This window comes from Dyadobacter sp. 3J3 (assembly GCF_009801115.1).
Lineage (GTDB): Bacteria > Bacteroidota > Bacteroidia > Cytophagales > Spirosomataceae > Dyadobacter.
Map to the genome: position 1 here is coordinate 1 of NZ_VTOL01000019.1, position 57,671 is coordinate 57,671.

The following is a 57,671-nucleotide window of genomic DNA, read 5'->3' on the forward strand; positions in this document are numbered from 1 at the left end:
TGGCAACTTTATAACCAACCTGATATCAGGGTTGATTGCTTATTGTTTCTTTCCCAAAAAGCCTGCCATCAAATTTGAAACAAGTAATACAAATCAAATTACTCTATTTTAAAATCGAACTCAGGTTTATAAAATTATGCTATTTGTCTTAAAACTGAACGATGTTTTCAACTTACTTTACTTGAAAATTCACCAAAGTGCCAAAGGATTCCTGACGGATCATGCAAAAAACATTCTCTTCCCCAACCTTCAACCCGTATTGGAGTTAATTTTACTCCCTCGTATTTGCTGCTTAGGTCCATGGCTGATAAGTCTTCGTAATAACGCGCAACATTGTCGACTTCCATGAAGATCATCGTATTATCGATCCAGTCCTTTACATAGGCGCGCTGAAGATAAAATGCTAATTGCTCCATTTTAAATACGGAAAGATCTGGCGCTAGAACGCTTTCCTTAAACCCCAAATCACTATAAAAACGCCTTGAAATTTCAAAATCTTTGGCTCCGATGAAAGGCCGTATTGATATGGCACGATGTTCCATAAGTCTTTGTCGTTTTATTGTGATAAAGAAACAAAGGTAGAAATCCGGGCTCTTTTAATTGCTTGATTGCAATCAGTTATTTATTTTTTTCTCGTTTAATTTCTATTTGATGTCGGATCCATCCGCAGCCCGGTGTCATATATTCATTTAATAAGCAAGGTGAACTCAGATTTGCGGTGCGCTGTGATACCGTTTAATCACTTTAATTGTTTTACCTAATTAATTATATTTTAAGTGCTTATCTTTCAGCGAATTAAATATATTATCGTTCGCAGCGGATAAAAACCTACACACTATTATTTTTTTACAAAAGCGTTTTATTTTAGCTTTTCTTTCAAAGTACACACACGCATCTTCATTTATTGTTTCTATTATTTGATCTGAATTTAGTCAAAAGGTTCTAAAGAACGGATTCAACGTGGCTTCCTTTTTTTGACCAGACAAGCTTGTGCAGTTATTAACTGCGTATATTATTATACGTTGTTGTTTTGCGCTGTCTGAAATTTTTTTCTGGTAAAATTCGGGCAGATATTTTAACAATTTAATCTAAACCAAAATACTGACGATTCATTCCCTCTTCTTTTTTGAAAGCCATCCACAATCAGCTCTTAAATTATGGAACGTGACTCCGGACAATTTTCATTATCTAGTTTCTTTTCATTTGACCGGAAACAGGCTATTGTTTTAAGTACAATACTGTTTATTCTTGTTGCCGGCGCGTTATACTCTTTTGTTTACATTCCCTCTAATCGAAGGAATGTTGACGCGCTGCGTTCGCGCGCTTTGCAGAATATCGATAAGAATATTCACAACAAAATCGATAATTCGGTGGTGTTGATGAATGTGATACTGGATGTAAAGAATAATTCATACCCGGACAGATATTCCTTCCAGGATAAAGATCGATTGCAAACGTATGTAAAATCAATTCCCAGAAAAGATTTTAAACTGGATTCTATAAGTAAAACCCCACTTATAGACCCAAATACACAGGATAGTTTACGTCAGGTAAAATTTACTGGAAACAACGTGCAAATTATTTTGCAAAAGCACCTTATCAGTTTGAAAATGGATTATTCCTTTCATCAATTTATAAAACCGCTTCTTCCTGACGAAATATTTGATCAGTATTTATTATTAGACACCCGTGGCGAAATTATTTACCAAACATTTCCAAGTGGTGTTATTGAGGTTATCAGTGATTCGCTTCTGACAAAACGTACACCGTTTTTACAAAAAAGTGTACGGGATATTAGGCTCAGTGGTACTGATTATAAAATGTTTCTGCAACAGGTACGGTTAGACTATAATTCTTCGGTGACTATTGCAGGTCTTTTAGAAAAAAACAAGTACCAGCATTTAAATACAAGTCTGCCGGAAACACTCGTCCTGTTTATATTTTTTATCGTGATAACCACCATCCTGTCGCTTCCCTGGATAAAACTTTACCACATGGGAAATAAGGACCGCCTGACAGTTTTTGACGGACTTTTTGCTTTTGTAACATCTATGCTGCTGATGGCATTTCTGGTCTTTGGGTTTGTCAACTACAATGGATCCATGCGGCCTGGCGATAATCCATCCACCATTAGTAAAAAGAATCTGGGAGATGGTTTGAAGGCCGCCTTTGAGTTGGAAATTCGATCGGCTTATAAAGCTTTAATCCAGGTAGACCTCGCACGGAAAAATTTTAAAGTTGAAAGGAATATTTCCAATGTTTCGTCATCAATGGCCTATCAATGGGAGAAAAATGTCGAAGTAAAGCAAATCGACAAGGCTTTTTGTAAAGAGATACAAGGGAGCCTGGCCGGTATAAATGTAAGTGAAATATTCTGGCTCGATAAAGACGGGGGAGAAGTACAAAATTTCAATTCAACTGAAAGTGCTCCGGCGGCGAGTTATGCCAACAGAAATTATTTTAAACAGCTTAAATCGAATAAACCATTTTATCTTGATTCAAAAAAAAGTCAAAAGATTGGTATTGAGCAGGTTATTTCCTGGACTACCGGGAGTTTTATAACCGTTGTATCAATTCCATTACCGGAAAGAGATCACAGCAGCGCCAGCTACGCTGCTATTGCTTTTAATCCGAAAAGTATGAACAAACCTCTGCTTCCGGCTGGGTTTACTTATGCAATAGTTGATGATGCGGGAAGTGTGTTATACCACTCCGATCCATCAAAGAATCTGAATGAAAACCTGTTAGATGAATTTTCAGAATCGGATAAACTAAGTAATGCGTTTTTAGATAATGAAGAAACATCATTTCGGACAAAGTATGGTGGGCATGAATTTGACGTGTATTTAAGTCAATTTACAAATCTGCCATATCATATGGTTATATTCGAAGACAAAGCTTTTAGCTCGATTCGGGACATCAAGATTTTTATTTTTACGTTTTCATTGCTTCTTCTTTTCTTTACATTTCTGGCGGTTCAGTTTCTGATTGTATATCTGTTTTTCCAGAGACCTTCGTTTTTTAAAAAACACTATTTTGATATTTCGTGGTTAGGTCCGGACCGTAATCTTAAATACCAATACCTACAGGTGATCGGGTTTAATTTATTCATTATTATCATTTTATTTTTCGTCTCGTTCATTACAACCTTCTTACAGTTTCTTTTCTTTCTGCTCGTTTCTTCCACAGCGGTAACCATCTTTTTAAACAAACAATATAAAAAGCGTTACTTCGATATTGACGAAGAGAAATTTATCCAAAAAGAAAAATCGGTCAAGGCGCTATGGATTGTTGTCGTTCTTGTTAATCTGGCAGCTTTTTTTGCAATTAATTTCTGGTATTTTATTGGTTATGAGGTTTTTATTCTAATTGTTGCTATCGAATATACGCGTTATTTTGGCGACGATGAAAACGTGGAGATATTGGATTGGGTTGCTTTGAAACTCTCAGTCAGCAACAGTTTTGCACTGATGGTTTTTACCAGGCTAATTATCATCAGCGCAGTTCCGGTTGTTTTTCTTTTTACCTCAGCGTATAATTATGAATCAAGACTTATAAGTATTGATCGTCATAATCAGTTCATTAAAGACCAGTTGGATTTAAGCAACGGAAAGAAAACCCCAGTGGAAAATGTAAATATGTTTTATGACGGGATCTGGGTAAGGCATCAAGCGAAGATTGATTTTGAAAGTGTTAAATATGACGATTTTACAAAGTGGATATTTCAGCACCTGACATACTATAATGCCTCTGATCCAGCCAAATCTTATCACAAATATCAAAAAGGAGCCATACATCTTTTTGGCAATGGTATTACTTTGACCAATTACAGCAAACCTGAAGGAGGCAAAATTAAACTGGCCACTGCGGATATTAATTACAAATTTCCCATACGATACGATCGTTCCGAAGCCTGGCGGGGCTTCAGTTACTGGTTGTTGGCACTGGGGGCGCTTTCATTATTTTTCTTCCTCTTGCACAGGATCATCAGAAAATTGTTTGCCCTCAATCTTCCATCACAAACTGGCTGGGATAAGATCGACAACCAATTACTTTTTAATAATAATATGAATTTCAGGCTCTTCATCATTGGTTTGCCTGGTTCGTCAATTCTTGATACGGTTAAGAAAAATATCCGGAAAGGGCTTTTGCTCGGTGTAAACGGGGAAGCACTATTTTTTGACCGGAAGGATCCCTGGCTTAACAATACTTACATTGTTGATATGTTGTTGATTCCTGATAAAGAAGGAGAGACTGACGATCCCGCTTGGAAAGCTGTTACCGACAGAGCATTGAAAGGCAAATACGCGATGGTTATTATTGACCATTTTGAATATGATTTAAACAACTATAATACCAACAGAATCAAATTAAATTTCCTTGAAGGCCTCAGACAAAGAAAGGATTGTAAAATTATCATTGTCTCGACCGTTCATCCGGTCAACTTTCTGGATTCATTAAATCAGGACGAAAGCAGAAAACCTTTGGGGGAACGCCAGCCAGAGCATGATTTAAACAGATGGCATGTGCTGCTTTGTCATTTTAGAATTATGATAAAAAAAATCGTAGCATTCGAGTACCCATTGGATCAGGAAAGCGGATGGGAGAAGAGTTTGAAAATTGAGACCAATTATGGTAAATTTTTCCATGAAATGCGTCTGCCCGTAACAAATACGCTAAGCGAATTATCTGAAAAAGAACTGCATGGGCTCAAAGGTGATCCCCTGGCTTTTAAACTCGAAATTACGGGCCATTATTATTATATGGGCCTTTGGCAGTCGCTTACCAAGGAAGAGAAATTTTTGCTTTATGACCTGGCGGAGGATGGTCTGGTCAATCCTTATGATGATTATAATCTTTCACTGCTGATCAGCAAAGGTTTGATCATTCAGGCAGATAGCGGTCTGCGTCTTTTCAATAAAGGTTTTAGAAATTTTATACTGACATCCATTGGTGCTACCGAGGCAATGAAAATCCGTAATCAGATCAGAGACAACGGTACCTGGAATAGCTTGCGTATTCCGCTGATACTATTGATCGTTGCGGTATTTGCATTTCTTTTTGCCTCGCAGCAAGAGGCTTATGAGACGGTTCTTAAGTATCTTTCTGTACTTACGATCTCTGTTCCCGCAGCTTTGAAGTTCTTTTCTATGTTTGAGAAAACACCGAAAAATAATTAGGAAAATCTGGTGAATACCGCTTAATAATAAGTCGAAATTCTTTTAGTTTTTCATTTTAAATTATAAAAAATTATTGTCAAATTTATATAGATAAATCGTTTATCTGACTGTATATCAGGATTGCAGGTTCACAATTTTCTTTTGACAGTGTTATTTATCCAAAAAAAGGGAAGAGCTTTTACATGATGGACTGAGTCCACAAATACATGTTTTTTATTTGTTCAAAAAATAAGTTTCGTATAGCATATAGCGGCTCTTTTCGTAGGGGCTTGAATAATAAAATCCGGTTAAAACAATATTGTTTAAAGTTAAACCCTTAGAAAATCTGGTTATGTTTGGTTCTGAAACTCTGGAAGTGGCCATTGGGATAATATTTGTCTTTTTGATGGTTAGTATTATTTGCTCCGCAATCCGGGAAGGTATTGAATCCTGGCTCAAATCACGTGCGGCGAGTCATAGTTATCAGCAGGAGCTAAATTCACTGGCCTTGCCAATTGGCTGGGACAGGGCCGACTTTGGTTTCCCGTTTACTATAAGAAAAGGATTTGTAAAAGAGGATAACAAATGGGTACCTGTTCATGTGAAGAGGGGATTATGTGTTTTCGCCGGTTTTAGGCGGATGATGAAAGTGCGGTTGATAGCTGTGGAATATACGGCCATGATGATAGCGGGACAGAATTATTAACAGCGGATGAAGAGTTACCACAATCAAAAGGAGGGATAGCGTAAGATGAGTCATCGGAAAAGGCCCGGAGTTTTGTGCAGGACATAAAGAATATGCTTTGCCAAGAGGCCGTAAAACGGATCCCAGTTTGGATATGGTCACTTTCAGATCAAAGGTAGCCGAAATTTTAAGCGGGATTGCGCCAGCTGTTATTTTGATTCCTTCAAAATCGGATGACGGCAGAATGACGCTTCGAAGGGGAGGGCAAGGTATGCCAAGGGAATTAATCATGGAACTTCAAAAAAATCCGGGAATTCCTGCTGATGGTGATTTTGGTCCGAAAACAGAAGCGGCCGTTCGCGCTTTTCAACGGGAAAATGGTATGGTGCCTGATGGGATTGCAGGTCCTAAAACCTGGTTGGCTTTGAAAGTACCTGTCTGAGTTGGTTTTTTTGAGGGTTGTTTATTTTACAGAAATAGTGAAGTATTTCTGCCGGGTTCCTTGTGCGTATATACATTACAGTTTGTGATTGGCAGACATGATCATGAATTACAATTATAAGCTATCGGATATCGGTATACGGCTTCCAGATTCAGGCAATTTGGACATTTACAGAGGATTTGCGACCAAGGGTCGATAGCAAAAGTTCTCTTACAATTCATTTCGTAATAAGATTTATTATTTCCAACCATTTGTATGGCAAAGATCAAAATTGAAAAAGAGCAGCGGTTTTATCCGATCGTTTATGTCAGAGGTTTCACCCCAACTTCTGGTTCCAGAGAAGATGCTTTTTACGATGCCTATTACGGATACAGCGAAACGTCTGTCGAAAAAAGGAACGCGGCTCCTCCAAATTTTGCAGAACCTATTATTTTTGAAGGACAGCTCATCAGGCTACTTAAAGAATATGGCTATGTGGATGCGGCCAATGGCGGCCTTGCTCTGGCACTGGCCAATAGTTTTGGAAAAAAACAAAACCCTGCCCGAAGTTTATGGATCAGCCGGTTTTACGACCGGGACGTAATTCAGGATAAGGTGCGGCCCATTGAGGAACATGCAGAAGATTTGCGAAGCCTGATCTGTGAAAAAATCCCCAAAGAACTCATGGATGCCGGGGTTGATCTTGGTAAAAATAATGGAGATTATAAAGTGATCATCATCGCCCATTCCATGGGCGGCCTGGTGAGCAGATGTTTAATACAAAACCTGCTTCCGTCCCAGGGCATTGATCCGCAGCAATGGATTCACAGACTGATAACCATTGGTACGCCCCATGGCGGCATAGAGCTTGGCGCTGTGCCCGATTTTCTTGAAGATCTTTTGGCAGGGCAGGCCAATTTACTAAATGGCGCAATATTTAAAGAGACCCGAATGCGACAGTATCTGAAACTGAATGCCGTAAACGGCGGACCCGAACCAGACCTGCAAAGTTTGAACAATACGCTCCCGGAGGGTAAATGTCTTTGTATTATAGGCAGCGATTACAATAGTTACGGCGCGGTAAGGAAAGCAACGGGCAATCACAGCGATGGATTGGTGAAGCAGGACCGGGCTTATATAAAAGGTGCCTATTGGGCCAATGTACACCGTGCGCATTCCGGACGAAAGGGTATTGTGAACAGTTTTGAAACCTATGAAAACCTAAAACGTTTTCTCTTTGGCAATACAAAAGTCAGGATGTGGCTTGAAGATCTTGACCTCAAAATTAAAGCACCCAACGAGGGCGTTACTGAATTTTTCGATATCGAATTTTCATTATCGATCCGCGGAACCGGAATTTATTTACACCAGCGTAAGCAAAATCCCTGTGAAAATGCGTTCAGAAAGACAAGAGATGAATTTCCAGTGAACCAACTGCACCTTCACACCGGCTTTCTGGATACTACTCTGAAGCCCGAGGGTGATCCGTTTTCACAATTTCTACTTGCTTTCAAGATTTCACAGCATCAGGTAAAAAAGGGGTTTTTGTTTGAAACTCAGTTTCCGGAAAGAACCATTTACAGTGAAAGTATGGACATCCGGGTCAACCTGGCCAATATTGCTGTTGCTGGCAAATCCATGGTCGATTTCAGAGACAATTGATATGAATGACACACAAAACTGGATCCCCGCCGATTTGATTGACGGTGTATTCCGTTTTCCATTTCGCCAGGCAGAAACCATATCCGGTTCGTTGTGCATTCAGGCAACAGAATGGAATGAAGACGGTGCCGTTTTATTCGGCGAGGATGTATCAATGCGCTAAATCCCATCCGGATTATTGAATCGATGTGAGAAAACTGATTGATGGAGCAAAAAAATATTCTCCTCCTTTTAACGTAACAAATCCGTTAAAAGATTTTGCTCCTTCAATTGTTTTTTTGTCATTGTAAGTTCTGGCATATTTCTGCTGCTGGTCAGCAAATTCCCCTTGCCCTATGATGGGATCTTTTCCATGCTCATCTGCGTTTGCAAAAACTTCCTGCTGATGCTGAAATTGTTGGAAAATACTGGATTGAAAACTCATAAATAATAATCCGACTTTTTCTTCCGATGGTTTTCCGTAACTAATTCCCCTTCTGGCCATCATGTGTCGTTTTTCTTCTTCGCTTTGGGCTGCTGTTGATGAGGTCCTTGGATTTGTTTTTCTGATGTGTGCGTGAAAAGGACATTTTGCTCCATCGGCATCGCTGTCATAATTGAAATCATTTATTTTTCCGGCCAACGTGTTGTTAACAGCCTGGGTTCCGATCTTTTTGTTGCTGCTGCTGATCGTAACGGGCACCCCGTTTTTGAATCTGCCAACGATCATTGCTCCGGTCAGATCGAATTGGTCATTGCCGGGATCGTTAAAGAGTTCTCCGGCCAGGTCCACAACGGCGTTTCTGAAACCGTTTACATCCTGTTCGAGTTTTCGAAATACAAAATAGCTCCCGTATGCGTGTATACTTTTACCCCTGCTGTCCTTGATCAGCACAAGGTCCAGCGGCATCAACGGATTCCAGTGAACGGTTTGAACGCCATTATCTTTCAACTCCGATAATTCTTCATTGAAAAATTTTGGTTGGCTCACCCCGTCCACATAGCCAAAATGTTCAATGTGATCGTTGTTGGCGTTTGTGATAGCGTCGCCTTTTTCGGTTGTTAAAATGGTTGCCAGATTGTTGGCTTTCAGTCTGTCGGTTATTTTTGATGTTTCTGCGTCGAGCGCTTCTCTGGTTTTGCCTCCCCAGCCAATCAGGATCATCCCATGGATTTCCTTTTGATAACCGGCCTCCCAGTTTTCGACCGGAACGTCAAACATTTGAAAGCTGGAATCATTGGCCTTTTTCATTCCGGAGTTGAAGTCAGCTTCAAGATCTGTGGTATCCTGATGCAGGTAAGCATAACCTTTTGAGCTCAGCATAAGGCTGATAAACAGTGTCTGAAGTGCTTCAAGTCTGGGTTCTCTGTTTTCTTGTCGGGCCAGTTTTTTTTCCGTTGTTATTTTATCGCTGTCCTGTTTTTGTTTTAAAGCAGAGGTGAGCCGGGTCAAAGCAAACTCTTTTATGAATTTTTTTGCATCTTCGGTTTTGCCGGCATTGAATTGAAAAAAGATATGCGAAGTATGATCCCGGCCATGAGATTTTACAATATTACCCTGTATTTCGGGGGCGATTTTGCTAAAATCGGCGCCATTATAACTGATTCCTTTCCGGCTTAAATCTATCGGTTGCAATTCCAGCGGGTTGCCTGCAAGAGCAAAAGGTTTTGCATCCAATATAGCCTGTCCTCTGGGGTATACACCTCCGGAGCTGATTATTTTTTTATTCTCAAAAACATAAACGGGAATACCTTTGTGAAGGAATCGTACCGCCAGCGGATCTACGGTTATTATCCTGCCCAGATAGCTTTTTCCATTTGCAAAAGTCACCGATGTAAATGAATTTAACGTGGGAGGATTTGTGCTTTCTGTATATAATTCATGGGAAGTAAGCGGGGTGCCAACTGGAAAAGCACCGGTCGTTTTCAGTACAGTCCAGGTTTGCTGAGAAAAGGTATACAGACTTTCAGAGTGCACAAACCTGCAATCAAACCGATCCTGAAATACGTTTAAAATTTCGGCTACATATACCGTTACATCTCCTTTGAAGGTGCAGATTAAAAAGTCATGTTTTTTCATAATGTATTGTTTGTCAAATTGTTGTTTTATTAAATGACCGGAAGGCTTATTCAAGAGATTTCCTTACGAATAGGTTTCTCCTGGTATAGGATTGGGCAGCAGAGGCAATTTTTTGTATACAACCCCCAGCAGCAAAAAGCTGTCGACCGGCTTAACCGATGTAAGCGCAACTGCTCCAATGTTGATATTTGCAGTAAGTTGAACATTGGTTTCAAAGATCGAAAAACCGTCTTTTTTGGCTGTGATATGATAACTGCCAAACTTTATATTATCACTTGAAAAAGAGCCGCTGGCATCACTGATATAATTTCTCGGAACTGGAGAGTCTGCACCCAGAATATTTATTTCGGCCCCTGAAATACCGGCATTATGCTCATCCACAACATGGCCTGAGATTGCAGCGGTGTTCTGCGGTATAGCTCGTTCTCTTTCCCAATGATCGCCGACCCAAACAAAACCTGCCCTGTCAGCGACCTGCACTTTTGTGAATTTTTTTCCAAAAGGTGTTTTGAAAGCTGTTACTGCCGGCTGTATGTTGCCACGTAATTTGATATCCTGCGCAAACAAGGAAAAGTTTTTTCCCTGTACCGTTTGTACCTTTTGAATAAAACTCATACCCACATTTTTTGTCCGGTGGTCATGGACGACAGCGCTCTCCGCAGCGGATTTTCCTACGACAGACAGTTGCTGTCTGGTATAATTCTGTACCTGAAGCTGATTGGAATCCGATTGAGCAGTGGCAGAAGTTTTTAGCATAAATGGTCCGGCAAATACAGGCAAACCCGATTCCAAATGTGTCTTTACCATTTTGTTTTTTTCAGAATCCGGTGATAATACGGGATTTACATTTTTGACAAGTATAAATTCAACCGGGTATGCGGGCAGTATTCCTTCAAAATTGTCTTTCTCCGCAGAGGAGATCAACACATCGGGATAGTTCCAGTACCGGCTTAACAAAAGGCTTTCTTTGTACCAGGCGCGCGAGAGGATCACACGGCAAATCTCAAACTTTATGCTATCAACTTCCAGTACGTCGTTTCCGAATACGGATTCAATATCAATGTTTCCTGCGTTTTGTTTTAGCGCTGCCGTCAGGTTATTTATTTCATTTTTATCCAGATTTACTTGTGTCCATTCAAACCCTCCGATTTGATACAGGTTATTCGGAATGCAGCCCATTGGATATATATCGGCGCCCGATGCGATATTTTCTGATCGTAAAGTGCTCAGTGCTATTTTAGCCTCCTGCCACTGACTGCAAAATTCATTGCGTTCGGTATTGTCCCTGGGCTCATCAAATGTTTCAATGGCTGCTTCTATTGCATTTTTTTGACCTAAAACTTTCCATTCAAATTCTTTACTCTTTAATTCATTTTCATAGTCAGCGAAGGTACTGTTCCATAAAACAGCTTCGGGTGATGACTCGCCGGGTTGTGTAGTTTTATGCAGCTGTATTTTGTCAATAATTTCTTTGTATTGCTTTTGGTAACTTTTGTAAGTTTGAAACGCCGCTGTTGGTAAATTATCCTCTCCATAAAGTACTTTCCTGGCAACGGCCTGCTGATCAAGTTCGATCTGGTTAAATTCCCTGCTTGCTATTAATCGCGCACCATTCAGGATCTGAATGTACTTATCGTAAAGAAAATCAGCCGAGTCAATCTCCCAGATGCCTTCCTTTTTTATAATTGAATTTGCCTTTTGCGAAAATTCAAGTGCCTCGTTATAATATTTTGCGGGGTCTTTTGCATAGATCTCGCTGTTCAGGAACAGGAAATCATCGTTGGTGAACGGCGTGGCCAGTGGAGCAAAGGCTACTTGCTTTTCATCATTTGCCCCAACCATCTTTTTTATATACTGGAACATTGCAGGAATTAAGCTCATAACTTTAAAAGGCTTTAATTCAGAATTATTTATATTTTATTAAATGATAATTAATTGCCGGAGCCAATTATCTGATCCGGCAATTAATTTTTTATACCCAATTGGTAATCGTTGGATTAGGATCCGGGCATACCGGCAGCAAATGGCAGTTAAAACCAATGCATTGCAGTCCGTCTACGCTTATTCCCTGGCTGTCGCTGTGGAATTCCCTCCTGGCTTCCGAGGTGGTTTTTTTTGCGCTGCCGCCCAGGAAAAATGGCCCAAAACTCAGCGCTCCGCCACCATTGGCAGTTGTCTGGAGACTTTCGCCAACCGAGACTGAATTGGCAAACTTTAACTTCAATCCTCTAATGAATATCATCGAGGTAGCAAAAGCCGGCAGCATGGAGTCAGCACGTGGCGGTCTTTTTCCGTCACTTAAAATATCTCCTTTTGATTCAGGATTGTTGGGGTCAAAACGCCAGGTTTTACTGGTCAGGAAATTGCTTTTCAGCCAGTTCGAACGCTGTATCTGAACCTGTGCAATCTCGAATGACAGCTCAAAATTACTGACATCAGCCTGCGTTTTCAAGGTTTCTTTACTGCCTCCGCCGGAGCCGCCAATCGTAAACAACCCAAGGCTGAATCCGCCTCCTGCCTTACCGCCGGTTGAAGTTTTGTTTGAATAATAACTGAAATCATTGTTGGTGAAGGTAAAGCGTGTCTAGCCTTTTGACTTGATAAAACCGGCAGGCGCAAGGCTGGTATAATAGAAATCGCCGCCACCGACAATACCGGTAAGTCTGGCTTTGGCCAGCGCATCTTTGTAAATGGCTTTGATAATGGTCAGGTCCCTTGAGCTCATCTGATCGATCCGGGCTGCAATGCCTTCAAACTCGTTTTTGTATCCGTTGTTAATCCAGTCGCTCATCGCAAAATTTACCCGGCTGCGATAGATGCTGGCGTTTATTGCAAAATCGTGAACATCCCTTGGCGTGGAGGCAGTAAGTGCATTTATTCTTGAATTATTATAGACCAGTGATGCTTCTTCCCAGGCGGCCCGCTTTTCAGCATATAATTTTACCAGCGGACTTTCTTCCATCACTTTGATTTTTTCACCCGTTATCAGGTCTTCTTTTTCCCTTTCTACCTGAAGCAGCTGACGATATTTCTCAATTTTGGCCTTGTCATCCGCAGAAAGCTCCGTATTGGCAACCTGGCTAAACCGCAGTACAAAATCATAAACGTCCGAAAGTGTGCCTTCGTCATTTTTGATATTCATGCGTGCCAGGGCATCATTCATGCCCGAAGCATCCGGGATGAAATCTACAAACCTTGCAAAGGATTCTGCCTGCATATACATTTGTGATGTGTTTTGAGCAAGCAGTTCAGCGCGTTCCACATCGGTCAGTTCCCGCTTTGTTTCAACACCTGCTGCATCTTTTGTGGTCAAAGATTCAGGCTTGATTACGCCTGTGAGGCCTTGCTGTAAAAAGTCAAATTCATTTTCATCAAAGGGAATTCCCGGCGAGCACCAGGTGAAAAAATTGTCCTCTGATTTAGGAACAGTGACACCGTCACCATTGGCAATAACGTCGTAAAGCTTGGCCAATACTGAGTTCATCAGATTTTCTGGCATTGGGTTTTCTGGCATAATAAAGGTGTTTTTGTTTGTTAAATTGTATTTCGGTACATAGGATATTATTTTTTTGGCAACAAAAAGCCAGTCTCTGATCTTACAGATCAAAAAATACAATGGACAGTAATAGGAAATGGATTGCCTTGTTTTGGCTAATGCCGTTTTACAACTTTGGTCTTAACGGATTGAAAGGATGAGTAAGCAGATACAAAAGTGATCTTTAAAAAACATTGATAATGGGTGTAAACCCACGCCGTGGATTAGTCGTCCGGAAAATGCCTAACGAGGAGAAACGTTGATTTTAACGGGGGGAGGAGAATTTGAGCTTCGTCTGTCCAAAGCTATTGATTTGTTTGGTCTGGTGTAAATAATTCAGCTTTAAGTTATTAAGTGGTAAAGTGCCCGCGTTTCTTGATTATTCGTCAGATCATGGTTGTATTGAAAAATGGCTAACCGGAATATCCTTATGTGGGGCATACTTGCGCCTGGCTGACCAGTTTCCGGATAACCGCGTCCGACTGCCTTAAAAACAGGCAGGATAGCACAGGCTGGTTCTATGCCTGAAATTGATTTATTTCCGGAAATTTTTACGATCTTAAAGCAATCATTTCTAAACCTACGCCGCCCAGTGAAAAAACTACTTGCCCTGCTTTTCTGTTTATTATACCTTGAAAACCAACCTGTTTTGGCGCAGCATTTACCCCCGATATTTGGCACAAACGTTACCGCCGAAAAAGATGCCCGTATTAAACAGTATCTGACGGCAACCAGAATTGTCTGGAAAACAGCCGGATCAGGTATTTCAGGGGAGCAGAATCTATTAAGGCCCGGCACAGGACAGGCCGATCTGGTGCATCAGAATATCTGTACGATGACCAGCAGGGACGGCGAAAAACCTGGCCTTATTCTTGATTTTGGAAAAGAAATACAAGGAGGAATACAGCTGGTAACAGACCAGCCCGCCGATCACCGCCCTATAAAAATAAGACTGCGTTTTGGAGAATCTGTCAGTGAGGCTATGTCTGAAATCGATACCGTTAGCGGCGCGACGAATGATCATGCCATGCGTGATTTTATGATCGAAGTGCCCTGGCTGGGCGTGATGAATGCAGGTAATACCGGATTTCGTTTTGTGCGGATAGATCTGGTTGATGATAACCGCGAGCTGCAATTAAAGGAAGCGCGCGCTATTTTTGAATACCGTGACCTGGCCTATGTGGGCTCTTTTAAAAGTAATGACGAAAGACTGAACACCATCTGGAATACCGGTGCTTATACGGTGCATCTGAACATGCAGCAGTTTTTGTGGGACGGTATCAAAAGAGACAGACTTGTCTGGGTTGGAGATATGCACCCTGAAATTATGACGATCAACAGTGTATTTGGTAAAAACGAAGTGGTGGCAAAAAGCCTTGACCAGGCACGGGACATCACACCGCTTCCGGGCTGGATGAACGGCATCAGCGCCTATTCGATGTGGTGGGTACTGATTCACCGCGACCTTTACAAATACCAGGGCGATAAAGATTATCTTAGAAAACAGCAGAAATATCTGGTTGAACTGCTTGATCTTTTGATCAGTAAAACCAAAGACAACAAAGAGAATCTGGACGGCACCCGGTTTCTGGACTGGCCATCAAGCGAAAACCCTAAGGCCATCCATGCGGGGCTGCATGCGATGATGATCATGACCCTGGATGCAGGCGCGGAGCTTTGCACGATCCTGGATGAGCCCGCCGAGGCACAGAAATGCAAAGCCGCATCGACCAACCTGAAATTATATGTTCCGGATGCAAACGGTTCCAAACAGGCTGCCGCGCTTCTGGCACTCTCAGGACTTGTGCCTGCACAGCAAGCAAACACAGAAGTGCTGGCTGTGGATGGTTGTGCGAGAATGTCCACTTTTTATGGCTATTATATGCTTCAGGCCAGAGCCAAGGCGGGTGATTACCAGGGCGCGCTTGATTGTATCCGGAATTACTGGGGTGGAATGCTGGACATGGGGGCAACCACTTTCTGGGAGGATTTTGATCTGGACTGGACAAAAAATGCAGCCCCGATCACCGAAATTGTACCCGAAGGGAAAGATGACATCCACGGTGATTTTGGCGCTTATTGTTACAAAAACCTGCGCCACAGTCTTTGCCACGGCTGGGCATCCGGGCCAACAGCCTGGCTGAGCCAGCATGTACTGGGTGTCACTGTGCTTGAAGCCGGTTGCAAAACGATACGCATCCAGCCCAATCTGGGTGATCTCCAATGGGTGGAAGGAACATTCCCAACGCCGATGGGGCCTGTTAAAATCAGACATGAAAAGCTTGCGAATGGAAAGATCAAATCAACCATTGACGCACCGAAGGGTGTGAAAGTGGTGGGGAGTAATTTGTAGGTTGTGCGGTAGGTAACACAGAGTTTCACAGAGGGTAGGAGAGGTGCGCAGAGGTTTTGAGGTGGTACCTTGACAATCCTTGACTATTCCTTGACAACCCTTGACCGTCTCCTGACAACCCTTGACAAAATCTGGCCACCCCTAATCCGTTGCAAGTAATTCCATTAATTTATAATTTATAAAATAGGTGGTCCTTCCTATTTTTTGTGGTCTTAATATATCCGACTCTGATAGTTTTTTTAGCCAGATTGAGGCCGTTTGTCGATGAGCAATTTCTTTTTTTTCTAAAAGTTCTATCTTAAGATAAGGCAGAGTAAACATTAATTGCAATAGGTCATAGCTGAAAGCAGTGCCTAATACCTCCTTCATGCGTATTTCTGTTGCATTTTTAAGTGTCAGCATATTCCTTATTTTCTTTGTTGTCAGCTGAGCGGTTTCAATCAGGGCAGTAAGTATATACATGATCCAGTCATGCCAGTTATTTGTCTCGGTCACCTCTCTAAGTAGTTGATAATAAAGCGTTTTATGTTTTATTATGTAGGAGCTAAGGTATAACACCGGTAGCGACAATAGCTCCTGTTGAACCAGATATAAGGCATTGATAATACGTCCTGTACGGCCATTGCCATCCGCAAACGGGTGAATTGCTTCAAACTGATAATGTATTAGAGCCAACTTGATTAATGGGTCAAGTGAAGAAATTTCCTGGTCATTCATAAATCGTTCCAGGCTAGCGAGCTTTTCTCTCAAAACTTCTTCACAACAAGGAGGCGTGTATATCACCTCTCCGTTGATCGCGTTTTTTAGCGTAGTTCCCGGTATATTTCGGATCCCGGAAGTATTCTGTGTGACGGTCTGAACAATTTCAACCATCGTGTTGGTCAGGATTAAATTGTCCTGGGACCTTATTTTTTCCAATCCTCTGTAAAGTGCTTCCCTGTAACTCAAAACTTCCTTTGCTGTATGACTGGCTGTTTGTTCTTCGGTGGCTGCTTTATAAAGTTCATCCTGAGTAGTTACTATATTTTCAATGGCAGAACTGTTTTTACTTTCCTGTAAGACAATTGTGCTGATGAGCAATTCAGGATCTGGCAAAGATGCGCATAAACCATTTAATTCTCCAATATAGCGGGATGCTTTCGACAGATGCCGAAATATCTCGACAGATTCCACGAAATTGACAGGTGGTAAATTTGGCAGATCATTGTAAGGTATATCTTTGTTTTGCATCATGTCAGGTTTAATTTTCAGCAAGACTCATGTAGAAATGTCGCTGAGGGTAAGTTTCATGTCTATGGATTCACCATTACTCTCCATTTATGTCGAAAATAATACTAATTTTCGACATAAGGAAAATTTCATGTTGAAGCGTTCGACATGAAATTTTCTTTGTGTCGAAAATTTGATCTTTTTCCGACATGAATGATGATGTATGTTTAGGTTACACAGAGTAACACAGAGAGCAGGAGAGTTGCACAGAGGTTTTGAGGCTGGTTACGTTGACGATCAATGACAATTTCTTGACAAAACCTGACAATAGTTATACAGAGTTACACAGAGTTTCACAGAGAGCAGGAGAGTTGCACAGAGGTTTTGAGGCTGCTTACGTTGACGATCAATGACAATTTCTTGACAAAACCTGACAATAGTTATACAGAGTTACACAGAGCTGCACAGAGAGCAGGAGCGTTGTACAGAGGTTTTGAGGCTGGTTACGTTGACGATCAAGGACAATTTCTTGACAAAACCTGACAATAGTTACACAGAGTAACACAGAGAGCAGGAGCGTTGCACAGAGGTTTTGAGGCTGGTTACGTTGACGATCAATGACAATTTCTTGACAAAACCTGACAATAGTTATACAGAGTTACACAGAGTTTCACAGAGAGCAGGAGAGTTGCACAGAGGTTTTGAGGCTGCTTACGTTGACGATCAATGACAATTTCTTGACAAAACCTGACAATAGTTATACAGAGTTACACAGAGCTGCACAGAGAGCAGGAGCGTTGTACAGAGGTTTTGAGGCTGGTTACGTTGACGATCAAGGACAATTTCTTGACAAAACCTGACAATAGTTATACAGAGTTACACATAGAGCAGGAGAGTTGCACAGAGGTTTTGAGGCTGCTTACGTTGACGATCAATGACAATTTCTTGACAAAACCTGACAATAGTTATACAGAGTTACACAGAGAGCAGGAGCGTTGCACAGAGGTTTTGAGACCGACACCTTAACTATCCCTGACAATTCCCTGACAAAACCTGACCACACATGACACCCTAGGATTGTAACCGACATTAATTTATTGTTAATTAGCTTTCCGTTTCGGGTTCAAATTTATAACTTAGTGCTCTGTAAACCAGTTTGTTAGTTCAACGTTATTCGTTAGTAAGATGTCTCGTTATATTATTCTATTTCTTTCATTTTTATTACTATTACAGCCATGCCGCGCCCAGGAAAGCAAGCGGGCTAATGTCTGGTATTTTGGATATGAAGCCGGAATAGATTTTAACAGCGGAAAACCAGTTGTCTTAAATGATAGCAAAATGACCCAGTGGGAGGGGACGGCCTCTATTTGTGATGAAAATGGAAAACTGCTTTTGTATACAAACGGAATACAGATTTGGAATAATAAACACAAAGTGATTGAGGGCGCCACAGATCTCGGTGGTAATGATTCTGCCACGCAATCCGCTATCATTATCCCAAAACCCGGAGATCCCAATATTTATTATGTCTTTACCACTTTTAGCTATTTGAGTTGTATCATTGTGGATATAAGTCTGAATCAGGGAGAAGGAGGGATTGTTTCCAAAAATATTTTAATGGAGCACTCCACTGAAAAGCTAACGGCAGTGCAACATTGTAATGGCCTGGATTTTTGGATTTTAGTGCATGAAGCTGGAAATAATACATTCAGAAATTATCTTCTTACGAAGGATGGTCTAGCGAAATCGTATGTAGAAAATAGAATAGGTAATAGCCAACATTCATCTTTGGGTTATCTGAAATTTTCACCATCCGGAACAAAGTTGGCAGCAGCTTTATGGGGAAGAGGAATTGTTGAACTTTACGATTTTGATACCAGTACCGGTATCATTTCTAACCCTGTAACCATAAAACATCAGGATTTTTTCAAAGCGTATGGCCTGGAATTTTCTCCTGATGAGAGTTTTCTTTATGTTACGGAAACCCTTGAAACCGCAAGCCGAATTTTTCAGTTGGATATTTCAGATAAGAATCCAGTTACAATTTTGAAGTCAAAAACCACCATTGGGCAGACCGCCGTATCCTATTTTGGAGCGCTAAAAATGGGTCCGGATAATAGAATATATGTCGCTAAAAACAGAATGAAAAATTTGGGCGTCATTAATAATCCCAATAGCAAAGGAATCAGCTGCGGTTATGTCAGTGATGGACTTGAGTTAGGAGCGGTTAGTGGTATCGGGCTTCCAAACTTCGTTTCAACCTTTAATTTACAAAAATCGACCCTGGCTATTATTGAAGATAAAAATTGCAATGACATTACACTGACCGCTGATTTTTACCCGGCTTCTACAAACACTGTTTACCAATGGTATGATGGTAACTCTAAAATTGAAACCGCGAAAGAGAAAACGTTTAGACCAGATCGTTCTGGTTTATATTCCGTTGTTGTGCGTAATCATTGCTCAATTGAAAAGATAACTTCTCCCGAAATAAAAGTACAGATTCTTAAAGCCGAACCAGAAGCGATAAAGGTTAATTGTGGTTTTTATAAACTAATTACGAATGCCAACACAGATTTTGAGTGGACGGGGGAAACAATTAAAACATCAGATCAAAATACCGATTCTATTGTTGTCAGCGGAACGGGATCCAAAACTTTCAAATTAAAGGTATTTGATCATGAGGATCCGACCTGTTTTATTGAAAAACAACTGCATATAGATTTTGGCATTTGTGATGCCCGGGTTTTTATTCCCGCCATCTTCACTCCGAATCAGGACGGGATCAATGATACCTTTAAAATTATAATAATCGGGGGGACCCCTCTCAAACTTGAAATTTTTAACCGATGGGGCTCGCTGATATTTACGGATTCAAGTCCTGCCGCTGAATGGAGTGGGAAAATGAATAACTCCACACATGAAAACGGCGATTATGTTTATGTTTTTAAATATAAAACTGAAATGGGTGAGGAGTTTGTGCGGAAGGGAAGTATTTTGTTGCAGCGGTAAGTTTGTTTAACCACAAAGCACTAAGTTTTACACAAAGATTAACGCTTTGTGCCTTCCTTAGTGTAAAACGCTGTGTCCTCGTGGTTAACAAAATTCAAAAACTAAACCAGCTTTTTGATACATACGTCCAGACTATCTCTCCAGTATGGAATTTGTATTCCGAAAGTGGTTTTGATTTTAGTTTTATCCATTACCGAGTATGCAGGTCTTACGGCCCTTGTTACGTATTCCGATGTTTTCACAGGGTTTACTTTCACGGTGGTATGGCTGATATCAAAAATAGTTGTGGCGAAATCAAACCAGGATGTTACCCCTTCATTGCTGTAATGATAGATGCCGTAAGTCGTGCTGCCAGATTCTATAATGTCCAGAATGGCACCGGCCAGATCAATCGCGTAAGTAGGGGAGCCGGTCTGATCCACGATCACGCCCAGTTGGTCCCGCTCGCTTCCCAGACGAAGCATTGTTTTTACAAAGTTATTGCCATATTCGGAATACAGCCAGCTGGTACGTATCGTGAAGTGTTTTTCCAATACATCCGCAATGGCCGCTTCGCCTTCCAGTTTGGTAAGCCCGTAAACATTCTCAGGTTCAGCAGGATCTGTTTCTGATAAAATTTGAGGAATGTTGCCTTTAAATACAAAATCAGTGGAAACATGTATTAAAGTGGCGTCATATTTGGCACAGGCCTTTGCAATATTTTCAGCTCCGTCCCGGTTTACTTTGCGACAAATATCAACGTCATCTTCCGCTTTATCAACGGCAGTATAGGCAGCACAGTTGATGACAAATTCAGGTTTTTCTTTTGTGAATAATATATCAAGAAGATTGACATCCAATATATTACCTTCCTGTTCCGATGGAAAAGAAATGTCTGTAATGCCTCTTTCTTCGGCAACCTTTTTAAGGCAATGGCCCAGTTGTCCGGATGCGCCTAGTACGAGTATTTTCATTTTTTAGTGTTAATGTTTCCTGGCAAAGTTAGAATATTAGCTAGTTATTCTCTTTGACTGTTCAGATAATTGGTGTGGTATTGTCTAAGTTTTTGATCCAGTTGATAGCCCGTACGATAACGTTCCCCAATCTGGAATCCGCGTGTGTAAGAGTATTCTGCACGAAATTGATCCGCTGTTCTTAGTCTTGCATTTTTTCCTTGCAAAATCTTTCCTGGTGGAATTGGGATGATGAAGTTAAATCCTGCGGTAGATCCATTATTCGTTTTCATGGCATAAACACCAATCTCTACGTTTGTAAATTGGCGGATCAAATCTACTCTCACACCACGATCTTTCCAAAGATATTGCCCTCCGGATAACTTCATCGTTACATCCGGTCGGTTGAGGCGATATGCAACATCTGCCTGTAAGAATAACTGTTCAAGAGGTCCTGTGTAAATACCATCTTTTGCATAATAATACTTACCTGTTAGTCCTGCTTCAAGTCCATACGACAAAGGAGAAGTCATGTCAGCGTGTCGGTATTGAACATTAACTCCATATTGATCATTGTAGAAATATCCAGCCGAGGCACTCACGAAATTTTTCCCAAATGCAAAAAACTGATTCAGGAAAACAGGAGCAGGGCGTATTATTTTTTCATGCCCATCTTTGTCATTGGTTATTGGAAACAGAATTCCGGCATTTAAAACCATGCCCTGCCACAAATAAAATTGGGTTTGCAAGAGTATGCTGGTGTTACTCTGAACAACCTGATCTCTATATCCGAAAATAGCAGAGAATTCCGGTTGTATCCAAAAATCAAATTTGTAGCGACTCGGGTGGGGAAGGAATTTGATACGTTGCTTTTCCCTTTCTTCCAGCGTAGGAACACTTGCAGTAATTTTAGGGCCAAGTTTATAATTAGCTATAATAACTCCCTGGAACATTGGGAGATATTCTGTAAACCGTTTGTTCGCAAGCGATTTGCGCATTTCCAATAATCCGTACAAAGGATTTCTATCAATACGTTGTTCATAATAAACTTTTCCATTGATGGAATCCAATGTTGTATTTTCGTAATTGAGCCATAACGATTTCCTTATTGCTTCACTCTGAGCTGTTTGCGCCATGGAAACAGAAGATATAAACGCAACAAGAATACCTGTAAATAGTATATTAATTTTCATTCGCTTGTTTTAGGCGCTTGGGAAGCGATTTAAGATTAAGTGCATAAGAGGTACCAAATGTAATCTGGTCGAAATTCATAACACCTGCCTGGATGGTCCACTTTTTAAAAAGAACGCCGTATGCTCCTATATTAAAATGCTGGGAATCCCACTCAAACATGATCCCACCTTTTTTCGCATAACGAAGATTAACGCCACCAATCGGACCCGATAGATATCGGTATTTTAAATCCTTCTTATTCTTTAAAGAAAGCCCTTCAAAAATATTATAGTTGGTTTTTTCAGATTCGTCACGTTTGAAGTAATAAGGACTTCCATAACCGCCTGTTACCTGAGCTGAAATGTTGTTGGTGAACTTAAACGTTTTCGTTGCGACAATTGCATTTGATGTAAAGGAGTTGTCTATACCAAAGGGCGCTGATACAAAAACAGCAAGGGAGGGCTGGTATTTTTTTTCTTTTAAAATAAGATATTTAAAATCAAGCTGTCTGTCTCCAATTCCTTTATCCGCATGTGCTATATTACCATTCATCCTCATTAAATTTAGATTGATGTCCAAACGCGAGAAAATGGTTAAATTAATATAATACGTGCTTTCGGAATGTTGGCCGTTTCTTCTAAAGCTATAATCAATAGGGTTATGTACATAGCCAAATATGAAAGATCCGTTTTTAGTTTCAACGGCGGTAGGAACGTAGATTAATCCTGGCTTTCCTGAAATATTCATTTGACCATAGGAGTAGCTACTTACACAAAAAAATACTAAAAAGGGCAATAACCTATTGCCCTTTTTAGTATTGAATATGTGAATGTAACCAACTAACCTATAAATAGATTTTGTTAGATTTCGATTCATAAACTGGTATCTGATTAGATAGAACCTTGGTTATGGCATGTTGCCAAAGCTTGCGTGTTAAGCGCATTAGCTTGTGTAAGAGCAGTGTTGTAAGCTGCATCTACCTTCGCCTGATTATTCGCTTTAGCTGTGGCCGCATTGGCAGTAGCAGCTGTTGTAACTGCTGCACAAGTTTTACCACCAGCTTTTTGCATTTGATTAATTGTGTCAAGCGCATCAATTAATGAAACGTTTGTCAATGCTACAATCAGGTCGTACTGAGCACCTAAAACAGCTTTTGCACCAGAAAGCGCAGCAAGAGCAGAAGATGCCTGTGCATTAGCCTGTGTTCTGAAATCATCGTATACTGCCGTTGAAGTAGGAGTGCTTTCACAAGCAGTCTGTGCTGGAGCGATAAGAGCAACAGCAGCAGTATACGCATCATTTACAGCTTTTGTCTGTGCAGCTTTTGAGTCATCCAATGCTTTTTTTACCGGATTGAAGATAGCAGCAGCTGCGGCCTGACACTCGTCAATAGCAGCAGCCGTTTTTTCAACTTTCTCAACAGCATCGGTAGTTCCGATACGAGTTCCCGTTAGTGCTACACCGGCAACAGCAGGAAAAGTGAATTTTGGAAAATATGCAGCCAACGCCGGATTTGCTTTTGCTTTGTCAAGAGCAACTTTCAAATCAGCCGGTACAGGTCCTCCTTTTGAGATCGCAGCCAAGGTTTCAGAAGATACTGAATTTAAAGCAGCAACATCAGATGCAGATAGTGCTGTTGATACCGCAGACGAAGCAGCAGTTACACTTGCAGGTACTGTTCCGGAAGCCGCAATACCTCCTAAAGCACCGTTCACTTCCGTAGCCTGCGCAGACGCTGCTACGCTTGCTGCTGTGATGGCGGGAACAACAGGTGCATCGATTGCTACTGTTGGCATTGTAATTGCCTTTAACTGATCCGTAATTTTAGTATCCGGAGCCGTAGGATCAGTATCATCCTTCTTACAGTTGAACAGAACTGCCGTCATCATCAGACTCAGTACTGCTAATTTGATTGTACGTTTTTTCATTTGCGAGTAAAATTGATTTGTGGAATTAATAGTTTACATTATTTATTTACATAAATACAAAAGTTCAAAACACTCAGAGGTAGTTGCAGTTCTTCTTTGCTGGTTTACTAAATATGAGTCAGATCACTGTCCTCTGCCCAACACCATCACCTGCATGGTTTTAAAAATCAGGTTGATATCTTCGAGTACACTGTATGTTTTTAAGTATTGGAGGTCGTATTTCAATCTTTCAACATTTTTTGCAACCGTGTCCGCATAACCAACGTTGATCTGACCAATCGACGTAATACCAGGTTTCACCGTCAACAAGCGTTGAAAATCATGTGGTTCTGCTTCCATCAGCATATCCACATCGTACTTGTAGAGAGGGCGCGGACCAACCACAGACATATCACCCTTTAACACATTGAAGAATTGTGGCAATTCATCCAGTCTTGTTTTACGCATGATCCTGCCAATAGGTGTTATACGCGGGTCATTGTCACCCGTAGAATGCTGCCCCATTTTATCTGCATTCAGGCACATGCTGCGAAATTTGTAGATTTCAAACATTTCCCCCCATTGTCCGCAACGTTTTTGGCGATAGAATACGGGTCCCGGAGACGAAATTTTGACAGCAGCCATAACGGCCAGGAATACAGGCGCACCTAGGATCATCACAACACTTGAAAAGATCAGATCGAAAGTGCGTTTTAAAGTTTGTTCGTTGACGCTGGAAAATGGTTTTGTATTAACCTGAATGATCGGGTACATGTCATGATACTCAATCGTAGCCATGTTGGTCATGAATCCGCGAAAATCAGGAACGAGGCGGATTTGTGTTTTCTGGCGTTCTCCAAGTTTGATCACACCTTTAACCTGTTCATCGGACATTTCTGACAGACAGCAGTATACATAATCCAGCTTCTCAGTACTCATGAGTGCTTCCAGATTTGCCAGTTCGTCTCTGTGGTCGTTAAATTCATACATACCGCAGAAACGATAACCCAGTTCTTTACGCTCATTGTAAAACCCACGGATCAGTGAGGCCAGATCACCCTTGCCCACGATGGCATAGCGACTGAAATTATAACCTGCCTGACGGTACAATTTTAAAGATAAAACGGTTGCCGCACGAACTGTAATAGCCAGGACAACAAACATGCCATAGGTCATCACAAACTGTTGCCTTGAATAATCATCTCCTTTTTGTGTAAGATACAAAAAGGCCATAATCGCCGCGGCGTGAATCAGTGTGGCTTTAAAAAGATTACCGATCTGGTTATTGAAATTGTAGGAAAGTCTGGTAAAAAAATATGTTTTTAAAGAGTAGATAACAAATATCCAAAGCAAATTTGATACCAGCAATAAGTTAACATACTGATTTTCAAACAGGTTTGACAGATTTCCAAAACGTACTGAATAAGCAAAGAGAAAGGCCCCATTAAGCAGGACGAGATCTGTCCATAGATGGGCCTTGGGGAGGAGCCCGGGATAGCGATTTTTCATGATTTTAAAAATAACGTTGAGTATGTTGTTAGTACTACTTTGTAATGATCTTGAAAGACTACTACGTATTTATATTCTTCTTTATTTTAGCCGATCATACTTAAAACTATATTTCAAAAATCGTATTTATCATCAACAATGTGTAGTAATTATTTCACACTAGGTGTAGTTGGATAGTTTTAACAAGTTTACGACAAATCTTTGGTAAATCCCAATACCATTCAATAAAAAATAATGTATTAGATTGAAAATCAATTCATTAAAGATTGGCTAAATGGAAAAATAACCAATGATTCTTGATTACTTACTATAAATTTTCTATAATTTTTGTAGTATTATTTTATGAAATCTATATGATCTGTCTTTAACTTCAATATCTTTTTAGAAGTAATAGTGGATGAACGGATATAAACAAGCATAAAACAATAATAATCATACTTCGTACAAGAATGCACTTCATTAGTTCATTGAAGTTGTAAATTGCTGAGGTAAATTCGCAAACATGCTAGGTCAGCGTACATTATCGTTTGGTATTTGGAACCCGTAGAAATGGATTTAATGAATTATACTATCTAAGTACTTTTCAGGTAATAATTTACACTCCAAAAAGCAGTTGTCTTACTTTGGCAGAAAAAAGCAGAAATAAAAACTTAGTATTGGTAACTGCATATCGGCGAAATAGACGTTTAGGCTCTTGGGAAAGCCTGAATAACCACTCTAGGCTGGCTTTCTGAAACCATTCAGGTGCACGTTTCTGAAGTCCAACCATTACAGGAAGAGCACCGCCAATTCCAATCATTGGCATCATAACGCGACCTTTCATGCTGGCCATCCATTTTTCTTGTTTAGGGCACCCTAATGCAACAAAAAGGAGTCTCGCTCCGCTTTTGTTTATTTTTTCAGCGACATAATCTTCTTCAATTTTTGTTAGCGGGCGAAATGGAGGACTATGTAAACCTGCAATGACAGAACCGGGATAATTCGTATACATGAACTGTTCAGTTTTATCGAGCATTTCCTGGGTACCGCCATAAAAATAAACAGGAATTTTTTGTTTTTGCGTTTCAGTCAGTAAATCAGGTAGCAGATCCATGCCTGCAACACGGTCTTGTTTTATTCCGTGGAGGAGATTCATGCTCCAAACCAGAGGCATACCATCTGGAGTAGTAATCGCTGCTTTATTTACGATGGATGCAAATTCAGGATCGTTATGCGCTTCTACAAGCATGTGTACATTAGCTACACAGATATAGCAAGAATTAATTTCATTGATAAGACTAAGAATATTATCAATAAACATTTGGTAGCTTCCCGTGGTAATGTTGAGACTGATTATGAATTTCTTCATCTTAAAAAAACAATCTTTAATTTAAGAACGTTGAATATTAATGCGAATTTATAAAAGTGCAAATGGTATTCCTATGCCACTTGTATTTTTAATAACAAGTTGAATCACTTGGTAAGTGATAATAAAAATTTATATAAAAATTAAAAGAATTATGTCAAATTTTAATTGATTCGATTGGAATAATCACACCAGTTTTTTTAGGCTGTAATTTCTGTCTAAAACCCACTTCAACATATTTGTAGGTAAGTTTTGATACTTTAAATATAGTTAATAAATATATTGGTAATATAAATGTTAGTAAATAGGGGGAATCAATTCTAAATACTTTTAATATAATTTCAAATAGTATAGCTATTGCTGCATGAGTCATATAAATTGAATAGGACAGTTCCCCTAATTGCTTGAAGAAATTATTGGATAGCCAACTCGCGACTTTTCCTAGCTCAAACGCAAAACATATGATCGTAAATGAATATATCAATGGAAGAAGAAAATTATATGATTCTGGCAAATACATTGTTGCTAAAAGGCTTAATGACAATGTTAGAATTTCCAGTATGGTTGAATGCTTAACCATTCCCGAGCCATTGACGACAGAATAAAATTCATATGCAGCACATCCAATGAAAAATCCAAACATACACCTGAACATGCTGAAGTTACTGGTAATTTCTAGATTGTAACTTCCATTTGTCACTTTAATTAAATATAAAGAAATTATGGAAATAGCTACAAAAGCAATTATTCGATAACTGCGAGTTACTTTGTTGACGTAGACAATCGTTAAACAAAATACTATGTAAGCGACAATCTCTGCACTTATACTCCAGCTGGGATAATTCCAGGATATTGGAGTGATGTTAAAGGATTGTAGAAAAAATAGATTGACAATAAAAGAAGTGATATTATTTTTTTCAAAAACCGGACTTTTGAATATTCCCTGGCTGAATAATAGAAACTTTCCAATTTCCAATAATAAAAAAATAACCAGCATTAATATATGCAGAGGATAAAGCCTATAAAATCTATTTTTCATAAACTTAATTTGCGCAGAGCCGACAGACAAGTGAGCGTAATTGTGATAAATAATAAATCCACTTAATACAAAGAAAAAATCTACAAAATGCGATCCTTTCTGAATAATAAGAAGATTACTTATGGGGCCAGCAGCTTTGAAGTGACAAATTGCTACAATATAGGCGAATAAACCTCGAAATGAATCCAGGACTGTAAATCGTTTGTTCATTTTATATTTTGTTTTTTTAAGGTAAGCAAGTCTTTGTTTTTACCAGTTTTCTCAAAATAATTGATGCCCATAATTATCTTGGAAGAGTCAGTTTTATTAAATCTATAATCTTGATTTTTAATATTAAAGACCACATTACTATCTACTAGAAAGTCAGACGAGCCTTGATCAAAAAAGAAACCGTTGTTGAATGAGCCGATTGCTCGATTAGACCTGAAAACATCGCGTATAATATTTCTTTTGTAAACAGAACCGGTTTGTTTACCAAGAGTATAAATCCCGCCACCGTCTGCCAATACCGTCATCACTTTTGCTATTTGATTATCAGTAATTGAATTGTTAAAAGTGTAATTATCAACCTCAGAAAATGTCCATCCAACGCTTATTCCAGTATAAGGAAGATCAGTGATCGTATTTGATTCAATAATTGTATTATTAGCCTGCATCACGCCAATCCCCACCGCTGATGGAAAAACAACACCGCAGCTATAAATATTACAATTTATAATTTTGTTATACGAAGGGGAAATTTGTTCTGATAGGTTTCTTTTCTTTCCTCCAAGAAGATTAAATCCAACAATAACGCCTCCGCCACCGTTATCCCAAACATTACAGTTTTGTATTATGCAACTCTTTGAGAACTCACCAATTCTTATCGCATAATTTCCTAGATGGGAGAAGGAGCAGTTTATAAAGGAGCAATTAGATGCATTTTGCATTAGTATCGCTTCACCGCAATCTATGGCGGTTTGATTCGATGAAAAACCTTCATTGAATCTTATCCAAGAAAACTTTTGCAAATTTATTGCTTTATCAATTTTAGGAATGCCGTTTACACCCCAGGCTGACTTTGAATAAATGAAGTCTATATTTTCGAATTTGATATTGCTAACATATCTACGATTTGCACTATACCCTTTAATTGTAACCAATTTATCCAAAACCGGAATAGTAAATTTCAATTTATTAGGATTTTCATTTTTATTTACGAAATAAAAAACTTCACCACTACTGTAATCGAGTATCCATTCTCCTGGTGAGTCTAAAAAATCCTTGGAATTTTCGACTCGGTAAGGAACTTTATTGGAGTAAAATCCGACAGGGTATGTGGCAGGATTTCTAAAATATATATACTGATTTTCTTTATCTAATTTTCTAATACTGTGCCATGAAGCTTCCCAACTATTATAAACTATCACTTCAGCGGATGATAAATCCACCATCTGATCTAAAGAGTGGTTGTCATAAGAAAACCCGCAAAAAACTTCAATGGAATCTTTAATTAGTCGGCTCAAAGCATTAAAGTCGTTTCTTTTTATTAACGGAAACCCGGGAAGTGGCCCTTTACTGAATAAGGTGTCCGAGGAGGCTCTTTTTAATCTTGTACCCTCTATAAACAGACTTCGGAATTTATCTTTTTGAGAAGTAAATCCATCAATTTTCAACTTCCATATATTCTTATTTTTTGTCATTACCCAATTTCCTTTCAATTGTCTTCCGCCACTTATACTAACTTTCTCGCCTGAAAAAGCGATGTATTCCGTCTCGTAATTTGAATCAGAGCCATCTAAAGTGTTAAAAGTAAGTGGTTTGTTTAACTCATAAATACCTTCTCGCAAGATGATTCTAAAATTAGTATTTTTTAATAATCTGTCATGCCGAACTTGTTCCTGTGCTTTTAAGATACTATTAAAGGGATCTTTAATAGTTCCTGATGCCTTGTCAAGTCCACTTTTGGAAACGTAATATTCTACCACTTTTTGTGAGTAGAGGTTATGAGAAGCTAGCATACAAGAAATGTAGATAAGAAGATAATACTTCATTTTGATGCATTTAATGTTTAAAGAATGTCAAGGAAAAGTGTATTTTAAAAATGAAATCGAATTATACTTTATCTGTCCACTTTCAAAACCTTTACATAAACTTCCAAAAGTTTTTGCAGGTTTATTTCAGGTGTGTAATTTTCTAAAAATGTAGAATACGAATTGGAATAATATACATCCTGAGTAATTTGTGGTAAGAAATTCCAATAAGTTATTTTTTCAAGTAAGTCTTTTTCATTATTTACTTCAAAGTGCAACCCATTAAAATTAGGGGTAATCATCGTTGCCATCGCTCCAATGTTTGAAGCAATGACTGGAGTTCCCAAGGAAAAAGCTTCCAATATAGTCATTGGCATCCCTTCGTACCATATGGACGGAAAAACCAGTGCTGTGCATGATTGCATTTCGATCTGAATACTTTCACTGTCAAGAGCACCCAAATAAATTATATTTTTATTAGTCGAAGCTACTTCAAGCAAGTACTTTTGTAATGGCCCTTCTCCTGCAATTTTAATGATGAGATTAGTTTTAATAAATGTGTTTATAAGCATCTGCAAGCCTTTTTCTTCTGATAATCGCCCGACAAATAAAAAGTGTTTTTGTCTTTCTATGTCAAACTTTTCAGGAATTTTCACAAAGTTTGGTTTAATCGAAAACTTTTCTTCAGCAATGTTAAAGGAGGAATTATGAAAAAGATTTTTTGAAAATGCTGTAAGACATATATATTGATCCACCATAGACCAGGTTCCTATTTTTTTATGAAACCAAATTATAAAGCTTAACCAAAATGTTTGCAGACTAGAATTACGGTAAACTTTCAACCTTACTGCTTTCCATGGAAAAGAAACGTTTACACTATTTAAAAATAGCTTATTATTGTGCATTAATGTAGCTGAGGGACATAATAAACGATAATTATGTATTGTCAAAATCACCTTGATTCCTAAACTATTAGCAACTCGAATTACCAGCGGCCCCGTTGCAAAGTGCCAATTATGAATATGGATTATATCAGGTCTTAAAGAGAGTAATCGTTCCTTTAAATCTTTGGCCACTCTTAAATTCCATACACTTTTTAGAAAAAGTATTAGACCTTTTAAACCGGTACTATTTTGATAAGACTGCGAATTTACATTAGTGACCTTTTCCAGAAGAGACAGTTCTTGTTTAAAGACTGCGTCTTCACCACCTTTTTTCGAGTAGTAGGTATGAATTAGAAAGACTTTCAAAGTTACGTTGAGAATAAGATTTAATTAGTAATAGCAGTTCATATACTGACAATTGTAAGATGTTGAAAAGTTGCTGAAATGCCCTCCGCAATTTTTACTTCAAATAAAGTTATACGCACAACCTCAATTACATATTTATTCTTTCGACTAGCAAAGACATACAGTCTTTGTAATAAACATTCATTTTAGAAGGCCTAATACCATCCAAGTCTTCTGGTAGCTTGTGGTGTACTTTTTTAATTAGTTTCAACAAGGCTGATTTAAACTCGTTTTCATTGATGGTATCAACAATATACCCATTGGACTTGTCAATTAAAGAAGTTGCTCCGGCATATTTTGAGCATAATACATAACAACCGGAAAGTAATGCCTCGTTTACAACCGCTCCAAAAGGCTCATAAGTACTTGGCAGTATAAATATATCAGAACAGTTATACCATCCCATCAATTCTTCTCCTTCAAACCTTCCTACAAAATTTATTAAATCCTTATTCCTTAGCGACTCCTTTAATTTATACAATTCATCTCTTTCCGGGCCCTCACCAACAATAATCAGGGAAATATCATTGTTGGCAATTTGATCAAAACATTTCATAAGAGCAGATATGTTTTTGACTTTGGCTAGCCTGCCAACAAATAATAAATTTATTTTTCTTTCTAAGTTATATTCTTTTAGATATTTTTTTGAAAAATTCAAGCTTTTTCCCACACTTTCGCGATACTTCACTTCATCTCTAATTATAGGGAAAACAATCGGGGGATTTTTTAGATTAAACTTTGAGTTATACCAATTTGACACCTTCTCATTAACCAGGATAATTCCATCCAGACGGGGAGCTAGAAAGTCTCTGAACAATTTTCTTGCCCCGCCGCAGCTTTCTGCAATTTGTATACTATCATCGCAAATTGTGTATAGCTTAAACTTCTTGTTGAAAACTATACGATATAGTAGCGGCATCAATGTCGGTAATCCATATTCACCACCAATTACTATATCTGGTTTAAATTTTGAAATGTAGGGCCAGTAGCCAAAATTTAGGTCTCTATCTTTTATGACAATTTTTTTATCTAAAAAATAATAGTTAAAGTTGGCACCTGAGAAAAGTTTATTCTCATCAAAATTTTGATTTCTTACATTTCTTGACAAAAAAATGACAGTTAAATTAAATTTGAGCGCTAAATCATTAAAAAAATCAACTCTGTAAGGAGCTAATGCTGAATGAAAGATCAGTAAATTTCTCACACCTGATGTTTTTTATTTGCTATTGGTTAGACTTACTATACAAATCATCATGGTTATTAATAAATGCTTCAAGAGGAAAAACTGACGTTGCTCTCTCATGTGATTCATTCGCCATGGCAAGTCTTATATCTTCATGCTCTAAAAGAAAAATTATTTGTTGTGCCCATTCATTTGGATCATACGGATCCACTATTAAGCCCGTTTTGTCCTGTGAAACTAATTCCGGCAAAGCACCGGCATTAGAAACTATGGCTGGACTTTTCATGTACATTGCTTCCGTAACTGCAATTCCAAAGCCTTCGGTATCTGCCGGGTGAACGTAAATTTTACATTTGTTCAGATATTCAGTAATCTTTGTGGAATAACCTACTAGAATTACATTGTTTTTTAAATCTAATTCTTCAATTAAAGTCTCAATCTCTTTTCTGGAAGGACCATCACCAACAATATATAATTTCTGATCAGGGAATTTATCTACAACTTGTTCCATTGCCTTTACTAAAACCCCTAAATTTTTTCGTTGGCAAAGGCCTGAAACGGATACCAGATCAGTTCTATCTACCGGATTAGAAATGTTATCGGTCACCTGTATTCCGGCATTATAAATAATTGTAGAAGGTTTTTTTTCTAAGGATTTATAATCGTTAATGTATAACTTCTTGATATAATTTGATATAAATATCACATGATCAACAGGCTTCAAAACCTGATTTAAGACGAATGATCTTGCTTTACTTAATGGCTCGTCATAACCTACAATGGATCGAATCAGGGTTGCTTTGGGGTAGAATAATTTAACCAAAGGCGCAAATGTGTTTTCAAAATTGAAATAAAAGTGAATCACATCAATCTGGTTTTCTTTGGCAATTTTAATAATATCCATTGAGTATTGAATAAAATTCCGCCCATAAAAGCCCTCGAATACTTTTACTTTATCGGATGCAAACCACTTTTTATTTTCAGGATAATCCTTTATTATGTCTTTATCATATAAGGCAAAATATACATAGTGATCGTGAATAGACTCCTCAACTAATTTTTTAAGTTTAATTGTGGTACCACCTGTTTTGCCGCAAACTGAAATTACGCTTAATATCTTTGCCATAAAATCCTTTAAATAATCTAACGTTGTCTTGAATAAAATGCATTGAAATTTTGCAATTTCAAAAATCCGATAAATCAGAATAGCTCCCGCCTTCGTTAGGTAAAACTATCTTTTTCCTTGCTATTTGATTTTGACCAAAAGCCATTGAATTGTTAGCAACGTCATGAGTAATTACTGCATTAGCCCCTATTATAACGTCGTTTCCGATAGATACCGGCCCGCCTATTACTGCGCCAGGATGAATATTTATTCTGTTCCCTAGTATTGGTAACTTCTGTATTGCCCCATCTGCTAAAATTTTGGTTTTCTTGAAATTACCACCAATTGTGACATATTGCCCAACATGAACATGCTCTCCGATAACCACGAAGTCAGCGATAATGATACACCTGGGATGAGGGAGCCAGAAATAACGGCCAATTTTACATTTTGTACCTATTTCAATATGAAAACTATCAAGATAGATTTTCGAAATCAATCTCAATATAGATTGACTACTCGACCGTAGTCTAATTGCATAATGTATCCGAGCAGTTCTATACCTTAGAAGCAAATTAATAATTCTAAGCGTCCCTACTTTTTCGGCAGTTTTTAGAATTTTGGCTTGAATTAAATCCGTAATTAGTAATTCTGTTATTAACCGCATAGGCCTAAATTTTCAATGAGGGTATGTCTTAGAAATTAATTGAATTCTGAAGGATTCCATGGAGGCATACCTTTTATCTTTCTAATGGTATTTCTAATCAAAGTATTATTTCTTAATGGATTGGTTAAAATAAAAAAAACATCGTCTAAAACTCCTTTACTAAATATAGATGCATTGTGTTTTTTTGCGATTTTTAAGTGATCGTATCGAAATTTAACAAACATATTTGTAGTCTTTGATCCAGATTGTATTCGCAGGGCAGCAAGTGTTTTATTAATGTAAGGAATAGTTCTAATTTGTGATACCCGTAGAAAAAAATCGAAGTCCATTGCATAATGAAGGGTTTCATCCAAATAGCCAATCTTCTCGAAAACTGATCTCTTGAAAAATATAGATCCTTGGGTAATCCCTCTTTGCTTGCTGACCATATCCTTATAAATCACTGAATGACTTATGATCGTTTTTAGATGTTCTCCATTTTCATCTATTAACTCCAGATCTCCTATTACTCCAATTTCGTCTTTGTTGTTTTTGAGGAATTCGGTAACATTTATAAGGGAATTTGCAGTCAAGATATCATCGCTGTTAATCCAGGATATTATATCGCCTGTCGCTTTCCTAAACCCCTTATTTAAGCCATCAGATTGCCCCTTATCTTTTTCTGATATCCAATTTAGATGAGGATATTCTTTTAAGATTGAAATGGTTTCATCAGTTGAACCTGCATCAATTATTATATGTTCAACATCGTCATAACCTTGGGATAGGACGGACTCAATATTTGCCCTAATAAACTCCCCCTGATTATAGGAAACTGTAATTATTGAAACCTTCATTTTGTAATAAATTTTATAACTATTATTGGAGATCGAAAAATCTTTTTGGAAAGACAAATACATTCTCATATGTAATATGCATTTGTCCGCCTTTATATTTAGTTTTCATTGAGGTCCTTCAATAAGTAGATGTTAATCTTATTGGACCCACAAAAATTTTTAAGATTATGCAATGCCATTATATTTTTAGGTTTATTAAGTATTAAAGAGGGAAGGTATTTTTTATCGGTAATGAAACTTTTCGTATTTGGACACAGTATTTCTTTTTGATTTGTGGGACAATTAATTTAAAACTTTGGCTTGGAGGCGATTCATCCTGCTCTCAACTTGTAGTAATTGAAAAACCCTATATAATAATAGTAAATCAAACATGGTAGTCATATATCGGGTAAAGATTGTTGACTGAACTATATTAATGCTCTCGGCAAATATTGTTCCAACAATAACGATCATCAAAAAGGATAACGCCTCTGATTTTACAGAAATCAAATTTCGAAAAGCTATTAGTAACAAGACTATGATAGGTATAAAACGAATAGCTACGCCGTAATAGCCTTCACAATAAATGACTCCTGCAATTGAAGTATCCTGTGTAAATACAATTGATTGTATGCCAAGCGTTCCGGATAACTTTGTACTTCTATGGAAATCTCTTTTATATCCTAAGCCAAAGGTCTGTGCGTTTTGTTCCTCGACGGCTAATTGGGCATTTTCAATTATTCTCTTACGAACTTTGAACGTGCCTTCATCATTCTTGAGCTCACTATTTAATGTAGAGTTTATATGATTTTCCCAGAAAGTGATAACTTTAGGGAAAATGAAACTCAACAGGACTATTGAAATTATTCCAAAAAATGAAAGCCTAATAGCTGGGCCTAATTTTCTGAACTTCAATGAATATAAAAGAACTACAATTACTGACAATAAAATAAATGCAGCAATTTGTGCTCTTCCTAATGAAAAAATAACGCAGACAAGACAAATGAAATAATATATTAGTGCTTTTCTATTATTCTTTAATGCATAAATTAATGCAAATGGAAAAAAAATTCCAACGTCAGGATAAACGCCATAAACTCTTGTTAACGAGACTCCGCTTGACTCCATTTGTCGAACATCCAGAAATCCCAATCCCGTATATTGGAGTATATAGATCCCAATTTGAATAAATGTGAAGTATAAGGTAAGTTTTAATAACGCGAAAATTGTTTCCAATTTCAAGGTCTGAAGGAAGGGAAGGAGTAAAGCTAAAGACATCACTTGAATATAATTGTACTTCAAGACCGTCATCAATTCTTCAAAGTCATCTCTTGTATAGTATGTTACTATGGCACGAATAAATATGCTAAGCGCACATAACAAAACAAGCCATAAATGCCAACCCTTAATTTTAAAACTAGGATACAACACAAAAAATAGAATAGAAAGCAAGCAAGTACTTAGCGCTGCACCTATTTTTAAAAATGAAAAGAAGTTAAGGAAAAATTCCCACCATGCTGCTGACATATATCTAATTACAAAAACAATAAAGAAAAAAAATAATTCTTTGTTGTTTAGTTTGGAAATATCAGCATTGAGAACTCGATTTATCAGCATTGGGATATTATTAAATGAAATGATTCAGAAATGAATTTTGTTTAAAAGAATTTGATTTTGAATCAACCATTCTTTTACTTTTTCCACCACTTGATCCATAGTAGTTTTGTTATCTTATCATTCTCAAATTGATATATCATTAATTGTTTTCTTAATAATAACCAACTTGAAGAAAGAAATCACTTCGGTTAATTAATTATCACTTTTGTAGAATATGTAAATGGTTTTGCTAAAAAGCCATTTTATTAAAATAGTTCAACCAAATTTGCAAGGAAATATCAATTTTCATAAGCCTTAAATGGCATTTTTGATTTATTGAAAGATTGCAATTCTAATGTATTATTATATGGTACCTCTGTTTTTTTTTGGGTAGTAGTCAGTGAGGAATTATCATGTAGATATCACTTAATGTCGTTAATAATGATATTAAGGCAACTAAAGTTAATTAACATTCTTTATAAATTTTATCGGATTACCTGCCCAAATTTGATCGGGGGGAATGTCCTTTGTCACAACGCTCCCTGCACCAATTATAGATCTATCTCCAATCTGAACTCCCTTTAGAATTATAGAATTAGCACCTACAAAGACATCATCACCGATTATTATAGGTTTACTGCAAATAGACGCTTGATCATTCACTCTGCGCTTTATATAATTTATAGGATGGAAATCTGTGTCCCATATACATACATTTCCACCAAAATTTACATAGTTCCCTATGTGTATCTTCGAAGAGCAATAAAGAGACAGCCCTGAAAATCCAGAATAATCCCCGATTTCTAAAACTGCATTTTTGCCTACAGCAATAGTACATGTTTTGAAAAGGCCGACATAATTAGAATTTATAGAACAATTAAATGTTGTACGAAGTCCAAGTCTAATTGTACCACTATTTCGGATAATAATTCTTCCCTTTATAATTGGAAAAGATTGATATTCTACTTTTCTCATTCTTAACAAGATGAAATTGATATAGTAATTTACTAAATTAATAAAGGATGTTACGCCGTTGTTTAATGTTTTCAAAAGTTTCAATAGCATATAATTAGATAAATAATTCACAAAGTATATTACTTACTCCAAACACCCTTATCACGTTTATTTAGAATTTTGTCACATTGGATCCATAAGATTAAGCACATGATACCTGTTATTAGAGTATTAGCTAAAACGACACCTATAATTCCAATGGTTTTTGTCAAAATTATTCCTAGCGGAATGTTTATGATACAAGAAGTTATGTACAAATACAATTGAATTCTTAATTTCCCAATGCCATTAAGAAAGTAGCAATTTAACATCATTCCAGTATAGGTAATAACATAAATGCTCATACTTAGAGAAAGTGAAAAAGGAATTAGAACGGCTTTACCAATCCAAACTTTATATAAATATTCTGAAGATAGAAGTAAAATTGGAACGGCAACAAATGAAGAGATTAGCCAAAACTTTCTAACTTCTTTCAAATTGATTTTCATCCATTCAAAATCTTTTTTAGAATAAGCATCAGTAAAAGCACTCCAATAAGGAGTTATAATAATTGTAAAAATCATTATAATTATAGAAAACAATTTATATGAGATATTAAATTCTGTTACCGCTTCTGGACCAATTACCTTGGTTATTATTATATTACTAGTCTGAAATAAAAACATAGCACCAATTTGGAGGACAAAAAAAACTCCACCCGTATTCATAATACCTTTGACGTATTTAAGATTTACCAACTTAATTGAAGGCGCTAGGTAACTAAGTCTAGTTGTATACAAAAAGATACTCGAAATTATAAAGACTAAAACCGGTATAATTGTTAAAGCATAAGCTAAAATAGTTAAAGACCCCACATAATACTTCTTGAGAAAAAATATTGCAACTAATATACCTAACTGCCCTATAAATGAAATAACTGAGGCAAGTGCAGGTTCATGAATTGCGGTAAGAACCGTATTTATTAGTTGAAAAACGAATTGAATACAAAACGTACACAAAACAACTAATACTACAAATGAAATATTATCAGGAATGCTATCTGGAATGTTTAAAAGTTGATTCCAATTTAAAATGGGTATAACTAAATAAAATAGGGCGACGAGTAAAAAAGATATAAAGCAAAGAGCAGCGTAGGTTGTGCTTACATATACTCTCGCTTCCCTTAATTCACCTTTTGCTATCGAGGTTGCTAACTTATTTCTCAATCCATTTCCTAAGCCTATGTCAAAAAAATTCATCCAACTTACCACGGAGCTAATTGTTAGCCATACTCCGTACTGAATCGGGGAAATGTAATTAATTGTCATTGGAATTAATATTAAGCTAATAGCTATACTTCCTCCTTTTACACCAAAAGATAAAAAAATATTTTTTATTATTTTTTTAGATCTGTCGTTATCTATTTTTAGGAATGTGCTAAGCCTTAATTTCAATAAATCGAACATTTCTAAATTGTTTGGCCCATTTATACGTTGTATTGATATTTGCTGAAGAGCTTATTTTCATAAGTCTCTTTGTAGCATTAATATGGTAGTGGAACTTTTGACTAAATATTGCAAAGCACGTTAGAATACCCGCGAATACTAGCGGTATAAGGTTCACACAATTACCTGATTTGAATTAATTATCTTAACGTGTAATCCTAAAAGATAAATAATTCAAATCGGGTATTATTACATGCTTCATTCAAAATAATTCAAAACCCCAAAACCTTCTTTCAACAACAACTGATCCTTCTGGAACAAACGTAAATCAGAAGTGGCCATATCTTCAATGAGCATATCCAATGTATGTTTTGGTTTCCAACCCAGTTTTTCATCGCATTTACCAGGATTTCCAATTAACAATTCAACTTCTGTTGGACGGTAATATCTTGGGTCAATTTTCATTACCGTGGTTCCCAGTTTCAGATGCTCACCTTCCAGAACACCCAGCTCTTTCAAACGCGCAGAATCCACACCAGAAATTGTAGCGAATTCATTTTCTGCTTCACCTGTAAATGTTAATTCAACACCCAGGAAGGCAAAAGTTTTGCGTATGAATTCACGGACACGGGTTGTTACACCGGTTGCAATCACAAAATCTTCTGAAACTTCCTGCTGCAAAATCAGATACATGGCTTCTACATAATCCTTTGCATGGCCCCAGTCACGTTGTGAATCAATATTACCCATGTAAAGGCAATCCTGCAAGCCCAAAACGATCTTGGCAGCAGCACGGGTAATTTTACGCGTTACAAAAGTTTCGCCGCGTAGGGGAGATTCATGATTGAAAAGGATCCCATTTGAAGCAAACATGCCATAAGCTTCACGATAGTTCACCGTGATCCAGTAGGCGTACATCTTCGCCACGGCGTAAGGAGAACGAGGGTAGAAGGGCGTTGTTTCTGACTGGGGAACCTGCTGCACCAATCCGTATAGTTCAGATGTGGAGGCCTGGTATATTTTTGTCTTTTTAGTCAAACCTAACAAACGAACCGCTTCCAATATACGAAGTGTCCCTATACCGTCCGCATTGGCAGTATATTCAGGCATTTCAAAACTTACCTGTACGTGGCTCATCGCGGCCAGGTTGTAAATTTCGTCCGGCTGCACTTCCTGGATGATGCGGGTAAGGTTCATGGAATCGGTAAGATCGCCATAGTGCAAAATGAATTTCGCATTGTCTACATGAGGATCCTGATACAGATGATCGATACGATCGGTGTTGAACAGAGAACTTCTGCGTTTAAGACCGTGAACGGTGTATCCTTTGCTTAAAAGAAGTTCGCTAAGATAGGCGCCATCTTGTCCTGTTACGCCGGTGATAAGTGCTACTTTTGACATGTATTTAGCTTTTAGCTATCAGCTTTTGGCTTTTAGCGGTGGTAGATATAGGGTTATACTAGACTGTGTAAATTTCTTGATTTTTTAGGAAGTCCTGGTAGGCTAGGTTTACGCCTTCGGGGAGTTCTATAGTGTGTTTCCATCCTAAACTGTGAAGCTTGGATACATCCATTAGTTTTCTTGGTGTTCCGTCTGGTTTGGTCGTGTCCCATTTAATTTCGCCTTCGAAACCTGTGGTTTTGGCAACCAGTTCTGTTAGTTCCTTAATGGCCAGATCTTCTCCGGTTCCAATATTGACCAGTTCGCGGCCATTATAAGTTTCCATCAGGAAAAGGCAGGCTTCGGCCAGATCGTCTGCAAAAAGGAATTCTCTTTTCGGCGATCCTGTACCCCAGGCTTCCACAAAAGGTTTGTTTTCTTCTTTGGCTTCATGAAACTTACGGATCAGAGCAGGCAATACGTGCGAGTTCTTTAAATCATAATTATCACCGTATCCGTACAAGTTAGTCGGCATAACGCTGATGAAATTAGAGCCGTATTGATCATGGTAGGCCTCACAAAGTTTGATGCCTGCAATTTTTGCTATGGCATAGGGTTCATTGGTTTCTTCCAATAATCCTGTCAGCAAATAATCCTCACGCAAAGGCTGGGTAGCCATTTTTGGATAGATGCAGGAAGAACCCAAAAACATCAGTTTGGTCACCCCGTTAAGATGTGCCTGATGAATGATGTTGGATTCGATCATCAGGTTTTCATAAATGAAGTCTGCACGATAGGTATTGTTGGCTACAATGCCGCCCACCTTCGCCGCTGCCAGAAAAACATATTCCGGTTTTTCTTCTTCAAAAAAGTCGGCAACAGCCTGCTGATTCCGAAGATCCAGCTCGGAAGAAGTACGGGTAACAATATTTTCAAATCCTTTTTTTGCCAACCCTCTGGCAATAGCCGACCCAACCATCCCACGATGCCCGGCAATATAGATTTTTGAATCCTTTTCCATGATTATTAGCGTTTGGCTATTAGCAGTTAACGTTTAGTGCAGCTCCGAACTTTCCCAGCCCGAACTTATTTCTAGCTATTTATTTCCCTATTCAACATTAACAATTAACCGCACCGGCGACCCGGCCTTAACCATTAACCCTTAACAATTAACCATTACTTGACTAACTCTGGAATCTCCCGCTCCAGTCTCTCATAGATTTTTTTAACGTCTTGAGAATTACTTTTGTCGAGAACCAGGATTGCATCCGGTGTTTCGACCAACATCAGATTACTCACGCCTAAAAACTCAACATGTTTCGTTGATCCAACGACGCAGTTGTTTTGTTTGAAATGGTGCACTTCTCCCTGGTTTTCCCAGTGTTCCCAGATGGATTCAAAGGAACCCAGATCCGACCAGCCAAAGGTTGCTTCTACCACTTTGATTTTTTCAGAGCGTTCCATGACAGCGTAGTCAATGCTTACGGACGGAATCAACATCGTTTCTGTTTCCGGCAGAAAGGCGTTGGAGCGTGCTTCCCAGGTTTTCAGGGAAGTTTCATAAATTTCGGGTTCGAAGTTTTTTAACTCTTCAAGATATATACCTGCCTGGAAGCAAAACATACCACTGTTCCAAAGGAAATTGCCCTGTTCCAGAAATAATTCTGCTGTACTTTGGTCCGGTTTCTCACGGAATGCGATGACTTCATTTCCGTTGTGCTCAATATACCCATATCCGGTTTCCGGTTTGGATGGTTTGATACCGAAAGTTACCAGATAACCTTGTTCTGCCAGCTGGATGGATTCGGCTATGGCATTTGCATAAGCCTCTTCATTGGTAATGATGTGATCAGAGGGTGTTACCAGGATGACATCCTCTTTTTGCAGATCAAAAGCGGCGAAAGCAATGGCGGCTGCGGTATTACGTGGCGCGGCTTCTATCACCTCCGTGTATTGATGCACGCCTGCACGGATCAGATCTGCCTGGGATAAAAGATAATTGTCTTTGTTCCCTACCACCAGTACGTGGTCTGCCAACTGTGCATTTCTTTCTGCGGTTAGCTGAAACAATGACTTCTCACCAAACATGGGGATGTATTGTTTCGGCATTGATTTCCTGGAAACGGGCCATAACCGGCTTCCAACACCACCTGATAAGATTACATGAATGACTGCCATATTTTATTTTTTATATCCGTTGAGTATATGTCTTGTTATATTTCACGCAAAGAAGGGAAGGTAAGGGCAAAGCCCTAAATGACACCATCAATCGCACCGGCGACCCAGCCTTAACCATTAACCATTAACCCTTAACAATTAATCGTCCGATGCTGTGATATACAAATCCTTGTTCTTTCATCGTATTCAGCTCGTATAAATTACGGCCATCGAAAATTACTTTGTTCTTCATGAGTTTTGCCATTTTATCAAAATCCGGTGTGCGGAATTGCGGCCATTCGGTAAAGATCATCAGTGCATCCGCATCGTCCAGGGCTGCGTAGGCTGTATGGCAATAGGTCAGATCTGGCAAAAGACGTTTTACATTGTCCATTGCTTCCGGATCGTACACGGTAACATTGGCTCCTGCGGCTATCAGGGCTTTTATATTTTCCAAGGCTGGTGCCTCACGTATATCGTCCGTATAAGGTTTGAATGCCAATCCCCACACTGCTATTGTTTTTCCATTTAAATCACCCTCGAAATATTCAGTCACCAACGGAAGCAGGCGTTTTTTCTGATCGTCATTGACGGCCATTACGGACTTCAGTGTACGGAAGTCATAGCCATAATCATCAGAGGTTTTGGCTAATGCCTGAACATCTTTTGGGAAACAGCTTCCACCATAACCTATACCGGCAAAAAGGAAACGTTTGCCAATCCGGCTATCCGTTCCGATTCCTCTGCGGATATCATCCACGTTCGCGCCCACCTTTTCACAAAGATTTGCTATCTCGTTCATGAAGGTTATTTTAAGGGCTAGGAAAGAATTGGCTGCATATTTTGTCATTTCCGCAGAACGCTCGTCCATGAAAATAACGGGATTGCCCTGACGTACCAGGGGAGCGTAGAGTTTCTCCATGACCTTTTTTGCTTTTTCGGAAGTCGTTCCAACCACAACGCGGTCCGGTTTCATGAAATCTTCCACGGCAACACCTTCCCGAAGGAACTCCGGATTGGATACCACGTCAAAATCTACTTTAGCATTCAATCCGATTGCGGCACTTACTTTTTCAGCAGTGCCAACGGGAACAGTGCTTTTATCGATGATGACTGCATAACTTTCCAGGATAGGGCCAAGATCATTGGCTACACCCAGAATGTATTTCAAATCGGCTGATCCATCTTCACCAGGAGGTGTAGGAAGCGCCAGAAATATTACCTCTGCATCTTTTATTCCTTCTTTCAGATCGGTGGTGAAAACCAAGCGGCCTTCTGCGATATTTCTGTCAAAGAGTACATCCAGACCAGGTTCGTAAATAGGTATCTCGCCTTTTTGCATGCGGGCCACTTTATTCACATCAATATCAACACAGGTAACCTGATTTCCGGTTTCTGCAAAACAGGTACCTGTAACCAGGCCAACATAACCTGTACCAACAACTGCAATTTTCATATCGGGATCAGGAATTAAAGTGAATAGAAATGGAAGTCTTTAATCGGTTATCTAATTGAATAAATAACGGATTTAAATGCCAACCTTCACGTTGACTTAAAGAGGATTTTAAATTTTTCATATAACGTTGAGTAAAACCTATTAAAGCATTCTGATAATCGGATTTAATCTTTAAATCAAGATCCGGCTACTGAATTTAATGCAATTTATTTAGAGAATCAAGTGTTTTTTTATATTCATGATTTAATACAAAAAATACTTGATTCAATATATTAGGGGTCTTTTCGTATTATTAAAGTACTAAATAGTAATTCAGATATCTGGTTAGTATGTATAAGTATTGTACCAAAAGATATGAAACTTGATTAACAAACCTTTATCTGAATTTTATAATAAAAGGGAGCGTATTGTTTGTACACATTGATGTTATATGCTCCACTTTTAACCTAAGCTTTACCGACCATTTTTCTTAAACGGTAGCCAATACCCTGCACCTTATTTTCTTTATCGTCTCCGTAATAACCATAACCGTATCCACCGTAACCGTATCCGTATCCATAACCGGCACCATAATTAACGCCGTTAAAAATTACGGAAAGATTAGAGAATCGTTTTGCACGTTGGAGTTCACCAATTCGCTTTAAGTGATCAACCAAGGTGTAGTTAAACCGCACTAAGTAAAGCGTTGCATCTACGTGTTCAGCAATTAAAGATGAATCTGTGACCAAACCATAAGGAGGAGAATCTATAAGAATGTAATCGTACTCATTACGTAATTCTTTTAGTAATAATGGTAAGCGACCATTACTCAAGAGTTCAGACGGATTTGGTGGAATAGGGCCACTGGTCAGAACATCAAACTTTGGATGAATTATTGTTGTTTGAATAAAGTCTGAGGGCTTTCCTTGTCCAATTAGGCAATTTGAAACCCCATACTGATTAGGTACCTGAAGACGTTCGTGAAGGGTTGGTTTTCTCAAATCAAGACCAATGAGCAGTACTCTTTTATCTGAATAAGCTAAGCTCGCTGCTAAGTTTATACTGACAAAACTCTTTCCTTCACCGCCTATTGAGGATGTGAACATCAATGTTCTGCAACTTCCATCTCCGAGGTACTGTAAGTTTGTCCTTAATGCTCTAAACTGTTCTGCAACTGCGCTACGGCTAGTCATTTTTATAATAGCATCTTCTCCGGGATCACCTTTTGCAGTTTTCATCTGGCCAATTTCACCTAAGATAGAAGCATGGGTTGTTTTTTCAATTTCTTCACGGTTTTGAACTGTATTATTCAATAAAAAAATTAAATTAATTAGAATCAACGGAATGATAATTCCAGCAGCCAATGAGCCCGCCCAAATAAACGGTCTTTTTGGTTTAATTGGGTTATAGGTCGAAATTGGAGCGTCAATCAAACGGCTATCGGTGACAGTAGAAGCATACATTAGAGCAGTCTCTTCTCTTTTCTGCAAAAGATATAAATAGAGATTTTCCTTAATGCTTTGTTGTCTTTTTATACCAACAAATTCTCGCTCCTTCTGTGGGATACTTCTAAGACCGGCGGAGAACTTCGTATTAATTCCTTGCAAATTTTGCTTGGTTACATCCATACCCCTTCGAAGATTCTGAACGTTTTCTCGAATTGCTTGGCGTGTCCCATCAAGTTGTGTATTAATAGTTTGCAAAAGTGGGTTATTTAATGTGGTTGTCCTCGCATACCTTTCTCTCTGAAGTTCAAGCTCATTAAATTTTGTTAAGAGAGAAATTAACACGGGGTCATTAATCATATAAGTAGCTGGTGCAACTGCACCTTCACCAGCATTTTTTATATACTTGTCTACACTTTCCAAAATACTGATTTGGGTATTGACTTCATTTAATTTTGCATCATTTTCTTTTATATTTTCCAAAAATAATTGCGACTCCGCACTTATATCTGTAATGCCTTTTGTAGTTTTATAAGATTCAACATCTTTTTCAACATCACCGAGTTCTCCTGTGATCAATCCCAGTCTAGTCTCGATAAATTTAAGTGTATTGCTTGCTTCGTTGTTTTTGTCACTTAACGATGACTGTACGTAAACGTCTAGAAGTTTGTTCAGGACGTCTTTTCCCCTCTGAATTGAAATATCCTCATATGTTAACTCAATAACTGTACTTTTTATGTTAGGTTGCTGTACGGATAATCTTGCCAACATTCCCTGTGCCAAATTTATAATATGGCCAAAGTTTACATTTACATCATCAAATTTCGAAATCTTACCTTTAGTTACAATAAATGCACCCCATGCATTATTAAATCTTTGTCCAAAGAAGTGGGAGCTGTCTTCATCATTAAACCTAAATCTTAAACTATCCACCAAATGAATAGTCATAGGCTCCGCCAGGCCGTAATTAGTTATTACTTCTGGTTTAACAATTATCGGACTGATGCCATAAAGATCAATAGTTTTCAATCCATCTTTGGATGAGTATCCTACTTCTAGACCCAGGTCTTTCACCACTTGTTCCATAAGTGTTTGAGATTTTAGTATTTCAACCTCGTTTTCAACTAGCTTATTTCCTCCAAATTGATTACTTAACTCAGACAACATATCACCTTGCGATCCACCCAGTCCTTTTTCTTCATCTTTTATCAGTAAAGTTGTTTTTGCACTGTAGACTGGTTGCGTGATCTGAAGATAGAAAAAAGCAATTGTCAAAGCCAAAACAACGAAAACTGGAAATAAATACCAATATCTTAAACAGCGTCGGATATAATCCTGCAGGTGAAATTCCTGTTCTTCATCTTCCAAAAAATCTTTTGACATTTTAATGTGATTTCGGTCGTAAAAAAGTTTTTATTTTAATCGAGGGAAATAAATTATTTATTTTGTGATATTTATAATTAAGATACCGAGAGTACTTATTCCTGCTACAATAGATGCAATCAGAGGAACTGTTCTTATTCTGCTGTCTGTATCCAACATTTTTGACTTAACCGGTTCAACATAAATCACATCGTTTTTATGTAAGTAATAATATGGAGAATTAAATATATCTCTTGAAGTCATATCTATTCTGGCATATTCACGTTTGCCATTTTCTTCACGGATGATCATAACATTGCTTCTGTTACCATAAATTGTCAAATCACCGGCCAAACTTAAAACCTCCGGAAGTGTGATTTTTTCGTCGGGTATTACATAAACCGCTGGAAGTTTAACTTCTCCTAAAACCGATACTTTGAAATTCAAATTACGAACCACAACAGATGGCTCTTTAAGGAAATTTAATAATTTTTGATGAATTGTATCGGCGGCAGCGGAAGTGGTTAATCCTTTTACACTAACTTTTCCGATCATAGGAATCTCAATTTTACCTTCCAAATTTACCAGGTAACCCAATGGCTGTAATTTTGCACCGGCAGCAGTGCTTGAATAATTGGTGCTTGCCGTCATGGCTGTATTGGCAGAATTAAACATTTCATTCGCTTCTGCATTTAAACTTCCTACAACAACAGACAATAAATCATTACTCTGGATTGTAGGTACATAAGTTTGGGTAACAGCTTGTGAATAATACCGTGAACTATCCCCTTGAAAATACACAATCGTCTTAGGAGAAACACATGATGTTGCTCCTCCCCATATCACAAGATATAATAAAGCGATAAAAGCACTGTAACCGGATATTTTTGAAAAGGTATTCTTCATAAGTCGATGTAAAAAAGTCGGTTGTTGGAAATTAAATTGTTGATGGTAAGTAGCTTAAATTGGTTTGTCAGGAAACTGGTTTTGACTTATTTAATTTTTTATACTTTACTTTGTATAATTCGTGTTTCTGCTAAATTCTTGGCAAAGTTATATAAAGTTCTTTTCAATACTACTAAAAAATGACGAAAATTTCTAATTCAATTGTAGAATAAATTCTAATTTTTAAAATCAGGCACTTAAAAGTTTTTCGTTCTGAAAGTCGTATTTTGTCAACCAGGATGCTTTGTCACCTTTGGAAATTAAGTCTAAATGCTGCATCCGGTGCGCGTCAGTGCCTAAAAAAGTAATGAGCCGGTGGCGTAAAAGCCAGTCGGCCATTTTGTGCACATTGTCGCCGTAGTAACCGCCAAGGGATAATATGTTGACCTGTAACTCACATCCCTGGTCTGTTAATTTTTTAAAAACTGAGGGGTCGGAATAGAAATATGTGTAACGTTCCGGGTGTGCCAAAACTGGTTGAAAACCTTTTTCGATAATTTTGAAAAGTGTTTCGGAGGTATTCATCAAAGGGGTGGAGTAGGGTAGTTCCACCAAAAGCCTGTTTCCCGGTAAAGTTAAAAGTCCTTGTCCGGTATTGAGGGTTTCCACAAAGTGTTCGTCTATGAAATATTCAGCGGCTGCGTTGAGCTCAACGGTAAGCCCGGCGATACGGCAGGCGCTGCGGACATCTTCCAGTCCGGATAGGATGGCTTCGGGGGTGTTGCGGTAGCAATCCCACATCACATGGGGTGTGGTGTAAATTTGGGAATAGCCAAGATCCTGCATTTTTTGAACCATCACCACGGACTCTTCAACGGTTTCCACGCCGTCGTCAATACCCGGGATCAGATGTGAATGAATATCCATTCCAATCCTTTCGAGGTTCACTTCTTTTTTCTTCTTATCGAATAACCAGTTGAGCATATATTTTATAAGTGCCCCAAAAAATTTCCTTACCCCGGATGTTCGCGGTTGGGTAGTTACTTATTTTCAGGAATATTGTGTATCTAAGGGTAGGGCAAATTTAATGTAAAAAACGGCACACTTCACAGAATATTGCTTGGAATTTTTGAAGTTTAATACAAAATTCACAATTATTTGATTTGTTTATCAAAATTCCGATGTTAAAATGGATTATATTTTTTTCTATAAGGCCCCGCCGATAAATTCTATTAGCTTGTAGATGGAAATTGACACCACGGCTGTCGGCACGGTCCGTCGTACGGGTAGGCTTTCGGCAATCGGATTGGTGATGGGAGGGTGGAAATTTCGGATATTGAACAAGTTGATTTCCGTTTTAACTAATCTCAAATCCTGAGGTTTTTGTAGGTCAGTTGCCGGAAAGGAATGGTTGAATTTCGATTATTGGACAAACGTTTTTAAGCTACAATTTGAAAGCCGACTGCCCCAAATATTGGTTTTGCTCTTTTCATCTGGTTATGGGAAAAATTCTATTTTTAACTGGACTTATTCTCTGTTTGTCGCTCCGACTGTACGGTCAAAAGGTAGATTTCGGCAGCATAGGTTTTGAAGAAGGCTCAGCCAATGGCTGGATTCTGACACATGGAACGGTTGAAAATGTCGGAAGCTCAGTGGTTTACAACAATGAAACTGTTGGTATATACGCAAATGGTCATCTGGTGACAAAAACCTCCGATGGCCATGATATCAGGGTGAGCCCAGGTGACGGAAATGTAAAGTAAAGGTGGCGTTGGCCACCCGTCGGACGGCTTTTTCAGCCGTCCGACGGGTAACGAAAATTATCCACGAGCCAATACAGCTGGAAATCGTGTTTCTGTTCAGGCTGAAAAGGACTGAGGATTCTAAAATCTGATTGATTGAAAAGTTTTCTTTTTGTTACAGATCGGGAAGGTTTTATTACCCGTCCGACGGCGGGAAAAGCCGTAGGACGGGAGGCCCGAATCTGGCAGAAATGTCGCTTAACCCGTAATCCCAGCCGAAAGCCAGTCGCCGGCCACCAAAAAATTATCCCAATGATTCCTGTTCATCCTTCCCCATCAGATCGGCAAAGACCTTACTATTTGCTCTCAGGTCGGCATAAGTGCCTTCCTCAATCAAACGGCCGTCTTTTAAAATGTAGATATAATCAAATTTTGGTAGCAGATGCAGTCGGTGCAGTGCAGAAAGCACAGCTTTGTCTTTGAATTCGGCGAACATATTATCGTAGATCAAAGCTTCCGTTTTCGGGTCTACGCTGCTGGTAGGTTCATCCAGAAGAATGATATCACTACTTTTAGCTGCCAGCACACCACGGGCAAGTGCAAGCCGCTGTTTTTGCCCACCGGATAAGTTGACACCTTTTTCCTGGATGTTAGATTCGATGCCATTAGGCAGTTTGTCGAGCACGGTACTGAACTGGGCTGTGTCGCAGACGTGATTAATTTCTTCGGTAGGGAAGGGGAGCCCCAGCGTGATGTTGTAGGCGATGGTATTTTCAAAGATTTCAGGATCCTGCGGGAAAAGCGTAACGGTATCTGCCAGCATTTCCAGCGGCAGGTTTTCGGAACCGTCAACACGCAGTTCCACATTTTTTTCTGCATCATACAAGCCGCGTAAAAGTGCCAGAAGCGTACTTTTTCCGCTGCCGCTTTCACCAATAAAAGCAATACGCTGGCCTCTTTGAATCCGGATATTAAGCCCATGCAGACTATGCGCCTTTTTTTCTGGTTCGTAAACAGCCGAATGTGAGAAATTAAGATTTCTGATATCGATGCGTTTCCAGTTTTCCGGCAGCGCATTTTGGATTTCTGTGCTGTGATAGCTCGCGTAAGCTTCGCCAATGTTTCGGGCAGTTTGTACCTCTGTATTATAGCGGATGATTTCTGTGTACTGCCAGGCAACATCCTGAAAAACGCTGGTAAACTGGTTGACGTAGCCCAGCAGCGTTACCAGTCCGCCGACCAGAAAAATGGTTCCGGGAACATAATTCTGATAAATATATCCGACGGTGATCACCACATAGATCAGACCGATAAAAAGACTGGCCACAAACCATTTCCATTCATTGATAATAACGGTTCTGAGAAAGGGAGGGAAAACGTCTGCAATTTTCGTTTGAAGACTCACCTGCATCCGTTTTTCAAGCCGCAATGTGATTACGGTAATGATATTGGATAAGCTGTCAAAAAGCGTGGAGGAAACAATGTGTTCTTTTTCGTTGGTTTCGTCAAGTGCCTTGATAAAAGGTTCGTCAAATTTGAAAATCACCAGGACCGTAATAATCCCGATCACAACACCAATACTTCCGTACAAGGGAGAAAAGTACACGATAGCGGCAAAGGAAAAGACAAATTTGGAAAAGGCATGCAGGAACATAAAACCGTTCTGAAAAAAATCTTTCAATGCCTCGTAGGCTTTTCTGATCCGGTTGATCGTTGCGCCGCTATGGTGGTCCTGATGCCAGCGGATCGGCAAATGCAGCGACTGGTGATAGAGCTCATCCAGAAAATTGCGGCTCAGATCAAAGGCCAGCTTTCTTTCCATTACACGCGCCGGTCCGTGAAATGCCCACTCCAAAAGGTTCAGCCCAATATAAGCACCGGCATACCACCACACATTTTTCAATACTTCACTGCCTTTTGTTTGCAGGGACTGAACAAACCATCCGTACAAAATCGGTTGTAAGGCCAGCACCAGGTTGGACATGATAAACATGCCGTAAACCAGTAGGTAGCGCTTTTGCTGCTGCCGGGCATAACGCCAGGAGGTGGCTAGTAGGGATATGTAAGGGTTGCGCATTCAGATTTTTTATTTCAGAGGTAAAGATAGCGGGATTGTTTTTCACGTAGAAACGCCGTTATCAGATCTTAACCGGACAATATTATTTCCGGACAACAGGGAGTAGTTTTTAATAAATTTTCTTCTTTTTAGAAATAAAAAACAACAATTAATCCAAACGGTTTTAAGACCAATCTTATGAAGAAGACAATAAATTTTTTTTCGGCGCTGCTCGCCCTTACGGTTTTAATCAGTGCTGTTTCAGCTCCTAAACAAGACGGATGGATCTCTATTTTTGACGGGAAATCTTTGAAGGGATGGAAAGTAGGCAATAATGCAAGCTCTTTCTCCATAGAAGACGGTGCGATCAAAGTGAATGGACCGGTGGGTCATTTGTTTTACGAAGGGCCTGTTAAAAACCATATGTTTAAAAATTTCGAATTTAAGGCGCAGGTAATGACCAAGCCAGGTGCAAATTCCGGAATTTATATCCATACGATGTATCAGGAAACAGGCTGGCCTTCAAAGGGATATGAAGTGCAGGTCAACAATTCACATACGGACTGGAAAAGAACCGGGAGTTTGTATAATATTCAGGATGTGAAAGAAACTTATGCCAAAGACAATGAATGGTATACCGAATATGTGAAAGTAGAAGGTAAACACATCACCATCAAAATCAATGACAAAACGGTGGTGGACTATGAAGAAAACGATACGGACAAAAGATCGGCTGGAGAAAAAGACAGAATTCTGAGTAGCGGAACGTTCGCATTACAAGCGCACGATCCTAAAAGTATTGTATACTTCAAAGATATCATGGTAAAACCATTGACTGAGTAAAGGATTTTAAACGCAGCGTTAAATGAGATTAACACGGCGTTGCGCTGAGATAGAAATAAAAACAGCGTTACGTTGCGTTCAACTCCCACAACGCTGCGTTTAAATCCATCATTATGACTTATGAAAAGAAACGACACACTATGGAAGGGAATATTGGAAAATATATTCTCAGATTTCCTTTGCTTCTTTTTCAAAGATGCAGAGGAAATTTTTGATTTGGAGCGGGGGTTTGAATTTCTGGATAAGGAATTGGAACAGCTATTTCCAACAGAAGAGATTAAAGCACCTAAGTTTGTTGACAAACTGGTGAAGGTATTTACCAGTTCCGGTGCGGAAGAATGGGTGCTGGTGCATATAGAAGTGCAGGGCTATGATGACAAAGATTTTGCAAGGAGGATGTATACTTACTTTTATCGAATTCTTGATAAATATGAAAGACCTGTAACGGCGATAGCTATTTTTACGGATGGAAATGAAGGATTTCATCCGCAAAAATTTGAATATAATTATCTGGGTACGAAAGCTACTTTTGAATTCAATACCTATAAAATTCTTGATCAGGATGAAGAGGCTCTGGTAAATAATAGTAATCCTTTTTCCATTGTTGTGTTAACCGTTCTTTTGGCTTTAAAAAAGAAAAAGCTTGACGATGATGGTTTGTTGAATCTGAAATATTCCCTGGCCAGAAATCTGTTTGGTAAAAATTTTCCGAGGAAAAAGGTGGACGATCTTCTTATTTTTTTGCAGCGTTACGTAACGTTTGCTAATCCGGAATATAATATTAAATTTGAAAGGGAAATTGAGGAATTAACAGACAAACAAAAAACTATGGGTATAAGAGAACTCGTTTTGGACCAGGTCAAAAAAGAAGGAATAAGGTTGGGTGAGGAAAAAGGAGAATTAATGGGAATTGACAAGGCAAAGACCGAAGTGGTAAGTAACCTGCTGGCCATGAATAAATTTTCGGTTGAAGAAATTGCAAAACTTGCAAGTGTATCTGAGTCCTTCGTCACAAATGTGAAGAATTCATAAATATTAAATTCATTCAAAGAATACCAATTATAAAATCACATTCCTGATCTCATTTGCAAGCTGCTCGATCGAATTTTGTTTGGTCAGTACCTTTTGGATCATAAGTCCTACTTTGTCATGAATTTCGAAACTGGGCCTGGAGCCGGAAAGTATATAAATGGGGGTTCGGTCAATTCCTGGAATAGCACGGAGTGCTTGTATGGCCTCAATTGAATCCATGTAAGGCATACTCCAGTCCATAAAAATATAATCAGGTATTGTGATCACCTGTTTTTTTAAAAAATCAATGGCGTCAGGGCAATTGAATGCATAGTCACAGGTGGCATCCGGATCCGCTATTTTCAAAGCATCCGAGAAGATAAAATGATCATCCTGATCATCATCAATAAGAAGAAAAGACCGATTTTTCATAGTGTGGTTTTATTTAGCTAGAGTTTTTCTAAATACTGAAAATATCATTCCACAACAAATATTTTTGTACTTTTGGGTATTGATTAGTATTAATTTAGAAGAAGTTATAAGATATGGATGATAGCAAAACTGTTCATCTGGCTGACGACGACGAAGACGATAGAATGTTATTTAAGGAAGCTTTGGAGGAGGCGAATGCGGATGTAAAGGTTGTAGAGGCTCAAAATGGTAAAGAGCTGATCGAGAATATTAAAAATGAGGACGATCTGAAAGATACTGTCATTGTGGTGGATATGAATATGCCAAAAATGAACGGTATTGAGACGATCAAAGCCATAAGAGATGATCTTGAACTCTCAGATGTACCAGCTGTTATGCTGTCAACGTCCAATAATCCGGAGCTCAAAAAGAAAGCCATAGAGGCGGGTGCTACTGATTATTTTACCAAGCCAAATTCTTTCGTAGCATTGATTGACATCGCTAAAAAAATATTCTTCAGATTTTTCAGATAGCTCAAAACGAGATAATTGACCCCACTCCCATAATTGTGGGAAAATCAATAAAAAAGAAAAAAAACTCCAATACCTCCACGTCATAACGCCCCAAACCCTGCGTTTAAAAACCATTACGTTTCCTCAAATCCACCCGAAACATGCCGGTACTGCGAAGGAGATATGCCTTCGGATTTCTTAAATTGTCTTCCAAAATAATTCAGGTCCGAAAACCCAAGCTGGTAACAAACATCCGAAATCGTGGCTTTTGAATCTGATAGCAAAGACTTTGCTTTTTTGATTTTTTCCTTCAAAATAAACTCAACCGGACTGATGCTGAACTCTCTTTTGAAGGCCCTGTAAAATGAGGCACGGCTCATGCACGCTTTTTCGCTCAGCGCTTCCACCTGGATTTTCTCCCCGATATTGGTTCTTATGTAATGCAGCACATAAGCCAAAGGACTATCATGTTCCTGATAAAGCCCTTGTTGCGCGGAATGAAGATGCTGTGTCTGAATAATGTGTACGACCAGTTCCTGCAAGGTAAGATCTGCCAGGATATCTTTACCCAATGCACTTCCCGAGCAGATGTGGATCAGTTTGTTAATGCTTTGGGCCAGATCCAGATTATTAAGAAAATGGTACTGGTTGTGGTGCAGCTGCCAGTATTGATCCTGTCCTTCACGCGGATACTGCTCGTTTAGCCGGTCAACAATTTGCTGAATTTTGGTCTGATCCAGGGCCAGGGCGATACACTGGGTCGGGTTAAGTTCACTTGCTTCCGGGAAATCAATTTTCATTTTCACATGGGCAGGTACCAGCACAGTTTCTCCGGGCAGATAATCAAAACCCGGCTGATCGAATAAATGCATGACTTTTTTGCCTCTAAGCATACTGGTCACCACAAAATCAGAAAAGCTTAGCGGGACAAGGGAGGAAGTCTGCTGGGTTTCAAAAACATTCAGCTCACAGTTTTGAAGTGTAAAAGCCCGCCTGTTCTCAACCAGCGTTTTCATTGATTTTTGTGAAGAAACGGCAATTTGGTTTAACTTGAATCCGGACGACATAGAAGTGACAAAAGTTAAGATTGAACTGGGTTTAGGTACCGGGCAGGTAGCTTTTAGTATTCGAACATTGGCTAACAGCTAATTAACTAACGCGCAAATGCTCCATAAAGTTATCGATTATTTTATTTTTTTTGAGAATATTATCCTATTATTTGATTCAATAGTGCCAGTAAAAAATCAGGCATACCCGTAGGTTTGTAATAGTTATTCACGAATTAAAATTGATAAGTCTATGGAAACCCTGGAAGTAGAAAAAAAATCAGAAGTGAGTTCAACCCTTGCAAAAAGACCGGAATTTAAGGCCCAATATGATAATTTTATCGGTGGTAAATTTGTGGCTCCTGTGAAAGGGGAATATTTCGAAAACATTTCCCCGATCGATGGGAAAGTATTTACCAAAGCAGCCCGTTCAGGGAAAGAAGATGTAGAGCTGGCTTTGGATGCTGCACATGAAGCATTTAAAACATGGAGCAAAACATCTGCGACCCATAGAAGTAACCTGATGCTTAAAATTGCGCAGGTGATTGAAGATAATCTTGAATATCTGGCCGTTGTCGAGGCTATCGATAATGGAAAGGCAATCCGTGAGACAAGGGCAGCAGATTTGCCGTTATGTGTGGATCATTTCCGGTATTTTGCCGGGGTCATCCGCGCGGAAGAAGGCGGGATTTCAGAGCATGACGAAAATACTGTTTCCATCGTTTTACATGAACCACTTGGCGTAGTCGCACAGATCATTCCCTGGAATTTTCCGCTTTTAATGGCAACCTGGAAAATTGCGCCAGCGCTGGCATCTGGCTGCTGTGTGGTGGTAAAACCAGCCGAACAGACGCCGACCTCAATTATGTGCCTGATGGAACTGATCGGAGACATTTTGCCACCAGGGGTATTAAACATTGTCACCGGTTTTGGAACTGAGGCGGGAAAACCGCTTGCATCTTCACCAAGGGTTGCGAAGGTGTCATTCACCGGAGAAACAACAACTGGTCGGCTGATCATGCAATATGCTTCTGAAAACCTCATTCCGGTTACCATGGAGCTTGGCGGGAAATCCCCAAATATTTTCTTTGCATCCATTGCAGACGAAGACGACGCGTTTTTTGATAAAGCAGTCGAAGGAGCAGTGATGTTTGCTTTAAACCAGGGTGAAGTTTGTACCTGTCCTTCCAGAATCCTTGTACAAGAAAGCATTTATGACAAGTTTATGACGCGCGTCATTGAGCGCACCAAAGCGATCAGGATGGGCCACCCGCTCGATAGCAATACCATGATGGGCGCTCAGGCCTCTAATGATCAGTATGAAAAAATCCTTTCCTATCTGAAGATTGGCAAAGAAGAAGGGGCAGAAGTATTATGCGGAGGCGAAGCGCAAACTTTTGAAAATGGAATATCCGGCGGTTATTACATCAAACCGACACTTTTTAAAGGTCATAACAAAATGCGTATTTTCCAGGAAGAGATCTTTGGCCCGGTGGCCTGCGTCACTACTTTCAAAACAGTAGAAGAAGCCATCCAGATCGCCAATGATACTATGTACGGTTTGGGTGCTGGCGTTTGGACACGGGATGCACATGAGATTTATCAGGTGCCAAGAGCGATCCAGGCAGGCCGTGTGTGGGTCAATAACTACCATGCTTACCCGGCACATGCACCTTTTGGTGGTTATAAAAAATCAGGTTTTGGACGGGAAAACCATAAAATGATGCTTGGCTATTACCGCCAGACTAAAAATATGCTGATTTCCTACGACCGTAATGCGTTAGGATTTTTCTGAGCATAAAAATTAAAAACTGCCTGTGCACGGATAAAAAATACTTTCCTTCGTGCATAGGCATCTGTTTTTAAATTGAGTCGTTACAATCATAAAAAAATAAACTAACATGAAAACGCCCCGTGTGCTTATTACGGCCGAAGCTGTAAAAGTTGTAAATCAGTTAAAAGAGCGGTTTGGCGAGCTGATGTTCCACCAAAGTGGCGGATGTTGTGACGGATCTCAGCCGATGTGTTTTGAAAAAGGTGAGTTTAAAACAGGTGAAAGTGACGTTTTGCTCGGGGAAATTTCGGGCTGTGAATTTTTTATGAGCCGTGATCAGTTTGAATACTGGCAGCATACCCAGCTGACCATTGGTGTGACACCAGGGAGAGGATCCAGTTTTTCGCTTGAAATTCCCATGGGTATCCGCTTTATTACGCATTCAAGAATGTACAGCGCTGCTGAGGAAGAGAATCTGAGTGAAGTGCGCAGCGGTGCTGCGGCTGC

Annotated in this window: 45 protein-coding genes (1 of these 45 running past the window's edge); 13 read left to right on the forward strand and 32 right to left on the reverse strand. The window is 38.9% G+C overall.

Annotated features, from left to right (window positions below; translation table 11 throughout):
• Positions 1-167: 167 nt before the first annotated feature.
• On the reverse strand, positions 168-542 hold the full coding sequence (locus FZF08_RS27850) for a glyoxalase (RefSeq protein ID WP_159476850.1): 375 nt from the start codon (positions 540-542) through the stop codon (positions 168-170).
• 615 nt (positions 543-1,157) lie between these two features.
• On the opposite strand from FZF08_RS27850, the gene FZF08_RS27855 reads away from it, so the two are divergent.
• From FZF08_RS27855 to FZF08_RS27875, 5 genes are all read left to right on the forward strand, one after another.
• Positions 1,158-5,180 carry a cache domain-containing protein gene (locus tag FZF08_RS27855; RefSeq protein WP_159476853.1) on the forward strand — a complete coding sequence of 1,341 codons (4,023 nt, stop codon included), beginning with the start codon at positions 1,158-1,160 and terminating at the stop codon, positions 5,178-5,180.
• Between the two features lie 331 nt (positions 5,181-5,511).
• Positions 5,512-5,865 (forward strand): hypothetical protein, encoded by a 354-nt coding sequence (locus FZF08_RS27860; RefSeq protein ID WP_159476856.1) that lies wholly within the window; start codon positions 5,512-5,514, stop codon positions 5,863-5,865.
• Positions 5,866-5,998: 133 nt separating this feature from the next.
• Positions 5,999-6,286 carry a peptidoglycan-binding protein gene (locus FZF08_RS32195; protein ID WP_159476858.1) on the forward strand — a complete coding sequence of 96 codons (288 nt, stop codon included), beginning with the start codon at positions 5,999-6,001 and terminating at the stop codon, positions 6,284-6,286.
• Positions 6,287-6,541: 255 nt separating this feature from the next.
• Positions 6,542-7,927, forward strand: a complete 1,386-nt coding sequence (locus FZF08_RS27870; RefSeq protein WP_159476860.1) for a lipase/acyltransferase domain-containing protein — start codon at positions 6,542-6,544, stop codon at positions 7,925-7,927.
• A 1-nt stretch (position 7,928) separates the two neighbouring features.
• Entirely contained in the window at positions 7,929-8,090 is a 162-nt protein-coding gene (locus FZF08_RS27875) for a hypothetical protein (RefSeq protein WP_159476862.1), read from the forward strand.
• Positions 8,091-8,102: 12 nt separating this feature from the next.
• Here FZF08_RS27875 and FZF08_RS27880 read toward each other — a convergent pair whose 3' ends face one another.
• From FZF08_RS27880 to FZF08_RS27895, 4 genes are all read right to left on the reverse strand, one after another.
• Positions 8,103-9,986: a Dyp-type peroxidase domain-containing protein gene (locus FZF08_RS27880; protein WP_159476864.1), complete on the reverse strand. Its 1,884-nt coding sequence runs from the start codon at positions 9,984-9,986 to the stop codon at positions 8,103-8,105.
• A gap of 63 nt (positions 9,987-10,049) precedes the next feature.
• A complete protein-coding gene (locus FZF08_RS27885; RefSeq protein WP_159476866.1) occupies positions 10,050-11,867 on the reverse strand; it encodes a carboxypeptidase-like regulatory domain-containing protein in 1,818 nt (605 codons plus the stop codon).
• A gap of 91 nt (positions 11,868-11,958) precedes the next feature.
• Positions 11,959-12,480 (reverse strand): hypothetical protein, encoded by a 522-nt coding sequence (locus FZF08_RS27890; RefSeq protein ID WP_159476868.1) that lies wholly within the window; start codon positions 12,478-12,480, stop codon positions 11,959-11,961.
• Between the two features lie 90 nt (positions 12,481-12,570).
• Positions 12,571-13,500, reverse strand: a complete 930-nt coding sequence (locus FZF08_RS27895) for a hypothetical protein (protein WP_159476870.1) — start codon at positions 13,498-13,500, stop codon at positions 12,571-12,573.
• A gap of 613 nt (positions 13,501-14,113) precedes the next feature.
• Here FZF08_RS27895 and FZF08_RS27900 point away from each other — a divergent pair.
• Positions 14,114-15,874 (forward strand): alpha-L-rhamnosidase C-terminal domain-containing protein, encoded by a 1,761-nt coding sequence (locus FZF08_RS27900; RefSeq protein WP_229216725.1) that lies wholly within the window; start codon positions 14,114-14,116, stop codon positions 15,872-15,874.
• A gap of 141 nt (positions 15,875-16,015) precedes the next feature.
• Here the strand turns inward: FZF08_RS27900 and FZF08_RS27905 are convergent, their stop codons facing one another.
• Positions 16,016-17,107, reverse strand: coding sequence for a Fic family protein (locus FZF08_RS27905; protein ID WP_159476874.1), 1,092 nt, complete (start codon positions 17,105-17,107; stop codon positions 16,016-16,018).
• A gap of 1,161 nt (positions 17,108-18,268) precedes the next feature.
• On the opposite strand from FZF08_RS27905, the gene FZF08_RS27910 reads away from it, so the two are divergent.
• Positions 18,269-20,095 (forward strand): gliding motility-associated C-terminal domain-containing protein, encoded by a 1,827-nt coding sequence (locus FZF08_RS27910; RefSeq protein WP_159476876.1) that lies wholly within the window; start codon positions 18,269-18,271, stop codon positions 20,093-20,095.
• Positions 20,096-20,196: 101 nt separating this feature from the next.
• Here the strand turns inward: FZF08_RS27910 and rfbD are convergent, their stop codons facing one another.
• The 23 genes from rfbD to FZF08_RS28020 form a co-directional block, all read right to left on the reverse strand.
• Positions 20,197-21,048, reverse strand: coding sequence for a dTDP-4-dehydrorhamnose reductase (rfbD, locus tag FZF08_RS27915; protein ID WP_159476879.1), 852 nt, complete (start codon positions 21,046-21,048; stop codon positions 20,197-20,199).
• 44 nt (positions 21,049-21,092) lie between these two features.
• Positions 21,093-22,220, reverse strand: coding sequence for a YjbH domain-containing protein (locus FZF08_RS31925; RefSeq protein ID WP_229216726.1), 1,128 nt, complete (start codon positions 22,218-22,220; stop codon positions 21,093-21,095).
• Entirely contained in the window at positions 22,210-23,076 is an 867-nt protein-coding gene (locus FZF08_RS31930) for a YjbH domain-containing protein (protein WP_229216727.1), read from the reverse strand. The genes FZF08_RS31925 and FZF08_RS31930 overlap by 11 nt, the downstream gene beginning before the upstream one ends.
• 14 nt (positions 23,077-23,090) lie before the next feature.
• Positions 23,091-24,128, reverse strand: coding sequence for a hypothetical protein (locus FZF08_RS27925; protein WP_159476882.1), 1,038 nt, complete (start codon positions 24,126-24,128; stop codon positions 23,091-23,093).
• Positions 24,129-24,251: 123 nt separating this feature from the next.
• The gene (locus FZF08_RS27930; protein ID WP_159476902.1) at positions 24,252-25,616 is read right to left on the reverse strand and encodes a sugar transferase; all 1,365 of its coding nucleotides are present in this window, start codon (positions 25,614-25,616) and stop codon (positions 24,252-24,254) included.
• A gap of 595 nt (positions 25,617-26,211) precedes the next feature.
• Positions 26,212-26,964, reverse strand: coding sequence for a WecB/TagA/CpsF family glycosyltransferase (locus FZF08_RS27935; RefSeq protein WP_159476905.1), 753 nt, complete (start codon positions 26,962-26,964; stop codon positions 26,212-26,214).
• Positions 26,965-27,118: 154 nt separating this feature from the next.
• Positions 27,119-28,210 (reverse strand): acyltransferase, encoded by a 1,092-nt coding sequence (locus FZF08_RS27940; protein ID WP_159476908.1) that lies wholly within the window; start codon positions 28,208-28,210, stop codon positions 27,119-27,121.
• Positions 28,207-30,000, reverse strand: coding sequence for a right-handed parallel beta-helix repeat-containing protein (locus FZF08_RS27945; protein WP_159476911.1), 1,794 nt, complete (start codon positions 29,998-30,000; stop codon positions 28,207-28,209). Before FZF08_RS27945 ends, FZF08_RS27940 begins: the two co-directional genes overlap by 4 nt.
• A gap of 101 nt (positions 30,001-30,101) precedes the next feature.
• Complete coding sequence (locus FZF08_RS27950; protein WP_159476914.1) at positions 30,102-31,262, reverse strand: glycosyltransferase family 4 protein; 1,161 nt, start codon at positions 31,260-31,262, stop codon at positions 30,102-30,104.
• Between the two features lie 127 nt (positions 31,263-31,389).
• Entirely contained in the window at positions 31,390-32,505 is a 1,116-nt protein-coding gene (locus FZF08_RS27955) for a glycosyltransferase (protein ID WP_159476916.1), read from the reverse strand.
• 19 nt (positions 32,506-32,524) lie between these two features.
• Complete coding sequence (locus FZF08_RS27960) at positions 32,525-33,610, reverse strand: glycosyltransferase family 4 protein (RefSeq protein ID WP_159476919.1); 1,086 nt, start codon at positions 33,608-33,610, stop codon at positions 32,525-32,527.
• 58 nt (positions 33,611-33,668) lie between these two features.
• A complete protein-coding gene (locus tag FZF08_RS27965; RefSeq protein ID WP_159476922.1) occupies positions 33,669-34,088 on the reverse strand; it encodes a hypothetical protein in 420 nt (139 codons plus the stop codon).
• A 203-nt stretch (positions 34,089-34,291) separates the two neighbouring features.
• The gene (locus FZF08_RS27970) at positions 34,292-35,092 is read right to left on the reverse strand and encodes a glycosyltransferase family 2 protein (RefSeq protein ID WP_159476925.1); all 801 of its coding nucleotides are present in this window, start codon (positions 35,090-35,092) and stop codon (positions 34,292-34,294) included.
• Positions 35,093-35,374: 282 nt separating this feature from the next.
• The gene (locus FZF08_RS27975; RefSeq protein ID WP_159476928.1) at positions 35,375-36,688 is read right to left on the reverse strand and encodes a hypothetical protein; all 1,314 of its coding nucleotides are present in this window, start codon (positions 36,686-36,688) and stop codon (positions 35,375-35,377) included.
• Positions 36,689-37,129: 441 nt separating this feature from the next.
• Positions 37,130-37,642 (reverse strand): DapH/DapD/GlmU-related protein, encoded by a 513-nt coding sequence (locus FZF08_RS27980; protein ID WP_159476931.1) that lies wholly within the window; start codon positions 37,640-37,642, stop codon positions 37,130-37,132.
• A gap of 119 nt (positions 37,643-37,761) precedes the next feature.
• Complete coding sequence (locus FZF08_RS27985) at positions 37,762-39,126, reverse strand: lipopolysaccharide biosynthesis protein (RefSeq protein WP_159476934.1); 1,365 nt, start codon at positions 39,124-39,126, stop codon at positions 37,762-37,764.
• 237 nt (positions 39,127-39,363) lie between these two features.
• Positions 39,364-40,506 carry a GDP-mannose 4,6-dehydratase gene (gmd, locus tag FZF08_RS27990; protein WP_159476937.1) on the reverse strand — a complete coding sequence of 381 codons (1,143 nt, stop codon included), beginning with the start codon at positions 40,504-40,506 and terminating at the stop codon, positions 39,364-39,366.
• A 58-nt stretch (positions 40,507-40,564) separates the two neighbouring features.
• Complete coding sequence (locus tag FZF08_RS27995; protein WP_159476940.1) at positions 40,565-41,506, reverse strand: GDP-L-fucose synthase; 942 nt, start codon at positions 41,504-41,506, stop codon at positions 40,565-40,567.
• A 155-nt stretch (positions 41,507-41,661) separates the two neighbouring features.
• Positions 41,662-42,663, reverse strand: coding sequence for a mannose-1-phosphate guanylyltransferase (locus tag FZF08_RS28000; RefSeq protein ID WP_159476943.1), 1,002 nt, complete (start codon positions 42,661-42,663; stop codon positions 41,662-41,664).
• 124 nt (positions 42,664-42,787) lie between these two features.
• Positions 42,788-44,098, reverse strand: coding sequence for a UDP-glucose/GDP-mannose dehydrogenase family protein (locus FZF08_RS28005; RefSeq protein ID WP_159476946.1), 1,311 nt, complete (start codon positions 44,096-44,098; stop codon positions 42,788-42,790).
• 446 nt (positions 44,099-44,544) lie between these two features.
• Positions 44,545-46,905: a tyrosine-protein kinase gene (locus FZF08_RS28010; RefSeq protein ID WP_159476949.1), complete on the reverse strand. Its 2,361-nt coding sequence runs from the start codon at positions 46,903-46,905 to the stop codon at positions 44,545-44,547.
• A 57-nt stretch (positions 46,906-46,962) separates the two neighbouring features.
• Complete coding sequence (locus FZF08_RS28015; RefSeq protein ID WP_159476952.1) at positions 46,963-47,790, reverse strand: polysaccharide biosynthesis/export family protein; 828 nt, start codon at positions 47,788-47,790, stop codon at positions 46,963-46,965.
• 228 nt (positions 47,791-48,018) lie between these two features.
• A complete protein-coding gene (locus FZF08_RS28020) occupies positions 48,019-48,753 on the reverse strand; it encodes a tyrosine-protein phosphatase (protein WP_159476955.1) in 735 nt (244 codons plus the stop codon).
• Between the two features lie 515 nt (positions 48,754-49,268).
• On the opposite strand from FZF08_RS28020, the gene FZF08_RS28025 reads away from it, so the two are divergent.
• The gene (locus FZF08_RS28025; protein WP_159476958.1) at positions 49,269-49,532 is read left to right on the forward strand and encodes a hypothetical protein; all 264 of its coding nucleotides are present in this window, start codon (positions 49,269-49,271) and stop codon (positions 49,530-49,532) included.
• A gap of 283 nt (positions 49,533-49,815) precedes the next feature.
• On the opposite strand, the gene FZF08_RS28030 is transcribed toward FZF08_RS28025, so the two are convergent.
• Entirely contained in the window at positions 49,816-51,588 is a 1,773-nt protein-coding gene (locus FZF08_RS28030; protein ID WP_159476961.1) for an ABC transporter ATP-binding protein, read from the reverse strand.
• 177 nt (positions 51,589-51,765) lie between these two features.
• On the opposite strand from FZF08_RS28030, the gene FZF08_RS28035 reads away from it, so the two are divergent.
• Both FZF08_RS28035 and FZF08_RS28040 read left to right on the forward strand, forming a co-directional pair.
• Positions 51,766-52,410 carry a DUF1080 domain-containing protein gene (locus FZF08_RS28035; protein ID WP_159476964.1) on the forward strand — a complete coding sequence of 215 codons (645 nt, stop codon included), beginning with the start codon at positions 51,766-51,768 and terminating at the stop codon, positions 52,408-52,410.
• Between the two features lie 120 nt (positions 52,411-52,530).
• The gene (locus FZF08_RS28040) at positions 52,531-53,442 is read left to right on the forward strand and encodes a hypothetical protein (RefSeq protein WP_159476967.1); all 912 of its coding nucleotides are present in this window, start codon (positions 52,531-52,533) and stop codon (positions 53,440-53,442) included.
• A gap of 27 nt (positions 53,443-53,469) precedes the next feature.
• On the opposite strand, the gene FZF08_RS28045 is transcribed toward FZF08_RS28040, so the two are convergent.
• Positions 53,470-53,853: a response regulator gene (locus FZF08_RS28045; protein ID WP_159476970.1), complete on the reverse strand. Its 384-nt coding sequence runs from the start codon at positions 53,851-53,853 to the stop codon at positions 53,470-53,472.
• Between the two features lie 113 nt (positions 53,854-53,966).
• On the opposite strand from FZF08_RS28045, the gene FZF08_RS28050 reads away from it, so the two are divergent.
• The gene (locus FZF08_RS28050) at positions 53,967-54,365 is read left to right on the forward strand and encodes a response regulator (protein WP_159476973.1); all 399 of its coding nucleotides are present in this window, start codon (positions 53,967-53,969) and stop codon (positions 54,363-54,365) included.
• A 113-nt stretch (positions 54,366-54,478) separates the two neighbouring features.
• Here FZF08_RS28050 and FZF08_RS28055 read toward each other — a convergent pair whose 3' ends face one another.
• On the reverse strand, positions 54,479-55,360 hold the full coding sequence (locus FZF08_RS28055) for an AraC family transcriptional regulator (RefSeq protein ID WP_229216728.1): 882 nt from the start codon (positions 55,358-55,360) through the stop codon (positions 54,479-54,481).
• A 283-nt stretch (positions 55,361-55,643) separates the two neighbouring features.
• On the opposite strand from FZF08_RS28055, the gene FZF08_RS28060 reads away from it, so the two are divergent.
• Complete coding sequence (locus FZF08_RS28060; RefSeq protein ID WP_159476979.1) at positions 55,644-57,185, forward strand: aldehyde dehydrogenase family protein; 1,542 nt, start codon at positions 55,644-55,646, stop codon at positions 57,183-57,185.
• A 106-nt stretch (positions 57,186-57,291) separates the two neighbouring features.
• Positions 57,292-57,671 carry the 5' portion of a DUF779 domain-containing protein gene (locus tag FZF08_RS28065; RefSeq protein ID WP_159476981.1) on the forward strand. It continues 4 nt past the right edge of the window, so only the first 380 of its 384 coding nucleotides appear in the window; its start codon is at positions 57,292-57,294; the stop codon falls past the right edge of the window.

Excerpts from the sequence above, each read along its gene's own strand:
- FZF08_RS27850 (WP_159476850.1), bottom strand. The coding sequence starts at position 542 with ATGGAACATCGTGCCATATCAATACGGCCTTTCATCGGAGCCAAAGAT.
- FZF08_RS27855 (WP_159476853.1), top strand. The coding sequence starts at position 1,158 with ATGGAACGTGACTCCGGACAATTTTCATTATCTAGTTTCTTTTCATTT.
- FZF08_RS27860 (WP_159476856.1), top strand. The coding sequence starts at position 5,512 with ATGTTTGGTTCTGAAACTCTGGAAGTGGCCATTGGGATAATATTTGTC.
- FZF08_RS32195 (WP_159476858.1), top strand. The coding sequence starts at position 5,999 with ATGGTCACTTTCAGATCAAAGGTAGCCGAAATTTTAAGCGGGATTGCG.
- FZF08_RS27870 (WP_159476860.1), top strand. The coding sequence starts at position 6,542 with ATGGCAAAGATCAAAATTGAAAAAGAGCAGCGGTTTTATCCGATCGTT.
- FZF08_RS27875 (WP_159476862.1), top strand. The coding sequence starts at position 7,929 with ATGAATGACACACAAAACTGGATCCCCGCCGATTTGATTGACGGTGTA.
- FZF08_RS27880 (WP_159476864.1), bottom strand. The coding sequence starts at position 9,986 with ATGAAAAAACATGACTTTTTAATCTGCACCTTCAAAGGAGATGTAACG.
- FZF08_RS27885 (WP_159476866.1), bottom strand. The coding sequence starts at position 11,867 with ATGAGCTTAATTCCTGCAATGTTCCAGTATATAAAAAAGATGGTTGGG.
- FZF08_RS27895 (WP_159476870.1), bottom strand. The coding sequence starts at position 13,500 with ATGCCAGAAAACCCAATGCCAGAAAATCTGATGAACTCAGTATTGGCC.
- FZF08_RS27905 (WP_159476874.1), bottom strand. The coding sequence starts at position 17,107 with ATGATGCAAAACAAAGATATACCTTACAATGATCTGCCAAATTTACCA.
- FZF08_RS27910 (WP_159476876.1), top strand. The coding sequence starts at position 18,269 with ATGTCTCGTTATATTATTCTATTTCTTTCATTTTTATTACTATTACAG.
- rfbD (WP_159476879.1), bottom strand. The coding sequence starts at position 21,048 with ATGAAAATACTCGTACTAGGCGCATCCGGACAACTGGGCCATTGCCTT.
- FZF08_RS31925 (WP_229216726.1), bottom strand. The coding sequence starts at position 22,220 with ATGAAAATTAATATACTATTTACAGGTATTCTTGTTGCGTTTATATCT.
- FZF08_RS31930 (WP_229216727.1), bottom strand. The coding sequence starts at position 23,076 with ATGAATCGAAATCTAACAAAATCTATTTATAGGTTAGTTGGTTACATT.
- FZF08_RS27925 (WP_159476882.1), bottom strand. The coding sequence starts at position 24,128 with ATGAAAAAACGTACAATCAAATTAGCAGTACTGAGTCTGATGATGACG.
- FZF08_RS27930 (WP_159476902.1), bottom strand. The coding sequence starts at position 25,616 with ATGAAAAATCGCTATCCCGGGCTCCTCCCCAAGGCCCATCTATGGACA.
- FZF08_RS27935 (WP_159476905.1), bottom strand. The coding sequence starts at position 26,964 with ATGAAGAAATTCATAATCAGTCTCAACATTACCACGGGAAGCTACCAA.
- FZF08_RS27940 (WP_159476908.1), bottom strand. The coding sequence starts at position 28,210 with ATGAACAAACGATTTACAGTCCTGGATTCATTTCGAGGTTTATTCGCC.
- FZF08_RS27945 (WP_159476911.1), bottom strand. The coding sequence starts at position 30,000 with ATGCTAGCTTCTCATAACCTCTACTCACAAAAAGTGGTAGAATATTAC.
- FZF08_RS27960 (WP_159476919.1), bottom strand. The coding sequence starts at position 33,610 with ATGGCAAAGATATTAAGCGTAATTTCAGTTTGCGGCAAAACAGGTGGT.
- FZF08_RS27970 (WP_159476925.1), bottom strand. The coding sequence starts at position 35,092 with ATGAAGGTTTCAATAATTACAGTTTCCTATAATCAGGGGGAGTTTATT.
- FZF08_RS27975 (WP_159476928.1), bottom strand. The coding sequence starts at position 36,688 with ATGCTGATAAATCGAGTTCTCAATGCTGATATTTCCAAACTAAACAAC.
- FZF08_RS27980 (WP_159476931.1), bottom strand. The coding sequence starts at position 37,642 with ATGAGAAAAGTAGAATATCAATCTTTTCCAATTATAAAGGGAAGAATT.
- FZF08_RS27985 (WP_159476934.1), bottom strand. The coding sequence starts at position 39,126 with ATGTTCGATTTATTGAAATTAAGGCTTAGCACATTCCTAAAAATAGAT.
- gmd (WP_159476937.1), bottom strand. The coding sequence starts at position 40,506 with ATGTCAAAAGTAGCACTTATCACCGGCGTAACAGGACAAGATGGCGCC.
- FZF08_RS27995 (WP_159476940.1), bottom strand. The coding sequence starts at position 41,506 with ATGGAAAAGGATTCAAAAATCTATATTGCCGGGCATCGTGGGATGGTT.
- FZF08_RS28000 (WP_159476943.1), bottom strand. The coding sequence starts at position 42,663 with ATGGCAGTCATTCATGTAATCTTATCAGGTGGTGTTGGAAGCCGGTTA.
- FZF08_RS28005 (WP_159476946.1), bottom strand. The coding sequence starts at position 44,098 with ATGAAAATTGCAGTTGTTGGTACAGGTTATGTTGGCCTGGTTACAGGT.
- FZF08_RS28010 (WP_159476949.1), bottom strand. The coding sequence starts at position 46,905 with ATGTCAAAAGATTTTTTGGAAGATGAAGAACAGGAATTTCACCTGCAG.
- FZF08_RS28015 (WP_159476952.1), bottom strand. The coding sequence starts at position 47,790 with ATGAAGAATACCTTTTCAAAAATATCCGGTTACAGTGCTTTTATCGCT.
- FZF08_RS28020 (WP_159476955.1), bottom strand. The coding sequence starts at position 48,753 with ATGCTCAACTGGTTATTCGATAAGAAGAAAAAAGAAGTGAACCTCGAA.
- FZF08_RS28025 (WP_159476958.1), top strand. The coding sequence starts at position 49,269 with ATGGGAAAAATTCTATTTTTAACTGGACTTATTCTCTGTTTGTCGCTC.
- FZF08_RS28030 (WP_159476961.1), bottom strand. The coding sequence starts at position 51,588 with ATGCGCAACCCTTACATATCCCTACTAGCCACCTCCTGGCGTTATGCC.
- FZF08_RS28035 (WP_159476964.1), top strand. The coding sequence starts at position 51,766 with ATGAAGAAGACAATAAATTTTTTTTCGGCGCTGCTCGCCCTTACGGTT.
- FZF08_RS28040 (WP_159476967.1), top strand. The coding sequence starts at position 52,531 with ATGAAAAGAAACGACACACTATGGAAGGGAATATTGGAAAATATATTC.
- FZF08_RS28045 (WP_159476970.1), bottom strand. The coding sequence starts at position 53,853 with ATGAAAAATCGGTCTTTTCTTCTTATTGATGATGATCAGGATGATCAT.
- FZF08_RS28050 (WP_159476973.1), top strand. The coding sequence starts at position 53,967 with ATGGATGATAGCAAAACTGTTCATCTGGCTGACGACGACGAAGACGAT.
- FZF08_RS28055 (WP_229216728.1), bottom strand. The coding sequence starts at position 55,360 with ATGAAAACGCTGGTTGAGAACAGGCGGGCTTTTACACTTCAAAACTGT.
- FZF08_RS28060 (WP_159476979.1), top strand. The coding sequence starts at position 55,644 with ATGGAAACCCTGGAAGTAGAAAAAAAATCAGAAGTGAGTTCAACCCTT.